Source organism: Pseudomonas sp. UMAB-08, assembly GCF_900095225.1.
In the GTDB taxonomy this organism is placed as follows: Bacteria; Pseudomonadota; Gammaproteobacteria; order Pseudomonadales; family Pseudomonadaceae; genus Aquipseudomonas.
This window is the reverse complement of the sequence record NZ_LT607420.1, coordinates 61,063-118,733: the sequence shown is the minus strand read 5'-3', so window position 1 is coordinate 118,733 and position 57,671 is coordinate 61,063. Positions and strand designations below refer to the sequence as shown.

44 protein-coding genes and 1 tRNA gene (2 of these 45 only partly in view) are annotated in these 57,671 nt (G+C 58.6%); 14 read left to right on the top strand and 31 right to left on the bottom strand.

Going from position 1 to position 57,671, the window contains the following annotated elements:
- Both K0F75_RS13910 and K0F75_RS13905 read left to right on the top strand, forming a co-directional pair.
- Positions 1-1,088 carry the 3' portion of a GTP-binding protein gene (locus tag K0F75_RS13910; protein WP_219062450.1) on the top strand. Its footprint begins 196 nt before the window's first position, so only the last 1,088 of its 1,284 coding nucleotides appear in the window; its start codon lies off the left edge, out of view; the stop codon is at positions 1,086-1,088.
- Positions 1,089-1,202: 114 nt separating this feature from the next.
- Positions 1,203-1,898, top strand: a complete 696-nt coding sequence (locus K0F75_RS13905; protein WP_219062449.1) for a hypothetical protein — start codon at positions 1,203-1,205, stop codon at positions 1,896-1,898.
- Positions 1,899-1,936: 38 nt separating this feature from the next.
- Here K0F75_RS13905 and azu read toward each other — a convergent pair whose 3' ends face one another.
- A complete protein-coding gene (gene azu / locus K0F75_RS13900) occupies positions 1,937-2,383 on the bottom strand; it encodes an azurin (protein WP_219062448.1) in 447 nt (148 codons plus the stop codon).
- A gap of 359 nt (positions 2,384-2,742) precedes the next feature.
- Between azu and K0F75_RS13895 the strand changes: the two genes are divergently transcribed.
- Together K0F75_RS13895 and K0F75_RS13890 are read left to right on the top strand one after the other, a co-directional pair.
- Complete coding sequence (locus K0F75_RS13895; RefSeq protein WP_219062447.1) at positions 2,743-3,330, top strand: TIGR00730 family Rossman fold protein; 588 nt, start codon at positions 2,743-2,745, stop codon at positions 3,328-3,330.
- A 108-nt stretch (positions 3,331-3,438) separates the two neighbouring features.
- Positions 3,439-3,624, top strand: coding sequence for a hypothetical protein (locus K0F75_RS13890; protein ID WP_219062446.1), 186 nt, complete (start codon positions 3,439-3,441; stop codon positions 3,622-3,624).
- A gap of 98 nt (positions 3,625-3,722) precedes the next feature.
- Here the strand turns inward: K0F75_RS13890 and K0F75_RS13885 are convergent, their stop codons facing one another.
- The 3 genes from K0F75_RS13885 to K0F75_RS13875 all read right to left on the bottom strand — a co-directional run bounded on the left by K0F75_RS13885 (position 3,723) and on the right by K0F75_RS13875 (position 10,503).
- Positions 3,723-4,625, bottom strand: a complete 903-nt coding sequence (locus K0F75_RS13885) for a transglutaminase family protein (RefSeq protein ID WP_219062445.1) — start codon at positions 4,623-4,625, stop codon at positions 3,723-3,725.
- Positions 4,625-7,120 (bottom strand): circularly permuted type 2 ATP-grasp protein, encoded by a 2,496-nt coding sequence (locus tag K0F75_RS13880; protein ID WP_219062444.1) that lies wholly within the window; start codon positions 7,118-7,120, stop codon positions 4,625-4,627. The genes K0F75_RS13885 and K0F75_RS13880 overlap by 1 nt, the downstream gene beginning before the upstream one ends.
- A gap of 92 nt (positions 7,121-7,212) precedes the next feature.
- Positions 7,213-10,503 (bottom strand): DUF2126 domain-containing protein, encoded by a 3,291-nt coding sequence (locus tag K0F75_RS13875; protein ID WP_219062443.1) that lies wholly within the window; start codon positions 10,501-10,503, stop codon positions 7,213-7,215.
- Between the two features lie 343 nt (positions 10,504-10,846).
- Between K0F75_RS13875 and K0F75_RS13870 the strand changes: the two genes are divergently transcribed.
- Positions 10,847-15,460, top strand: coding sequence for a hypothetical protein (locus K0F75_RS13870; RefSeq protein ID WP_219062442.1), 4,614 nt, complete (start codon positions 10,847-10,849; stop codon positions 15,458-15,460).
- A gap of 78 nt (positions 15,461-15,538) precedes the next feature.
- Here K0F75_RS13870 and K0F75_RS13865 read toward each other — a convergent pair whose 3' ends face one another.
- Positions 15,539-17,848 carry a YgiQ family radical SAM protein gene (locus K0F75_RS13865; protein ID WP_219062441.1) on the bottom strand — a complete coding sequence of 770 codons (2,310 nt, stop codon included), beginning with the start codon at positions 17,846-17,848 and terminating at the stop codon, positions 15,539-15,541.
- A 281-nt stretch (positions 17,849-18,129) separates the two neighbouring features.
- On the opposite strand from K0F75_RS13865, the gene K0F75_RS13860 reads away from it, so the two are divergent.
- Positions 18,130-19,314 (top strand): alginate lyase family protein, encoded by a 1,185-nt coding sequence (locus tag K0F75_RS13860; protein WP_219062440.1) that lies wholly within the window; start codon positions 18,130-18,132, stop codon positions 19,312-19,314.
- Between the two features lie 35 nt (positions 19,315-19,349).
- Here K0F75_RS13860 and dnaB read toward each other — a convergent pair whose 3' ends face one another.
- From dnaB to rnr, 7 genes are all read right to left on the bottom strand, one after another.
- Positions 19,350-20,744: a replicative DNA helicase gene (gene dnaB, locus K0F75_RS13855; RefSeq protein WP_219062439.1), complete on the bottom strand. Its 1,395-nt coding sequence runs from the start codon at positions 20,742-20,744 to the stop codon at positions 19,350-19,352.
- A 110-nt stretch (positions 20,745-20,854) separates the two neighbouring features.
- On the bottom strand, positions 20,855-21,301 hold the full coding sequence (gene rplI / locus K0F75_RS13850) for a 50S ribosomal protein L9 (protein ID WP_219062438.1): 447 nt from the start codon (positions 21,299-21,301) through the stop codon (positions 20,855-20,857).
- 19 nt (positions 21,302-21,320) lie between these two features.
- Positions 21,321-22,217, bottom strand: coding sequence for a hypothetical protein (locus K0F75_RS13845; RefSeq protein WP_219062437.1), 897 nt, complete (start codon positions 22,215-22,217; stop codon positions 21,321-21,323).
- A 37-nt stretch (positions 22,218-22,254) separates the two neighbouring features.
- Positions 22,255-22,485: a 30S ribosomal protein S18 gene (gene rpsR / locus K0F75_RS13840; protein ID WP_002551829.1), complete on the bottom strand. Its 231-nt coding sequence runs from the start codon at positions 22,483-22,485 to the stop codon at positions 22,255-22,257.
- Positions 22,486-22,513: 28 nt separating this feature from the next.
- A complete protein-coding gene (rpsF, locus tag K0F75_RS13835; RefSeq protein WP_020293663.1) occupies positions 22,514-22,939 on the bottom strand; it encodes a 30S ribosomal protein S6 in 426 nt (141 codons plus the stop codon).
- Positions 22,940-23,224: 285 nt separating this feature from the next.
- On the bottom strand, positions 23,225-23,986 hold the full coding sequence (gene rlmB / locus K0F75_RS13830) for a 23S rRNA (guanosine(2251)-2'-O)-methyltransferase RlmB (protein WP_219062436.1): 762 nt from the start codon (positions 23,984-23,986) through the stop codon (positions 23,225-23,227).
- Positions 23,983-26,601 (bottom strand): ribonuclease R, encoded by a 2,619-nt coding sequence (gene rnr, locus K0F75_RS13825; RefSeq protein WP_219062435.1) that lies wholly within the window; start codon positions 26,599-26,601, stop codon positions 23,983-23,985. The genes rlmB and rnr overlap by 4 nt, the downstream gene beginning before the upstream one ends.
- A 223-nt stretch (positions 26,602-26,824) precedes the next feature.
- Between rnr and K0F75_RS13820 the strand changes: the two genes are divergently transcribed.
- Positions 26,825-26,911, top strand: a tRNA-Leu gene (locus K0F75_RS13820).
- A 126-nt stretch (positions 26,912-27,037) separates the two neighbouring features.
- On the opposite strand, the gene K0F75_RS13815 is transcribed toward K0F75_RS13820, so the two are convergent.
- The 12 genes from K0F75_RS13815 to K0F75_RS13760 all read right to left on the bottom strand — a co-directional run bounded on the left by K0F75_RS13815 (position 27,038) and on the right by K0F75_RS13760 (position 42,047).
- Complete coding sequence (locus K0F75_RS13815; protein WP_219062434.1) at positions 27,038-28,972, bottom strand: methyl-accepting chemotaxis protein; 1,935 nt, start codon at positions 28,970-28,972, stop codon at positions 27,038-27,040.
- A 162-nt stretch (positions 28,973-29,134) separates the two neighbouring features.
- Entirely contained in the window at positions 29,135-30,427 is a 1,293-nt protein-coding gene (locus K0F75_RS13810) for an adenylosuccinate synthase (RefSeq protein ID WP_219062433.1), read from the bottom strand.
- Positions 30,428-30,481: 54 nt separating this feature from the next.
- Positions 30,482-31,669 (bottom strand): ATP phosphoribosyltransferase regulatory subunit, encoded by a 1,188-nt coding sequence (locus tag K0F75_RS13805; RefSeq protein WP_219062432.1) that lies wholly within the window; start codon positions 31,667-31,669, stop codon positions 30,482-30,484.
- Positions 31,670-31,960: 291 nt separating this feature from the next.
- Positions 31,961-32,830 (bottom strand): protease modulator HflC, encoded by an 870-nt coding sequence (hflC, locus tag K0F75_RS13800; RefSeq protein WP_219062431.1) that lies wholly within the window; start codon positions 32,828-32,830, stop codon positions 31,961-31,963.
- Positions 32,830-34,002 carry an FtsH protease activity modulator HflK gene (hflK, locus tag K0F75_RS13795; protein WP_219062430.1) on the bottom strand — a complete coding sequence of 391 codons (1,173 nt, stop codon included), beginning with the start codon at positions 34,000-34,002 and terminating at the stop codon, positions 32,830-32,832. The genes hflC and hflK overlap by 1 nt, the downstream gene beginning before the upstream one ends.
- Positions 34,003-34,098: 96 nt before the next feature.
- Positions 34,099-35,400, bottom strand: coding sequence for a ribosome rescue GTPase HflX (gene hflX / locus K0F75_RS13790; RefSeq protein ID WP_219062429.1), 1,302 nt, complete (start codon positions 35,398-35,400; stop codon positions 34,099-34,101).
- 12 nt (positions 35,401-35,412) lie between these two features.
- Positions 35,413-35,673, bottom strand: a complete 261-nt coding sequence (hfq, locus tag K0F75_RS13785) for an RNA chaperone Hfq (RefSeq protein WP_219062428.1) — start codon at positions 35,671-35,673, stop codon at positions 35,413-35,415.
- Between the two features lie 92 nt (positions 35,674-35,765).
- Positions 35,766-36,737, bottom strand: coding sequence for a tRNA (adenosine(37)-N6)-dimethylallyltransferase MiaA (miaA, locus tag K0F75_RS13780; RefSeq protein ID WP_219062427.1), 972 nt, complete (start codon positions 36,735-36,737; stop codon positions 35,766-35,768).
- On the bottom strand, positions 36,737-38,674 hold the full coding sequence (gene mutL, locus K0F75_RS13775) for a DNA mismatch repair endonuclease MutL (protein WP_374028649.1): 1,938 nt from the start codon (positions 38,672-38,674) through the stop codon (positions 36,737-36,739). The genes miaA and mutL overlap by 1 nt, the downstream gene beginning before the upstream one ends.
- A complete protein-coding gene (locus K0F75_RS13770; protein ID WP_374028651.1) occupies positions 38,671-40,083 on the bottom strand; it encodes an N-acetylmuramoyl-L-alanine amidase in 1,413 nt (470 codons plus the stop codon). The genes mutL and K0F75_RS13770 overlap by 4 nt, the downstream gene beginning before the upstream one ends.
- Before the next feature lie 15 nt (positions 40,084-40,098).
- On the bottom strand, positions 40,099-40,569 hold the full coding sequence (tsaE, locus tag K0F75_RS13765; protein ID WP_219062426.1) for a tRNA (adenosine(37)-N6)-threonylcarbamoyltransferase complex ATPase subunit type 1 TsaE: 471 nt from the start codon (positions 40,567-40,569) through the stop codon (positions 40,099-40,101).
- Complete coding sequence (locus K0F75_RS13760; RefSeq protein ID WP_219062425.1) at positions 40,557-42,047, bottom strand: NAD(P)H-hydrate dehydratase; 1,491 nt, start codon at positions 42,045-42,047, stop codon at positions 40,557-40,559. The genes tsaE and K0F75_RS13760 overlap by 13 nt, the downstream gene beginning before the upstream one ends.
- Before the next feature lie 61 nt (positions 42,048-42,108).
- Here K0F75_RS13760 and queG point away from each other — a divergent pair, with 61 nt between their 5' ends.
- Positions 42,109-43,188 carry a tRNA epoxyqueuosine(34) reductase QueG gene (gene queG, locus K0F75_RS13755; protein WP_219062424.1) on the top strand — a complete coding sequence of 360 codons (1,080 nt, stop codon included), beginning with the start codon at positions 42,109-42,111 and terminating at the stop codon, positions 43,186-43,188.
- Positions 43,189-43,202: 14 nt separating this feature from the next.
- Here queG and K0F75_RS13750 read toward each other — a convergent pair whose 3' ends face one another.
- Together K0F75_RS13750 and orn are read right to left on the bottom strand one after the other, a co-directional pair.
- The gene (locus K0F75_RS13750) at positions 43,203-43,814 is read right to left on the bottom strand and encodes a trimeric intracellular cation channel family protein (protein ID WP_219062423.1); all 612 of its coding nucleotides are present in this window, start codon (positions 43,812-43,814) and stop codon (positions 43,203-43,205) included.
- A 113-nt stretch (positions 43,815-43,927) separates the two neighbouring features.
- Entirely contained in the window at positions 43,928-44,482 is a 555-nt protein-coding gene (gene orn / locus K0F75_RS13745; protein ID WP_219062422.1) for an oligoribonuclease, read from the bottom strand.
- A gap of 99 nt (positions 44,483-44,581) precedes the next feature.
- Here orn and rsgA point away from each other — a divergent pair, with 99 nt between their 5' ends.
- On the top strand, positions 44,582-45,613 hold the full coding sequence (gene rsgA, locus K0F75_RS13740; RefSeq protein WP_219062421.1) for a small ribosomal subunit biogenesis GTPase RsgA: 1,032 nt from the start codon (positions 44,582-44,584) through the stop codon (positions 45,611-45,613).
- A 62-nt stretch (positions 45,614-45,675) separates the two neighbouring features.
- Here the strand turns inward: rsgA and motB are convergent, their stop codons facing one another.
- Together motB and motA are read right to left on the bottom strand one after the other, a co-directional pair.
- The gene (gene motB, locus K0F75_RS13735; protein WP_219062420.1) at positions 45,676-46,707 is read right to left on the bottom strand and encodes a flagellar motor protein MotB; all 1,032 of its coding nucleotides are present in this window, start codon (positions 46,705-46,707) and stop codon (positions 45,676-45,678) included.
- Between the two features lie 3 nt (positions 46,708-46,710).
- The gene (gene motA, locus K0F75_RS13730) at positions 46,711-47,562 is read right to left on the bottom strand and encodes a flagellar motor stator protein MotA (protein ID WP_219062419.1); all 852 of its coding nucleotides are present in this window, start codon (positions 47,560-47,562) and stop codon (positions 46,711-46,713) included.
- A gap of 207 nt (positions 47,563-47,769) precedes the next feature.
- Between motA and K0F75_RS13725 the strand changes: the two genes are divergently transcribed.
- The 4 genes from K0F75_RS13725 to K0F75_RS13710 all read left to right on the top strand — a co-directional run bounded on the left by K0F75_RS13725 (position 47,770) and on the right by K0F75_RS13710 (position 53,108).
- The gene (locus tag K0F75_RS13725; RefSeq protein ID WP_219062418.1) at positions 47,770-49,305 is read left to right on the top strand and encodes an HDOD domain-containing protein; all 1,536 of its coding nucleotides are present in this window, start codon (positions 47,770-47,772) and stop codon (positions 49,303-49,305) included.
- Between the two features lie 45 nt (positions 49,306-49,350).
- Positions 49,351-50,166: a thiosulfate sulfurtransferase gene (gene rhdA / locus K0F75_RS13720; RefSeq protein ID WP_219062417.1), complete on the top strand. Its 816-nt coding sequence runs from the start codon at positions 49,351-49,353 to the stop codon at positions 50,164-50,166.
- 89 nt (positions 50,167-50,255) lie between these two features.
- Positions 50,256-51,125 (top strand): archaetidylserine decarboxylase, encoded by an 870-nt coding sequence (gene asd, locus K0F75_RS13715; protein ID WP_219062574.1) that lies wholly within the window; start codon positions 50,256-50,258, stop codon positions 51,123-51,125.
- A gap of 180 nt (positions 51,126-51,305) precedes the next feature.
- Positions 51,306-53,108: a molecular chaperone gene (locus K0F75_RS13710; protein WP_219062416.1), complete on the top strand. Its 1,803-nt coding sequence runs from the start codon at positions 51,306-51,308 to the stop codon at positions 53,106-53,108.
- Positions 53,109-53,178: 70 nt separating this feature from the next.
- Here K0F75_RS13710 and serB read toward each other — a convergent pair whose 3' ends face one another.
- On the bottom strand, positions 53,179-54,396 hold the full coding sequence (gene serB, locus K0F75_RS13705) for a phosphoserine phosphatase SerB (protein WP_219062415.1): 1,218 nt from the start codon (positions 54,394-54,396) through the stop codon (positions 53,179-53,181).
- 130 nt (positions 54,397-54,526) lie between these two features.
- Here serB and K0F75_RS13700 point away from each other — a divergent pair, with 130 nt between their 5' ends.
- Complete coding sequence (locus K0F75_RS13700; protein ID WP_219062414.1) at positions 54,527-56,077, top strand: histidine kinase; 1,551 nt, start codon at positions 54,527-54,529, stop codon at positions 56,075-56,077.
- A 106-nt stretch (positions 56,078-56,183) separates the two neighbouring features.
- Here K0F75_RS13700 and K0F75_RS13695 read toward each other — a convergent pair whose 3' ends face one another.
- Positions 56,184-56,894 carry a membrane integrity-associated transporter subunit PqiC gene (locus K0F75_RS13695; protein WP_219062413.1) on the bottom strand — a complete coding sequence of 237 codons (711 nt, stop codon included), beginning with the start codon at positions 56,892-56,894 and terminating at the stop codon, positions 56,184-56,186.
- A gap of 180 nt (positions 56,895-57,074) precedes the next feature.
- Positions 57,075-57,671, bottom strand: the 3' portion of a protein-coding gene (gene parC / locus K0F75_RS13690) for a DNA topoisomerase IV subunit A (RefSeq protein WP_219062412.1). Its footprint extends 1,662 nt past the window's final position; only the last 597 of its 2,259 coding nucleotides appear in the window; its start codon lies beyond the right edge, outside the window; the stop codon is at positions 57,075-57,077.

Sequence of the window (57,671 nt, the reverse complement as noted above, 5' to 3'; positions counted from 1 at the left end):
ATCACTTGGTGGATCATGTCAGTGAGCAGATCGTGCTTCTGGATTCAGGCTGCCTGTGCTGCCGTACCCAAGGAGACCTGGTTGGCGCCCTAAAATCCTTGTCCGAACGTAGCGCGCGTCAGGACATTGCGCCCATCACTCGCGTCATCATCGAAACCACTGGTCTGGCCGACCCGGTGCCGATTATTTACACCTTGATGGAGGATGCTTTCGTCAAAGCCCGTTATCTGTGCGATGGCGTCGTCACGACTGTTTCTGCGATGCATGGGCATGAACAAATGCAACACTACTCAGAAACCACACGGCAAATTGTGGCGGCAGATCGTCTCTTGATCACCAAGTGCGACCTCGCAGGAACCCAGGCAGTGGAAGCGCTGCAAGCAAGCCTCTCACGACTCAACGCACACGCAGCTCAAACGCTGGTGCGCAGGGGGCAGGCGCCTCTGGACGTATTAGCGGGCAACGGCTTATATGGGCGTTCGCACCTTCAGAACGTCAGCCTGCCGAACTGGATGGGAACAACCCACATCCCGCTTGTGGCAGACCTCGATTTGACGCCTGTCAGTCACGATAACGATCAAGACCAAAGCAGCGTCCAGCGTCTTCGTCCGCTCCCACTCACTCCGCATCACACCGACGAGACTCACAGTTTTGTCGTGCGATTTACCCGGGAAGTCCCCTGGTTCGGGTTCTCTCTGGTGATGGGCCACATACTGCGCAAGTACGGCAAACACTTGTTGCGCGTCAAAGGCTTGATGCTGGCTGCAGATGACTCGCGCCCACTGGTCGTGCAGTGTGTGCAAGACGTTGCGTATCCGCCCGTACGTCTGCCGGCCTGGCCAAAGGAAGGCGCGTTTGCTGATGGCTGTAGCCGGCTGGTATTCATCACCCGCGGTTTGCCAAAGGATCACATTGAATCCCTGTGCAACGACTTGTCCAACTTGCCGGGAGATCGGCCCGCGCTAAGACAAAGTGCGGCGGATTTAACCCTGCCGACACGCTGCTGGTTTTCCCAGCGAGTCCCCGTCATGAACAACCAGAAGCTACAGCACGGTGGATGGTTCGTTCAGTCAACACAACTGAAGTAACCCGAGGGATTTTCAAGCGGAAGTAGGAAACTTCCTGATTTCCGCTAAGCCATTGAACCTGTGCGGCACCCGAGGCAACCTGTTGTCAGACGTTTCGCGCAAGGATTCAGATGAATGCTCAGAGCCTACAAGGCTTATCACCTTCAACACCTGTCGATGATTCAGCGCGCCTGGTTTCTTCCCCTGTTCGCTGGCCTCGGCGTTGTCAGTTGGATCGCAATCGCCACCTGCGAGTCCCCCGCCAACGACAGCGGTTTTCGCAGCAGCACCCACTTTATGTTGATTGGCGAAATGCCCGCGAACACCGCCCTGCGGGGAACGGCCCAATACGATCCGATGCCGGGCCAGCGCGGCTGCCCTTATCACCACCCACAGCTACACCTGGACACCCGCCCAAGCGATTTACCGCAGACATTCAGCTTTGAAGTCCCGCTGGCGTGGCACCTTCCAGACTGCACGCTGCTGTTGAGCGAAGTGGATTTCGTCACGGAGGGATTTTATGGGGCCGGGCACGCGCAACGCAGCAGCACGACCAGCGGCGCAATCGCAGTGCGTGATGCGCTGCAAAAAGGTGTACCGGGGTTCCCCGAATCAGGGGAAAAGGAATATCGCGGCGTATGCAGTTGGCAGACGTATGCCCAGACGGATAGGCAAAACCTGCAATCGCTCATGACCTGTCATGCCGCGAACCGGCAGTGGACACTGATCGGCGATCAGCGCAGGCCACGTCGCCCGGGAGGCGCGGTGAGCCGTAATGAGTTGGCGGGAAAAACCATCCGCATGACGTTCAGGATGGTTGAAGCGTCATAGCCCGACGCGGGGCCGAGCCATGACACTGTGCGCACGCGTTATTTCAGGACGATAGCGCCTTTCATCATGCTGATGTGGCCTGGGAACGTGCAGAAAAACGCGTATTTCTCAGCAGCATCAAGCTTCGAAACATCGAACGTCACCGAGTCTTTTTCGCCAGCACCAATGACTTTGGTGTGTGCAATGACACGGGCATCGCCTTCTTTCAGGTAGTTTTTGTCGACACCGGCACCGATACCGTCGGTAGCGACGGGCTGCGCATCAGCTTCTTTGGCCAACACCCAGTTATGACCCATGACATTTTTTGGCAGGCTGCCGGAGTGAGTCAGGTTCACGGTGAAGGTCTTGCAGCTTTTATCGACAGTGATTTCTTTAGTGCTGTAGGTCATCTGATCCGTGGAATCAATGTCGACCTTGCACTCTGCCGCCAACAAATGGCCACTGGCCAACGTCAGCAGGGATACAGCGACAAGTTTACGAAGCATGGTGAATCTCCAAGGCAGGGTAATTTTTTGAAAAAACTGTCTGTTGGAAGACTGCCTGATCTGCGGTCAAGTTCCAATGACCTGCGTCAACGCAACGCATGTCACTGTCTACAGCTATCGACGTCATCGAAACAATCAACCAGCCAAGCGAGTTGCGACGCCCTAACATGGGGCCATCATCACTCACTTGAGCGTACATCATGCACCTCAACGGACTGTTTCGCAGCTTGTTTGCCGCTTATGCGTGCGGCGCCAGCGGTACCTATGAACACCATTACGATTAACCCGGGCGCGACTGGCGCTTGGACTGGAGTGCCCGACCCCTTACTCTGTGGGCGTCGATGACCATGGAGCAGGCAATGTCTTTAACATCCGTATGTATATTTTGCGGTGCCAGCACCGGCGCCAACCCGGTGTACCGTGAGGCGGCGATTGCCTTGGGCCGTACCTTGGCTGAACGCAAGTTGACCCTGATCTATGGCGGCGGTGCCGTCGGCCTGATGGGTATCGTGGCCGATGCCGCATTGGCGGCGGGCGGCGAAGTGATCGGGATCATTCCCGAAAGCCTGCAAAATGCGGAAATCGGCCACAAAGGTCTGACCCGACTGGAAGTCGTCGACGGCATGCACGCCCGCAAAGCGCGCATGGCGGAACTGAGCGACGCCTTTATCGCCTTGCCGGGTGGTCTGGGGACGCTGGAAGAAATGTTCGAAGTCTGGACCTGGGGCCAGTTGGGCTATCACGCCAAACCGCTGGGGCTGATGGACGTGAACGGTTTCTACAGCAAACTGACCGACTTTCTCGACCACGTGGTCAGCGAAGGTTTCGTCCGCGAGCAGCACCGCGGCATGCTCCAGGTCAGCGAGTCGCCGAGCGAACTGCTAGAGGCCCTGGAGGCCTGGAAACCCTTGGCAGCCCCGAAGTGGGCAGACCAAAAGCCGACCTGACCCGCCGGTCAAATGCCTCGCAGAGACCGTTGAGCACACAACGCCGTGTGCACGACCCGGTTCTCAGGCAGAATAGAGGCATTTCCCGCCTTATACAGAGGACCGCCCATGGCTAAACCTAACTATTCCTTCGCCAAACGTCAGAGAGATCTGGCAAAAGAGCAGAAGAAAGAGGAAAAGCTGCAGAAAAAGAATGCTGCCTTGACTGAAACCGGCGCAGAAGGCGAAACCGTTGAAGGCCAAGAGCCTGCCGACGACGCTGAGGCGACTCCAGAGCAAACGCCTGCTAGCTGAAACCGCGGGGCTTCGCCAATCGACGAAGCCCGTACGCCACGTCTGTCGTTTATGCGGCAGACCATGGCACCTCCCCCTTCAGAATGTATTCACCAAGATCAATCGGCCTCGGCGCTGACCGGCATCACCGTCACCCGAACCTCCGGGTCATGACTGCCTCCCCCCAGAATCACCCCACGCAACGGCGATACATCGGAGAAATCCCGGCCCCAGGCCAGGCTGATGTGCTCCAACGCTGGCTGCACATTGTTGGTCGGATCAAAATCGACCCAACCCAACACCGGACAAAATACCGAAATCCAGGCATGCGACGCATCTGCGCCAATCATGCGTGGCTGGCCGGGCGGTGGCTGGGTGAGCAGATAACCGCTGACATAGCGTGCCGCAAGGCCACGCGAACGCAGGCAGGCGAGCATCAAGTGGGCAAAGTCCTGACACACCCCGCGTCGATTTTCCAACACCTCGACCAGCGGCGTTGCCACCTGAGTGGCTTCACCGTCGAAGGTGAACTCACTGAAAATCTTCTCCATCAACGCCTGTACGCACAGCAATAGCGGCTGATCGTGCGGAAAACAGCTTTCGGAGAAGTCGACGAAGGTTTGTTTCAAATGCACATACGGGGACTCGAAGCGGAACCGACACGCTTCGAGAATCGCTGGCGACATCGGCCGCCCGCTGTAGGTCAAGGCGCTGCGCGTGGCATCCCAATCGGCGGACAGGCTAAAGTCCAGCGACGGCCGAGCCAACACTTCGACCCGCAGTCGTGCGTTGACCTGCAACTCATCATGCGGCCTTTCGAACGCCAGGCGCGTGAGCGGATTGCCAAATACATCCAGCTCATCCCGTCGGCTGGTGGGCGTCGGGTTGATCAACAATTGCTGCTCGATACAACGCTGCCAAGCACAAGGCCGTGGCCACAAATGCGCCAATTGCTGCGCCAGAGACACCGGGCTGTCGTATTCGTAATGAGTGTCGTGAAAAATCTGGTAATGAGCACTCATCAGACGGACACCGTGCGCTGGCTGACATCATCGACGTGGGCAAAATGGCGCAAGGCCAATCGGTCCGACACTTGGCCGCTGGCCTCGCCGATGCTCTGCAGCAAATCGGCCAAGCCATCGAGTACAGCGCGCACGCTGCCTTGGCCGAACAACGAGTTCTCCAGGCTGCCGAGGTCGAAGGCCGACAGGCGCCTGATCAATAACGGCAAGCTGGTATCACGAGGCGCGCCGAAGTCTTCGTTCAGACGGACCAGCGAACTCGACACCAGCTTCAACTGGAACAACACCGCGTGCGGGTTTTGCTCATCGAGCAACAGCAAGTCGAGCACCGGGATCAATTGCGGCACGGCCAGGTAGCGCGAGCGGTAGGTGATGCTGCTATTGCCCAGCTCCAACAGCCACTCCAGGCCCGCGTCATCGTTTACCGCGGCATCGCGCAGGAACGCCGCCAGGCTGGTACTGAGAAACCGTAGCCGCTCGATACGCCGACCGATCATCAAAAAGCGCCAGCCTTCATCGCGGGTCATGTCGTCCAGGGCAAAGCCGGACAAGGCTGCCAGCGACATCACCAGACGGTTGAGGAAGTCCAGCAGTTCACCAAAGTCGGGATCGTCTGTTTCCAGGCTCATGGTTTCGCGCTGCAGTTCAACCAGCGCTTGCCAGTTTTCTCGCGACAGCTTGCCGCGCACTTGTGATGCCGCCCACTGCAGGCGTTGCAGGTTGGCCCGCAGGCTGAATACGCCGTCTTCGCCCAACAGTCCGGCGAGCAAGCGCTCGTGCAGTTCGCCCCCCTCTTCCTCGTCTGGCAGCAAGTGCAGGCTCTCGCCCAGCTTCACCGCTGCTTGCAGGGCCAAAGGGTCGTCGCCATCGACATAACGCGCCAGCATGATCCGCAACAACCGTGCGCTGTCATCGCAACGCTCGCAGTAGCGGCCGAACCAGAACAAATTCTCTACCACCCGCGATGGCAGATAAGGGTCACGTCGAATCAAGTCACGCACACCCAGGGCACGCTGACCTTTCCACGGTTCGACACCATAGACACGCTCACCCAAGACCCAGGTGTCCTTGCTCGCTCCGCCGCGCTGCATCGACACCACGTCGGCATCGGCCTCGGCAGCGACCCGGGTCAATCCACCCGGCAACACCCGATAACCGTCAGCGCTGGCGACGGCATACACCCGCATGCCAATCGCCCGAGGTTGCAACTGATCGCCATCGGTTTGCCACACAGGTGCATGGGACAGCTGCGCCAGCTCCTGCGCAACATACGCGTAAGGCCGGGCCTGCATCCGCTCCGCCAATGCCTGACGCTGCTCGGCATTCAAATCGCGGCCAAACACCGGCGTGAAACTTTGTGACGGGAACGCCGGCTTGATCAGCAGTTCGGGAAGTTTTTCCAGCGCCTGGGCCAGCACCGGAGGTTCGCCGCACCACCATGTCGCCACGGACGGAAGGATTAATTCTTCACCAAACAGGTGCTGATTGATTTTCGGCAGAAAGCCCAGCAAACCGGGCGATTCCAGAACGCCGCTGCCCAAGGCATTGGCGACCAGTACCCGTCCCTGGCGCACCGCTTCGAGCAAGCCTGGAACACCCAGCGCTGAGTCGGTGCGCAATTCCAGTGGATCGCAGAAGTCATCGTCGAGCCGACGCATGATCGCGTGAACCCGACGCAGGCCGCTGAGCGTTTTCAGATAAACCGTGGCGTCGCGCACCGTCAGATCGCCGCCTTCGACCAGTGGATAACCCAGTTGGCGAGCGAGATAAAGGTGTTCGAAGTAGCTTTCGTTGAAGCGGCCGGGGGTCAACAGGACCACCAGTGGCGCTTCGTTGTCGCTGGGCGCCTGGCGCACCAGCGTCTCTTGCAAGGCGCGGAAAAAGCCCGACAAATGCTGCACCTGCAAGTCGCGGTACATGTCCGGGAACGCGCGCGAAACGATTTGCCGGTTTTCCAGCGCAAAACCGGCGCCCGAAGGCGCCTGGGTACGGTCGGCGGTGACCCACCAGCGGCCATCGGGAGTGCGCGCCAGATCCACAGCGTACATGTGCAGGAACGTGCCTTCGGGCGGTTTCACGCCCTGACACGGCCACAGAAAATTGTTATGCCCGAACACCAGTTCCGCCGGCAGCAAGCCGTCGGCGATCAACTGCTGAGGGCCGTACAGGTCGGCCAGTACTGCATTGAGCAAGCGCGCTCGCTGAGCGATGCCTGCGGCGACGTGCTGCCATTCCTGAGCCGGTATCAGGTGGGGCAGTAGATCGAGCTCCCAAGGCCGGTCTGCGCCTTTTGGATCGGCATAGACGTTGTAGGTCACCCCGTTTTCCTGAATCTGCCGAGTCAGCAACGCCTGACGCTGCATCAACTGCGCGGGCGTGCTGCGTTGCAGATGCTCATACAGGCGCTGCCAATGCGGACGAACAGCGCCGCTGGCATCGAGCATCTCGTGATAAGTACCCGCGGTCAGCGGATAACGGTCAAGCAGGTCAGGCATGAAAGTCTCGGCAGACAACACATCGAATGAGTACAGAAAAATGTCACACGCGCAGGCAAACCCGGCGCGTGACATCTCCCTCAATGGGCTTGCTAGTGGCGGCGCATATCCAGGGTCATCGGCAGTTCATCATTAATGCTCAACAACGGCACTTGCAGCTTGCCGGGGCTATGGCCGATGCGGAAGAAACGCGACAGACGACGGCTTTCTGCCTCATTGGCATTCACCGGCAACGTCTCGTAATTGCGCCCCCCAGGATGCGCGACATGATACTCGCAACCCCCCAGCGAGCGCTGCATCCACGTGTCGAGCAGGTCGAACACCAACGGCGCATGCACCGGGATGGTCGGCTGCAAACAATTGGAGGGCTGCCACGCGCGATAACGCACGCCCGCAACGAACTCGCCAACTCGTCCTGTCGGCTGCAGCGGCACCGCGATGCCATTGCAAGTCAGCATGTAACGCTGCGGCGGCAAGCCATTGATCTTGACCTGCAAGCGCTCCAGCGACGAGTCGACATAACGCACCGCGCCTCCCGCAGCCCCTTCTTCACCCAGCACATGCCAGGGTTCCAGTGCCTGACGCACTTCCAGTTCGATGCCGCTGACCGCGTAGTCGCCGACTTTCGGGAAACGGAACTCCAGATGCGCGGCAAACCATTCGGCACGCAACGGATAACCCGCGGCATTCAGCTCGACGATGACATCGGCAAAATCCTGCTCGATAAAGTGCGGGAGCATGAAGCGGTCGTGCAGTTCGGTGCCCCAACGCGCCAACTTGGCGGGTGCATAAGGCTCACGCCAGAAACGCGCAACCAGCGCCCGCAGCAATAGCTGTTGGGCCAGGCTCATGCGGGCGTGAGGCGGCATTTCAAAGGCGCGCAGCTCCAGCAGGCCCAAACGCCCCGTCGCACCGTCAGGTGAGTAGAGTTTGTCGACACAGAACTCGGCGCGGTGCGTGTTGCCGGTGACATCGATCAACAGGTTTCGCAGCAGCCGGTCCACCAGCCACGGCGCACACTCTTCGCCCGGTTCCGGCATTTGCGCGAAGGCAATCTCCAGTTCGTACAGCGAATCGTTGCGCGCCTCATCGACACGCGGCGCTTGCGAGGTCGGCCCGATAAACAAGCCGGAAAACAGGTACGACAAGGACGGATGGTTGTGCCAATAGCTGAGCAGGCTGCGCAGCAAATCCGGACGCCGTAGAAAGGGTGAGTCCGCCGGGGTCGCGCCACCGAGGACAAAATGGTTGCCACCGCCGGTACCGGTGTGGCGACCATCGATCATGAATTTCTCGGTGGTCAGGCGTGTCAGTCGCGCCTGCTCATAGAGAAACTCGGTGCGCTCAACCAACTCATCCCAACTGGCAGAAGGCTGCACATTGACTTCGATGACGCCCGGATCAGGGGTGATCCGGAAGTTCGACAACCGTGGATCGCTGGGCGGCTCATACCCTTCGAGCAATACCGGGCAGTGCAGTTCCTCGGCAGTGGCTTCGATCGCGGCGACCAGTTCGAGGTAATCCTCGAGTTTCTCCAGCGGCGGCATGAACAGGTACAACCGCCCTTCCCGCGCTTCGGCGCACAATGCGGTACGGGTCAGCCAGTCGGCCGACTCATCGATCTTGGGCTCGCGCTCGGCGTCGGGGTTTGCGTGCTCGGTCAAGCCACTGAGCTGCGTCTGTAACTGCTCGCTGGCAGGCAGTTCGGCAAACGCCTGATTGTGGTCAGTAGGATGAATGAACGGGTATTCCGCCGCCTTGACCCACGGTTGCGACGCCAGCGGCAGCCGATAACCGAGTGCCGAATCCCCCGGCACCAGCCGGCAATGATTGTCGCGCAAAAACCAGCGACCGCTCTGCCACAGATCCCCTGCCGCATTGCGCGCCAGAGGCAGGACTTGGCCGATGACCTTGTCCAGCCCTTGGGCGAACACTTTGCGCAGGCGATCACGCTCTAGCGTGTCAGCCAGACGCGAATCCTCGGCCTCGACGTTCAGCGGCAGCGCACCTTCGCGCCACAGGTAATAGAAATTATCTTCATAGGCCGGGAATACAAAGCGCGCAGGCAGTTTCAAGCGCTCAGCCACGCTGGCAAGGAAACGTCCGGCCAACGTGCCATCGGCGCCGTAGTCTTCGGTTTCATCTGCGACCAAGGCGTTGTTACGCCATACCGGCTGCCCATCGCGACGCCAGAAACAGTTCAGCGACCAGCGCGGCAATTGCTCGCCGGGGTACCACTTGCCCTGCCCAAAGTGCACGAGGCCCTTTGGTGCGTAATGCTTGCGCATGCGCTGGAACAACTCGGCGGACAACCGACGCTTTTCCGGGCCGAGGGCGGCGGTGTTCCACTCATCGCCATCGCGGTCATCAATCGATACAAACGTCGGCTCGCCACCCATGGTCAAGCGCACGTCATCACGGGTCAGGTCACTGTCGATCTTGTGCCCAAGGGCCTGGATCGCCAGCCACTGTTCTTCGCTGTAGGGCTTGGTGACGCGAGGCGCTTCCCAGATGCGTTCGACCGACATTTCATGGCTGAACTCGGTCTCACAGGGCTCGACCAGGCCACTGATCGGCGCCGCAGAAGACGGCTCCGGGCTGCACGCCAATGGAATATGGCCTTCGCCCGCGAACAAACCGGACGTTGCATCAAGTCCGACCCAGCCAGCACCGGGCAGATACACCTCGCACCACGCGTGCAAATCGGTGAAATCGACATCAGTGCCGGACGGCCCGTCGAGTGCTTCGACATCCGCCTTGAGCTGGATCAGGTACCCCGACACGAAGCGCGCAGCCATGCCCAAGTGACGCAGCAACTGCACCAGTAACCAGGCCGAATCGCGGCATGAGCCGGATGCGTTTTCCAGAGTGAATTCCGGCGTCTGCACGCCAGGTTCCATCCGAATCAGGTAATCGATGTCCTGACTCAAGCGTTGGTTCAGCGCCACCAGAAAATCAATGGCAGGCAATGGCGTGAGATCGATGCTCGCCAGATAAGCCGAGAACTTCGGGGTCAGCGGCAGTTTTTCAAGGTACGGCGCCAGCTCCCGCTGCTCGTCGCTGGCGTAGGTAAAGGGGATTTTTTCCGCGTACGGCTCAAGAAAGAAGTCGAACGGGTTGAACACCGCCATCTCGGCGACCAGATCAACCTCGACGCGCAATTCGTTGGTCTTTTCGGGGAAGACCAGGCGGGCCAGATAGTTACCTTGTGGGTCCTGCTGCCAGTTGACGAAGTGCTGCTCAGGCAGGACTTTCAAGGCATAGGACAAAATCCGCGTACGGCTATGCGCCGCCGGACGGAGTCGAACGATCTGTGGACCCAACTCGACCGCGCGGTCGTAGCGGTAATGCGTGACATGGTGCAAGGCGATATGAATCGACACGGCGTGCCTCCTGCGAGCCTGGACGGTAATGGAACCGCGCAAGACTTATGCCATCCGGGCAAATACGGCGGTTCCTCGGTACAGCAGCAGCGCTGGGCACCATTAAAGCGCCATGTCTGACCTGCGGTGCAAGCGTTGCACAGAAACAGTGCTTGCGCCCAAAAAAACCTGCGCACTGAACGGTTTCCTTCAGAAAATCGCTATGCGGCCCTGCGCCTCGTGAATCCCACACACAATAACTATGTAAAGCAGGCTTCCTGGCGCTCCCGGCTTAGATGGCCCCCCCCCATTAATCATGGGCGGGCACGAACAAGACTTCCCCAGCATGGGCATAGATCGAGTCGTGGAAATGACATCTTTAGAGACGACCTCAATAGACATGCTCAACGCCAATATCGAAGCCTCATTAGCAGCACTGACCAAACACACACCTTTCACTCATTGGGGCCGCCCTGAATTGGGTGACTTCGCACTGTTGCTGGACGTGCTCACCGCAAAAAAAACCGCCAGCGAGTTCAACTTCGAAAAACCCCGTCTTCAACCCACTCCCGGCACGCCCTTTCACAAGGACTATGCCGCGGCAGTCGACACGTTGAATGCCTTGGCGGCCACCCGTACATTTATCGACGTCTGTGCAGCTCAAAAAATAGGGGCACTTACCGAGGTCAGTATTACCAGGACCCAGGGGCTGCGCGGATATGATGCTGAGCGGACAGATCACGATCTGACCCTGATCATCCGGGCATCGGACGAACTCAGGGACGCCCTGAAAGCACTGTTTGATACCGCAGATCAGTTGGGTGGAGCACTGTACGGCGACGGTACGGTACAGCCCTTTCAACTGCTGAAACGCTATGGTTTGACGCCGCCAACAAATCAGGTAGAGAGTCGGGTTTGCATTGACGCGCTGCAAGCCGCCCAAGAAGCAGTACTTCGAATCATCACCCGTGAAACGGTAGATATCGGCGAGAACATCGACGGCACCGACGGCGCACTCGTCATCGAGACGCTCAAGCACTTCATGTCAGGCAGTGCTACGCCTTGGGTGGATCAACTCGGCGGGACCTTTCTGCGGTCGGCGCTGATCGCCGACATTCGCGCCTATCCGATGACCACGTTTGCAAAGATCGTGGAGTCAGCGGAAGGACAACGCCTTGCCAATAGCCTGCTAGCTGCCCTGGGTTGGTATGGAGCCCGCGCGCACCAGAAGACATCACCGGCCATCGTTGCAAAACTGGTACGTCACGCGCTCGCGCAGGCGTTGGACCCGGCTTCAAACCTGCTGGGCTATGACTTCGAACATCCAGACAACGCGGGGAAAAGTTATGGCACCCTGCGTGACGACATTGAGAAGCACTACCAGCAGCGTGGCATAGCGGCCTATGACAAAACGGCAGTGCTGGTCAGTTTTTTGCTGAGAGCGCATTACCCGGTCGACTTCCAGATTGAAGGTTCGCCCCCCGAGCTTGGATACCGATGGAGTTCGGCGTGGGTGCATTTTCAACACGGCATCAACCTTGCCCACGCCATTGAGCCCGGCTTGGCGCTGACGATGAGTTACCAACAGCTCTCAACCTATGCATCGACCTTGCTCGGTACTGCGACACCCGAACAAGAACTACTGATTTCGGCAACACTTACACCGCCAGTCTTACAGTGGGCCAGTGCGCACACAGTGATCCAGCCAACGGAAGGCGGAGGCTATTCAACGGAACAGCGCAACACAGCAATGGCGCAGTTTACCGACCACGAAGAAACGCTAGAGAACGCCATACAACAGCTTAAACAACCTGCCCCCCAACGCCTGGACATGACACGAAAAACACTGACCAAATGGAACTTGCCTCCAGAGACTGAATTCATCAGTTTTCCGGAGACGAACCTGGACATGACCCTCCAGGCCAACAGACGCCGCTATTCAATCGACTACAGAAACTTGCCTAACGGCCCCGCGAGTTATTCGGCTCTGGACCTGCTGGCCTCTGGCCAATTAAAGGGTGATAACCCTGCGTGGATCCCGCCCTATAACTATAACAATGCAACCGGCGTTTTCCTTCCGCCGCTCGCAAGATACAAAGGTCTCCCTGACATACCCACCGCATTTGAGGCCGACTTCGGGGCATGGCTGAAAAGCACAAAGGCTGCCTATGAACACATCATCGTGGCGCTCATCAGCGATCTTCCCAGGCAAGAACGCGACGCCATTGAACACGGACACGTTCAGTTATACGGGTTGCGTAAACCTACGGCCAACATTGCGCTGGACGATGATGAGCGCAATTTCCAGGCACTGATGGCGCGGTATGGATTCATCATCCACGCCACCCATGAAGGCCGAGAAAACGTTCATGAAGTGTTGCCTTATGCAGGGTTTATCCGTCGCAGGGATGACCTCGTTCTTGCACCAATATCCAATGCAATCAAGCTCCGCAACAGCGCCTATATGCGGCGCGGGACGCTGCTGCCATTCGACCTGAACGCATATGCCACAGGGGCTGCGCCGCTGTTAAACACCACCTCTACGGCGGTTGTTCACTTTCTCCAAGGGTATCTTCCTGCTCGCCACACAACAACGATGGCGGAGACCTGGCGACCGTTGCGAACGGTGCAGATAGGCCGTGACGTGGCTCAACGTTATCTTTTCGAAAGCGAAAGTAAACTCCGCGAAGCGGCCAGGGGAGTCACCTCGTTCGACAGTTCGGTCGATGCGGTGGCGTTTCTGAAAAACTACGTCATCCCTCTATGGGGTCCACTGGAAGATCTTGTTTCGGGCATCAAGTCGGGCGACCTTCGCACTATTATCATGGCCTCGATCGGACTTGCTTTTGATGTGCTTTCTCTAATAGCGCCGTTGGCAAAAATGGGTAGCCTTACGTTTCGCTTCGTGCGCAATGCCGCGACGTTTGGCCTCAGAGCCAGTCTGCCTCGCCTGGCGCCTCTTGCCGGTAACTACCTTGCCACCGCAGCGACGGCAATTAACCCGTTAGACGGCGTTTTCACGCTGTTCAAATCCGGCACACACGTCGTCCTTAAACTGAATCATGCAGGCGTGCACTTACTTCGGGTTGGCGTCAAACAGTTGAAAAACCGGCTGATGATAGTCCGTCATGGCAATAAGGGTTTACGCCTGGTCACCGACGAACAACCGGCCGCATGGATAATGTCGGATAACCGCTATCGCGTGCGAAAGGTCAATCAGCATCAAAACGTGCTGACTTATCATGACCTTCGTTCATCGGCAAAAGGTTCGACGCCTTATCTTGTCGACCCCATGACACGTCAGCCCTATGGCGCGCCATTGATGCGTATCAACGACCAAGGCAGCCTCAGTCGCCATGTGCCCACAGACATCGCACTTAATGATCAGAATGGCGGCTGGACGCTTTTGGACACGACACCGAACCTTACTAAACAGTGGACGCGATGGGGGGATGATCTCTTTCTGGAGGCCGGCGGCATTACGTATAAAATGATAACCCGCGAGAACGGGCAATCTGTATTGAGGCGGACACGGACTTTAAACAAAGCAGATGAATTGGACCCGCTCTTGAAAGTGCCTTGCCGGCTTAAAAGATCGCCCGACGACCTTGTTAAGTGTGCCCCGAATGCGTTCAGGAATGAAGGACATAGTAACGTTGACGCTGTCACGAAAAAGGGAATCGATGCCGTGCCTTGGTTTACAGACAGGCGCGTGACCACCGACGGTACGGGCACACTGGTACATCAACGCAGTGTCCATGAGATAAAAAACGGCCTGCTCATTAAAAAATCAGGAACCGCGTTACTTCTGCCTAAAAACTACAAACAGAAAATTACGGCAACCGTCACGGGGGGAAACGATATTTTCAAACAGATCGAGATCAAGGACGGTCTGGTGGAGGGTATAAAAGATACCCGTATCATTTCGGCTGTTGTTGCAAAACGAACAGTCGGCGGCGCGAAAGTAATCGTTACCCAAGCGGACGAGGGCATTTATTACTCGGGGCATTTTTTTGACGACCGGCCGCTGGCCTTAACCCGAATACAGGTGAACATTAATAACGTGGGCGCGGCAACCCGCCTCAAAGATGAACACTATCTTATCTATATTTATAATGGCTCTTACGATGCGAACAGGTACATAAAAGAACTCAGCCCCGCCGTCATCGACGCGGACCTGAACGCGATCAAACGGGACATCGTTGCGGGAAAGGAAACCTACATCAGCACATTTGTAGGGGGGCCGTTCGACATGGGCACTACGCCTGAGCAGGCGGCACTTTTTTGCAAATATACTCAAGACCGCGCGGTTGTAGCTGCTCGTGTTAACAGGCCATCATGGACGTCGCTCGACCTGAACACTCCGCTGACTGCGAGAGCGGGGATTGCCACTGAACTGAACAGGCTGCACGTGTCAGAGACAATATTTACCGCAGACAACATTACACAGCGGGCAACGACACAACGCCTGACCCCTGAAAACAAAAACTTCGCGTACGTAAAAATCAAATCAAAAGAGTCAGACCGCCAACCGACGAAAGTTTATTACAGCCTGTCTGGCTTAAAAAAGTCTCGTCTTGATTTCCCACTGACAAAACAGACCGACAAAGGCGATGGCGCCACGCTAAAAAACTGGAACATCACCAAGGACGGCATCGCGGTATCACCGGAGAAAACGCACTACATCAATGCCCAGCGAACTAAAAACCCGGTAGGCACGCGTAAAGCGGACCCTCACGAGGCCCTCTTCCTTCCCGACCTGACCGCTAACGCGTCAGGAAATCACAGGATGATGGACAGCGAGCACATGATATTGAACGCATTAAACGCCGATAAAATTGACTTCACCAAAGTGGAATCGATTGAGGTTTTTTCAACCTATCCGACCTGCCAATCCTGCACTGCGGGGCTCATGGCACTTAAATCGAAAGTGCCTGATGGGGCGTTCACGGTGTTCGAAGGAGGCCGGCTACCTTGACCGAAAACGTTAAACACGCCTGACGGCCTGACCACAACGCTCGCCTGAGGCTGGCGTTGTGGTGCATGGGCGTGCTGCCTAGCGCGGAACCACTGGCTTGCGCACTGGCCGCTGGCTCTTGCCACCCTTGGCGGCCTCAATGCGCTCTTTGGCCGCCTGCTTGTTGCGGGCAAACGCCGCTGCTTTGGCCTCTTCGCGCTTGTCCCACGGGTTGCCGCCATCGCTGGCGCGAGGAGGCAGGCCAGTATGCTGGGTCTGAATCAGCGTGGTCTTCGTGGTCTTGGCAACCTTGTGGCTACCAGCCGGCGTCGAGTTCTTGCGACGGGCGCTTTCATAGCTATCCGTCGCTGGCTGATGCAGCGGAATGAGCTGATTCTTGCCCGGCCCGATCAGGTCGGAGCGGCCCATGCGTATGAGGGCTTCACGCAGCATCGGCCAACCTTTCGGGTCGTGGTAGCGCAGGAACGCCTTGTGCAGCCGGCGTTGTTCTTCGCTTTTAACGATGGTGACCGAGTCGCTCTTGTAGGTCACTTTGCGCAACGGGTTCTTCCCCGAGTGATACATGGCGGTGGCGGTGGCCATCGGCGACGGGTAGAACGCCTGCACCTGATCGGCGCGGAAACCGTTGCCCTTGAGCCAGAGCGCCAGGTTCATCATGTCTTCATCGGTGGTGCCTGGGTGGGCCGCGATGAAGTACGGGATCAGGTACTGCTCTTTACCGGCTTCTTTCGAATACTTCTCGAACATGCGCTTGAACTTGTCATAGCTGCCAATGCCCGGTTTCATCATCTGGTTGAGCGGACCTTCCTCGGTGTGTTCCGGGGCGATCTTCAGGTAACCACCGACGTGGTGGGTCACCAACTCTTTGACGTACTCCGGCGACTCGACCGCCAGGTCGTAACGCAGGCCGGAGGCGATCAGGATTTTCTTCACGCCAGGCAAGGCACGAGCGCTTCGGTACAGCTGAATCAGCGCCGAGTGGTCGGTGTTCAGATTCGGGCAAATGCCCGGGAACACGCAGGACGGCTTGCGGCAGGCGGATTCGATCTCGGTGCTCTTGCAGGCGATGCGATACATGTTCGCAGTCGGGCCCCCGAGGTCGGAAATAACGCCGGTAAAACCGGGAACCTTGTCGCGAATTTCTTCGATTTCGCGAATGATCGACTCTTCTGAACGGTTCTGAATAATCCGTCCTTCGTGCTCGGTGATCGAGCAGAAGGTACAGCCGCCGAAGCAGCCACGCATAATGTTCACCGAGAAACGGATCATGTCGTAGGCAGGGATTTTCTCCTTGCCATACACCGGGTGCGGAACACGCGCATAGGGCATGCCGAACACGTAGTCCATTTCTTCGGTGGTCATCGGAATCGGTGGCGGGTTGAACCAGACGTCCACTTCGCCGTGCTTCTGCACCAGCGCGCGGGCGTTGCCCGGGTTGGTTTCCAGGTGCAACACGCGGTTGGCGTGGGCATAGAGCACGGCGTCAGCGCGGACTTTTTCCATGGACGGCAGACGAATGACTGTCTTGTCGCGAGTCATCCGAGGGCTGGCCAGCAACTGCACGACCTTGGCTTCCTGCGGATCGTCCACCGGACCTTTTTCCTGCTCGATGGCGCAGGCCTGGGTGTCCTGGGTGTTGACGTACGGGTTGATGATCTTGTCGACCTTGCCCGGACGGTCAATACGCGTGGAGTCGACTTCGAACCAGTCTTTAGGCGTGTCACGACGAATGAACGCCGTGCCGCGCACGTCGGTAATGTCTTCGATCTTGTGACCGTAGGACAGACGCTGGGCGACTTCGACAATGGCCCGCTCGGCGTTGCCGTACAGCAGGATATCGGCACAGGCGTCGATCAGGATCGAGTTGCGAACCCGATCCTGCCAGTAATCGTAGTGGGCAATACGGCGCAACGAGGCTTCGATACCGCCCAATACAATCGGCACATGCTTGTAGGCTTCCTTGCAGCGCTGGCTGTACACCAGACTGGCGCGGTCCGGACGCTTGCCGGCCATGCCGCCGGGCGTGTACGCGTCATCGGAGCGCACTTTTTTGTCGGCGGTGTAGCGGTTGATCATCGAGTCCATGTTGCCGGCAGCGACACCGAAGAACAGATTCGGCTCGCCGAGCTTCATGAAGTCGTCTTTGGACTGCCAGTTCGGCTGGGCAATGATCCCGACGCGGAAGCCCTGAGACTCCAGCAGCCGGCCGATGATTGCCATGCCAAACGACGGATGGTCAACATACGCATCCCCGGTGACGATGATGATGTCGCAGGAATCCCAACCCAGCTGATCCATTTCTTCCCGGCACATGGGCAGGAAAGGCGCTGGTCCGAAACATTCGGCCCAGTACTTGGGATAGTCAAATAACGGCTTGGCTGCTTGCATGACGATGACCGGCGTTGGTGTTCAGGGAGGCGATTTTTGTCGACAAAATCGCGGTCGCGGAATATAGCACAAAATTTAACCAATTCCGACTACGACGGTCGGCTTTAAGCGATAGATCCACGCCACGCATCCACACTAGCTGATCTGGCAGCCCGGCTTTTTTCTTGCCTCCAGCGGCAATACCTGATTAACCCGAAGTCACGAGCTTTTTGCTCCGACAGACAGGTCGGCAGGACATGGATCGTCAGCCCGGCAGGGTTTCATCACTCAGGGAATATACCGTGAACCTACAACACAGCTCCACAGCCCTGCTCGCAGGACTCACGTTCAGCGCCGCGCTGAACAGCTTTGCCGCCGACTCAGCCTCATTCACTCACCCAGGAGTACTGCTGAACAGTCAGCGGCTGGATTTCGTTCGGGAGGCCATAGAACAAGGACGATCACCCTGGCGAGAATCGTATGCATTGTTGATGGACGATCCTCTGGCCGCTGTGGAGTATCGATCATCGCCCTGGAAAACCGTCGAATGCGGTCCGTTTTCCAAGCCAGACAAGGGTTGTTCGGATGAGGTGCGCGATGCGCAAGCGGCTTACACGCAGGCTCTGGCATGGTCCTACAGCGGTGAACGCAAGCATGCGGAGAACGCAGTCGCCATCATGAATGCCTGGGCTCGCACACTTGCAGGCGGGCATACCCACTCCAACGCGCCGCTTCAAGCTTCATGGTCAGCGCAACTCTGGACACGGGCCGCGGAAATCATTCGCTATCGTTCCGATGCCTGGGCGCAAGCCGATATCGAGCGCTTTTCACAGATGCTGCTCACCCAGTACTTACCCGACATACAACGCGGGGCAGCACAGCGCATCGGCGTCTGTCATTACGGCAACTGGCAAGCGAGCGGTATCGAGGCGCAACTCAATATCGGCGTATTCCTTGATGATCGCCAACTGTACGAAAACGCCATCGCTGACTGGCGCAAACGGCTTCCGGCCTTCATTTACTCAAGCGCCGACGGACCATTGCCTGTCGCACCCGCTGATTGCGCCAAGACAGAAGCGGAACTGATCACCTACTGGGAAGGCCAGACCGTGTTCGTCACAGGGCACGCGCAAGAAACCTGCCGCGACCTTGAACACACCGCTTATGGCTTCGCAGCGTTTATCAACGTTGCCGAAACGGCCTACATCCAAGGTCTCGATCTGTATGAGGAGCAGTCGCAACGACTGCGCGACGGCATGGAGTTCCACACGCGCTACAGGAACGAAAAGGTCACGCCGGAATGGTTGTGCAACGGCAAGCTGGTCGGGGATCTGAACGGGACGCTTGAGGTAGCGTACAACCACTTCGCCAATCGCAAGCAGCAAGCCCTGCCTGAAACACAACGCTGGCTGCTAGAGCGACGCCCGGCACGGGGCTATTTCCACTACCTTTGGGAGACACTGACCCATGCCGAAACCGGCTCGTAATCAAGCAGCCTTGCCGCGAGCAAACCTCACGCGGATCACTCGTCGTCGAAGTTGTAACTGCCCGGCGCGAGGTTCTCGAAACGGGTGTATTTGCCGATGAACGCCAACCGCGTCGTACCGATAGGACCGTTACGCTGCTTGCCGATGATGATCTCGGCGATGCCTTTATGCTCGGTTTCCGGGTGGTACACCTCGTCCCGGTAAACGAACATGATGACGTCGGCATCCTGCTCGATCGCTCCGGATTCACGCAAGTCGGAGTTGATCGGGCGCTTGTTCGGGCGCTGTTCCAGGGAACGGTTGAGCTGAGACAAGGCGACCACTGGGCAGGCGAATTCTTTGGCCAGGGATTTCAGCGAGCGAGAAATCTCGGAAATCTCGTTGGTACGGTTGTCACCGCTGGAACCTGGAATCTGCATCAATTGCAGGTAGTCGATCATGATCAGACCCACTTCGCCGTGTTCACGCACCACGCGGCGAGTACGCGCGCGCATCTCTGAAGGGCTGATGCCGGCGGTGTCATCAATGAACAGTTTGCGGTCATTGAGCAGATTGACCGCCGAGGTCAGGCGTGGCCAATCGTCATCTTCCAGCCGCCCGGCGCGGACTTTGGACTGGTCGATGCGACCCAGCGACGACAGCATACGCATGATCAGCGATTCACCTGGCATCTCAAGCGAATAGACCAGAACTACTTTATCGCTGCGCAGAACCGCGTTCTCTACCAGGTTCATGGCGAACGTGGTTTTACCCATCGACGGACGACCCGCAACAATGATCAAGTCCGACGGTTGCAAGCCGCTGGTTTTCTCGTCGAGGTCGGTATAACCGGTAGACAGGCCGGTAATCGCGTTATCGGTGTTGAACAACGTGTCGATGCGGTCGATGGCTTTGGTCAGCAGGTCGTTGACGCTGACCGGGCCACCACTTTTTGGACGCGCTTCGGCAATCTGGAAGATCTGCCGCTCGGCTTCGTCAAGAATCTCGGCGGCGCTGCGACCTTCAGGGTTGAACGCACTGTCGGCGATTTCGGCACTGATGCCGATCAACTGACGCAAGGTCGCTCGCTCACGAACGATCTGCGCATAAGCCTTGATGTTGGCGACCGACGGAATGTTTTTCGCCAGCTCACTGAGGTAACCCAGGCCGCCGACCTGCGAGGTCTGCCCTTCCTTGTCCAGTTGCTCGGCAAGGGTGACGACGTCAATCGGGCTGTTTTGATCGGCCAGCTTGGCAATGGCGCGGAAAATCAGGCGGTGGTCATGTCGATAGAAGTCGCCGTCCGATACTTGATCGAGCACGCGCTCCCAGGCGTTGTTGTCCAGCATCAGACCACCGAGCACAGCCTGTTCGGCCTCGATGGAGTGTGGCGGCACCTTGAGGGCAGCGGTTTGCAGATCGTATTGCTCGGGCGCGGAAATATCGTTCATGGCCACACGGAATCAGGGGGAACAAAAAGACAAAAGGCACGACCTGTGAACAGGATCGTGCCCGATGTTAACCGTCTGACGAGCAAGTCGCCAGACGATTGAGTGTTGCTTTAAGCGGCTACAACAATAACGCGTACAGTGGCTTCTACGTCGCTGTGCAGGTGCACAGCTACGTCGAATTCGCCAATGTTACGGATAGTGCCGTTCGGCAGACGAACTTCGCTTTTTGCAACTTCAACGCCAGAGGCGGTCAGTGCATCAGCGATGTCGTGGGTGCCGATCGAACCGAACAGCTTGCCTTCGTCACCGGCGGTGGCAGTGATAGTCACTTCCAGCTCAGCCAGTTGGGCAGCGCGAGTTTCGGCAGAAGCTTTTTTGTCTGCAGCCAGTTTTTCCAGGTCAGCACGACGCTCTTCGAACGCAGCCACGTTGGCAGCGGTCGCAGCGGTAGCTTTACCGTACGGCAGCAGGAAGTTACGACCGTAACCGGCCTTAACATTCACTTTGTCGCCCAGGTTGCCCAGGTTGGCGACTTTTTCCAGAAGGATCAGTTGCATGTGAAAATCCTCTTAACTTTTAACCTTCACCGTTCGCAGAACCGTTATCGACGTCTTTCGACGCGAAACGACCGCGAAAATCAATCAGGCTGTCGACGATGGCTAACACCACCAGCAACGGATAGATCAGCTGCATAAACAGCAACAGCGTTACGTACAACCCCACCAGCCAGAACCTGCCAAGGTGCTTTTCAGCCACCAGGCCATGTATCAAGGCCAGCCCTGCAAACACCAGCGGTACGCTGCACAACGGTGTCAACATCGCCATCTGTGGACCGAAATTCGGCCCCAGAAGCATGCACACCAGCAGCACCAACGCCGGTACTCGCGGGAGTCTTATGCTGCGAAACTCGCGGCCAAAACCACCCGGGTTGTACAACAACGCTTGCCAGTAACGCCCAAGAATCAGGCTCAACACACTGACGATCTGCAACAAAGCCGCTATCAGGCCGTTAAGGACCGGTGCAATCAGTGCCCCTAGACGCGCTCGCTCTTCTACCGATAACTGCTGGTAGAGACCATCGAGGACTTGCGGCAGGAGTTTTTGCAACTCCAGCGCCATCGCGTCGATGGGTTCGCGGAAAACCGCTCCCAGGATTACTGCATACAACAGACCCAATGCCACGCTGACCAGCAGCACGCGGACCCAAGACTCGCTGGCACGTAACAACGCTGCCAACCCTAGCGAACCCAACAACACCATAAGCGTGCGGGGTTCACCGAAATACCACCAGACCAATGCTGGTAGCAGAGCCCAGGCGAGGATGCCAACGGCATCACTCAAACCGCGCCGCAGAAGCACAAGGCAACCCGCGGCAGCACTCAACCAGAACAACAGCGGCAACGCCGCACATCCGACCACTACGAGAGTGGCCTGCACGCGGCCGCGCATGATGAAATTAGCCATGGCGCGCATGCGTTCTATCCCTTACTACTTTGTCGACTGCCTGGTCTCAGCGGCCGTGGCTGTCGGTGTAGGCCAGCAGGGCCAGGAAGCGGGCACGCTTGATAGCGGTGGCCAGCTGACGCTGATAACGTGCTTTTGTACCAGTGATACGGCTTGGAACGATTTTGCCGGTCTCGGATACGTAGGCTTTCAGAGTGTTGAGATCTTTGTAATCGATCTCTTTCACGTCTTCAGCGGTGAAGCGGCAGAATTTACGACGACGGAAGAAACGTGCCATGTAATTGGCTCCTCAAAAGGTCCGTGGATTACTCGTCAGCGTTATCGCTGGCGTCGCTGTTGTCGCCGTCATCGCCATCGGCGCTGTCGGAGTGCTCAGGACGGTCACGACGCTCACGGCGCTCACTGCGGTTTTCTTCAGCCTTGAGCATCTCGGACTGGCCAGTAACGGCTTCGTCGCGACGGATGACCAGGTTACGGATCACGGCATCGTTGTAACGGAAGTTGTCTTCCAGTTCAGCCAAAGCTTTACCGGTGCATTCAACGTTCAGCATCACGTAGTGAGCCTTGTGAACATTGTTGATTGCATAGGCCAGTTGACGACGGCCCCAATCTTCCAGACGGTGGATTTTGCCGCCGTCTTCTTCGATCAGCTTGGTGTAACGCTCTACCATGCCGCCGACTTGCTCGCTTTGATCCGGGTGGACCAAAAAGATGATTTCGTAATGACGCATGAATGCTCCTTACGGGTTGTAGCCTGCCGCTAACTAAAAAGCGGTCAGACAAGGAGTGAATGACACTGTTTGTCTTGCTCAGGGACAGGCACATGAGCGCCTGCCATGACAGCAAGGGGCGCAATTGTAGAGAAGGGCTTGGTGGGGCGCAAGGCAATTGGTGATTATTTGAGCAATACAGGGCACAAATCCTGTAGGAGCTGGCTTGCCTGCGATCAGCTTGATGCTGTGTGCCTGACAAACCGCCATCGCGGGCAAGCCCGCTCCTACAGGGATACGCCTACCTCAGGTTTTCTTGCCGGCCGCCTTGACGCTGCGCTGACGCAACGCTTCGAACAGGCACACGCCTGTCGCCACAGAGACGTTCAGGCTGCTGACGCTGCCGGCCATCGGCAGGCGCACCAGGTAATCGCAATGATCGCGAGTCAAGCGACGCATGCCCTTGCCTTCGGCACCCATGATCAGAATCGTCGGGCCGGTCAGGTCTTGCTGATACAGCTCAACCTCAGCCTCACCCGCCGTACCCACGACCCAAAGGCCGCGCTGCTGAAGCTTCTCAAGGGTACGAGCCAGGTTAGTAACCGCCACCAACGGAATCACTTCCGCCGCGCCGCAGGCCACTTTTCGGACCGTCGGCGTCAATGTCGCCGACTTGTCCTTGGGCACCACAACCGCGAGCGCACCGGCCGCATCGGCAGTGCGCAGGCACGCGCCGAGGTTATGCGGATCGGTCACGCCATCGAGCACGAGAATCAGTGGCGCGCCTTCGGTACGGTCGAGCAATTCATCAAGCATGGCTTCACCCCACACCTGACTCGGGCTGACCTCGGCAACCACACCCTGGTGCACGCCTTCGACCCAGACGTCCATTTCGCGACGCTCGGCCTGACCCACTGACACACGGTTCTCGTTAGCCAGCTGGATCAATACCTGAACCCGCGGATCGTTGCGGTTTTCAGCCAGCCAGACTTGCTTGACGCGTTTCGGGTGGTGACGCAACAACGCTTCTACGGCATGCAAACCGTAGATCTTTTCCAACTGACTCATGACTTGGCCTTAGGTTTACGCACCCCACCGCTTTTCGCAGCAGGGGCCGAGCCCGCTTTTGGCGGGCCTTTACGGTGTTTGCTCGGTTTGGCTGGTTTGGCCGACGAATCGGAGTCCGATTTACTGGACTTTCCCGACGCCGCCTTTCCACCACCTTTCGCTTCTGCCAGCAAGGCTTGCTTCAGCTCACGGCTTTTGCGCACTTCCGCGTTTTTCGCGACGGCATCGCTTGGGCGATAGGCTTCAGTCACTGGCGCAGCCTTGGTCGAAGCGCCACGGCGCCCCGCTTTGGCTGGCGCAGCTGCTTTTTCCGTCGCAGCCGGTTCAGCGCCACGACGCTTGCGGCCAATCGGCGCGCTGATGGTTTTTTCAGCCATCTCGAAGTCGATTTTGCGTTCGTCGAGATCGACGCGCATGACTCGCACTTCAACCGTGTCGCCCAAACGGAAGCTGCGACCGGTGCGCTCGCCCGCCAAGCGGTGATGCACTGGATCGAAGTGGTAGTAATCGCCCGGCAAGGCAGTGACGTGGACCAAGCCTTCGACGTAGATGTCGGTCAGCTCAACGAACAGACCAAAACCGGTAACCGCCGTGATCACGCCCGGGAACGACTCGCCCACGCGGTCTTTCATGAACTCGCACTTGAGCCAGTTGACCACGTCGCGCGTGGCCTCGTCGGCACGGCGCTCGCTCATGGAACATTGCTCGCCCAACTGTTCCAGAATCGCCTCATCGTATGGATAGATGCGCGCTTTCGGGATGGTCATGGCACCTGCACGGCGAACGTGCGGGGTGTCTTGCTTGGAATGGATCACGCTGCGGATAGCCCGGTGCGTGAGCAAATCCGGGTAGCGACGAATCGGCGAAGTGAAGTGCGTGTACGCCTCGTAATTCAGGCCGAAGTGACCTTGGTTATCCGCGCTGTACACCGCTTGGCTCAACGAACGCAGCATCACGGTCTGGATCAGGTGGAAATCCGGACGATCCTTGATACTTGCCAGCAACGCCTGGTAATCCTTCGGCGACGGACCGTCCTTACCCTTGTGCAGCGACAGACCCAGCTCGCCGAGGAAGGCCCGGAGTTTTTCCAGTCGTTCTGGCGGCGGACCATCGTGCACACGGTACAAGGCTGGAATTTCGTGCTTTTTCAGGAATTCAGCCGTGGCCACGTTGGCCGCCAGCATGCATTCCTCGATCAGCTTGTGCGCATCGTTACGCGTGGTCGGCCGGATTTCGGCGATCTTGCGCTCAGTGCCGAAGATGATCCGGGTTTCCTGGGTTTCGAAATCGATCGCGCCACGGGTATGGCGAGCACTCAGCAGCACTTTGTACAGCGCATAAAGCTGCTTCAGGTGCGGCACGACGCCAGCGTATTCGCCACGTAATTCCTTGGCTTCGGCCGTTTTCGGCTGTTCCAGGATCGAGCTGACCTTGTTGTAGGTCAGACGGGCATGGGAGTGAATGACGGCTTCGTAGAACTGGTAATCAGTCATCTCGCCGGTTTTGGACAGGGTCATTTCACAGACCATGGCCAAGCGGTCGACGTGCGGATTCAGCGAGCACAAGCCGTTGGACAGCTGCTCGGGCAACATCGGAATCACGCGCTCGGGGAAGTACACCGAGTTGCCACGCACTTGCGATTCAGCGTCCAGCGCCGAACCGATTTTGACGTAGCTCGATACGTCGGCGATGGCGACGTACAGCTTCCAGCCACCGGAAAACAGACGCAGCTTGCCGGGCTTGGCTTCACAGAAAACCGCATCGTCGAAGTCGCGAGCATCTTCGCCATCGATGGTAACGAATGGCAGATGACGCAGATCGACGCGGTGTTCCTTGTCCTTCTCTTCCACTTCCGGCTTGAGCTTGGCGGCTTCTTTGAGCACCGCTTCAGGCCAGACGTGCGGAATATCGTAGGTGCGCAGGGCAATGTCGATTTCCATGCCGGGCGCCATGTAATTGCCCACGACTTCGACCACATCGCCTTGCGGCTGGAAGCGCGGCGTCGGCCAGTGAGTAATCTTCACCTCGACGAACTGACCAATCTTGGCGCTGGAATTGCGGCCAGGGGTGATCAGGACTTCCTGCTGGATCTTCGGATTGTCGGGCACGACGAAGCCGATGCCGCTCTCTTCGAAGTAGCGACCCACGATGGTTTCGTGCGCACGGGAGATCACTTCGACGATCACGCCTTCGCGACGACCCCGACGATCAAGACCGGAAACACGCGCCAAAGCACGATCGCCGTCGAACACCAGACGCATTTGCGCAGGGCTCATGAACAAGTCATCGGTGCCGTCATCAGGGATGAGGAAGCCGAAACCGTCACGGTGGCCGGTAATCCGACCCAGGATCAGGTCGAGCTTGTCCACAGGGGCATAGGTGCCCCGGCGGGTGTATATCAACTGAGCATCGCGCTCCATTGCGCGCAAGCGGCGACGCAGGGCTTCGAACTGGTCTTCAGTTGTCAGGCCAAACTCTTCCACCAATTGCTCGCGACTCGCCGGAGACCCCCGATCGGCAAGGTGCTGCAAAATCAGCTCACGGCTGGGGATAGGGTTTTCGTATTTTTCCGCTTCACGAGCGGCCTCGGGATCGAGGGACTGCCAATCGGCCATTAGAATGAGTTCACCTTATCTATATATATTTAGTTTGGCATATACCGGATTGAAACGCGAAGACACCATTTGCTATCTCCGTTCGCTATTTCGAAAATATTTTTCACAACGGGGGTTTACAGGTACTAAGCTCCTCCGTATGATGCGCCCCACAACGACGGCAAACGTTGTTGTAGTTGAAAGTAAACAATAGCTTAACAGCTGCTGTTGAACCCAACGAACTGCCCAGATGGTGAAATTGGTAGACACGCCAGCTTCAGGTGCTGGTGACCGCAAGGTCGTGGAAGTTCGAGTCTTCTTCTGGGCACCAATTCAAACAAAACCGAGCCCCGTGCTCGGTTTTGTGTTTTCTGCGTTTGAGATTCTAGATCAATCATCAAAAGCCGCCACCTCAGGGTGCGCCTGGCGCACCCTCCTTGCATTCGATAGTCCCTGGTTAAGCGCGGAACTGACCCAGGCTTGCCTTCAATTGTGCAGCCAGACCATCAAGCACCTTGCCGCTGGCGGTGGTTTCTACAACCGCCTGAGCCGCGCGCTGAGCCTGAGCGTGAATAACTTCCACTCGACCCCTCACCGCTTGTGCGCCTTGCGCCTGATGCGCGGCAGCCTCGGTTGCAAGACCTATGGCGGCATGAACCTGCTCTACCGATGCCTGCACCGTCAATTGCAGCTTGGCGCTGTTGCGCAGCACTGCCAGACCCTCGCTGGCCTGCCTGCCCGCCAGACCGATGGCCGCCACCGCTTCTTTGGCACCCTGCTGCAAGGCCCCGATATGAGCCTGGATATCGCCCGTGGAGCTTTGGGTCTTGCTGGCCAGCGCTCGCACTTCGTCCGCCACCACCGCAAAACCACGACCCGTCTCGCCCGCCCGCGCCGCCTCGATTGCCGCGTTAAGGGCCAGCAAGTTGGTTTGCTCGGCAATACCGTGAATAACCGTCAGCACCACTTCAATCTGTTCGCTTTGCTGGGCCAGACGCTCAATGACCTTGGCGCCTGTATCGACCTGCCCCGCCAGCGCCTCGATCAAGTTACCCACCTGCGTTGACGTCCGCGTGTTTTCGTCGGTTGCCACTCGAATATCGACAACCTGCTTCAAGGCCGCCTGCATCGCATTACTTTCTGCCTGAGCCTCATCCGCCATCTGCGAAAGGGCTTTGAGACTGGCGGCCACTTCGTCTCGCTGCAACTCAGCCGCCTTGCCCGACCCGGCGTTACGCAGGCTCAAGGCGCCAATTTCCACCCCGGTACGCTGCGCCACATCCCCCGCCTCACGCACGATAGGTTGAAGCTTGTCGACAAAGCGATTGACCGCTGACGCCATGTCACCGATTTCGTCGTTACTGTTGAGCTGCACGCGCTTGGTCAAGTCGCCTTCACCCGCAGCCAGATCATCCAGCGCTGCAATCAGCAGATGCAATTTGCTCACGACCCGACGCCCGAGCACCACGGCCAGCAGTAGTAATACGCCCAAACCGACCAGCGCCAGCCCCAGACCAATCCTCCAGCGCAATGTCGCTGCCGCCTCCTGGACCGTGATGCTGGTGTTGGCGGCCATTGCCGTGGCTGCGGTTTGAGCCGCCTGTAAACGCGTACGCAACGCTGCGGAGCTATCGGCCGCCGCACCTACCAGACTGTCGGATACCAACTGTTCGCCGCCGACAATTAATGCGGAGAAGCGTTTATCCAGAGCCGCAAGATCCTGCTCGACCGCTGCCGTGGAAACCCCCATCAACACCTTGCCGATCTCGACGCCATTGGGACTGATCGTGGCCTCGACGTAATACACCGAAGGATCATTCTTGGCGGCATTCAGGACTTTATCCATCGCCCGATCACCCTCCCCTTTGGCGAGCAAGGCCTTGATCTGCGGGCTATCGCGATTCAGATAACGCGTCAGGTGCTCACCTTGAGCATCGTCATAGATGACAAACAGCACATTCGGATTGCGCTGAGCGCGGCGGGCAAACTCCGACAGGGTCGGCGTATCGTTATCCCACATGGCACGCGGGGCGACCGCCGCCAGCAACTGCGCCATATCATTGGCCGAGTCTTTGAGATCTTTTTCGAGCGTGCCGCGCAGTTGCGCCTGCTCATCCTCCAGACGCGATGACAGGCCTGCACTCAGGCGCTGACGGGTGCTGGATGACAATGCATCCAGACTGGAAGTAACTTCCCGACTCGCTTGCTCAAGCTCCGCAGACAAGTGTTGCGAATCTACACCTAGTCGAGTGGCCAAATCAGCCTCAAGCGCCGTCACCGTGCTCCGGGTCAGAGCAACCGCGACCAACACCTGCACCAAAAGGGCGACACCCAGGGCAATGAACACAGGCCGCAACAAGCGGCTACGTAAAAGAGAAAGGACGGCAGACACGGGATTATTCCTCTACTACGGATGCCATTAAAATGATGGCACTCTTTGGAACGATAATTACAGCAAGCGCCGTGCCGCGCCAGCACTAACCGATAGGCAGAAACGACAAAGGGCCACATAAGTGGCCCTTTGTCGCATTCCAGTAACTATTTCAACGATTTATCAAGCAAACGGATGACGCAGCACGATTGTCTCGTTGCGGTCCGGGCCCGTGGAAATGATATCGATCGGCGCGCCGACCAACTCTTCCACACGCTTGATATAAGCACGGGCATTTGCTGGCAGCTCTTCCAGGGTTTTAGCGCCCAAGGTCGATTCGGTCCAGCCCGGCATTTCTTCGTAAACCGGCATCAGGCCGATGTAGCTGTCAGCATCGGTCGGAGCATCGATCACTGCACCATTTTCGTTCTTGTAGCCGATGCAGATGTTGATGGTTTCCAGACCGTCGAGCACGTCGAGCTTGGTCAGGCACAGACCGGAGATGCTGTTGATCTCGATTGCGCGACGCAGGATGACGGCATCGAACCAGCCGCAACGGCGAGCGCGACCGGTGGTTGCACCGAACTCGTGACCGCGCTTGGCCAGGAACGCGCCAACATCGTCGAACAGCTCAGTCGGGAAAGGACCCGAACCGACGCGAGTGGTGTAAGCCTTGGTGATGCCGAGGATGTAATCCAGGTACATCGGGCCAAAACCAGAACCGGTCGCGATGCCACCAGCGGTGGTGTTGGAACTGGTCACGTACGGGTAAGTACCGTGATCGATGTCCAGCAGCGAACCCTGGGCACCTTCGAACATGATGTCTTTGCCTTCACGACGCATTTCATGCAGCGCAGCAGTGACGTCGAGCATCATCGGCTTGAGCAGTTCAGCGTATTCCATGCACTCGTCGAGTGTTTTCTGGAAGTCGATAGCCGGCTCTTTGTAGTAATTGACCAGAACGAAGTTGTGGTAATCGAGCAGCTCGCCGAGCTTGGCCGCGAAACGCTCGCGATGGAACAGGTCACCGATGCGCAGACCGCGACGTGCGACCTTGTCTTCGTAGGCCGGGCCGATACCACGACCGGTCGTACCGATCTTGAGCTCGCCACGGGCCTTCTCGCGCGCCTGATCCAGCGCAACGTGATAGGACAGGATCAGCGGGCAGGAAGGACTGATACGCAGACGCTCACGTACCGGAATACCCTTCTCTTCAAGCTTGATGATTTCTCGCATGAGTGCGTCAGGCGCAACCACCACACCGTTACCGATCAGGCACTGCACGCCTTCGCGCAGCACACCGGACGGAATCAGGTGCAATACGGTTTTTTCGCCATCGATGACCAGGGTGTGACCCGCGTTGTGGCCCCCTTGGTATCGAACTACAGCGGTAGCATGTTCGGTCAGCAGATCAACGATCTTGCCTTTGCCCTCATCACCCCATTGGGTGCCCAGGACTACGACATTCTTACCCATAACACTTGTCCTCATTCGCGCAAACTTGGTGCCGGCTGCGGCCGACAGGGAAACTCAAGAAGCCAGCGGCACTAACTGCCAAAGCCCATCATGCTGAATCAATTGCTGGTCACAATCAGCTTCGCGCGCGGCAGACACGGGCTGCCCAGGCAATGCCTGAACCACACGATGGCCTTCGCTACGCAATTGGCAGACCTGCTGCCAGAGTGCCGCATCAGTACTGTCCGGCATCCAGATACCGCCAGACGGTAGCTCGATGTCCGCACGCCCCAGGGTGACCAGGGTTTTCAAATCCGTGGAGAAGCCAGTAGCCGGGCGTGCCCGACCAAAGTCCGCGCCGATGTCATCATAGCGACCGCCCTGGGCGATCATCTGACCGACGCCCGGCACGAACACCGCAAACACGACGCCGGTATGGTAGTGGTAACCCCGTAACTCACCGAGATCGAAGTACAGCGGCAATTGCGGGAAGCGCGCGGAAAGGCGCTCGGCAATCGCCAGCAAATCATCCAGAGCAGCCAACACTGGAGCAGGCGCGTGGGCCAGTCGATCACGAGCGGACGCAAGCACTTCACGACCACCACACAAATCGACCAGCGCGCGCAGCATTGCAGCCAGATCAGCTGGCAAATCAGCGGTGAGCGCGATGACTTCGTCTATCGCCTTGCGCTGCAAAGCGTCGAACAACAGCTGCTCGACCTCGCCAGACAAACCGGCAGCACGTGCCAGGCCACGGTAAATACCGACATGGCCCAGGTCCATATGCACATCGGGCACGTCGGCCAACTGCAGCATAGTCAACATCAGGCTAATGACTTCGACATCGCTGCTCGGGCTGGCATCGCCGTACAACTCGGCGCCCAGCTGAATCGGGCTACGCGAGGACGACAAGGCTCGCGGCTGCGCATGCAACACGCTGCCGGCATAGCACAAGCGGCTCGGCCCTTCGCGGCGCAAGGTGTGCGCATCGATACGCGCCACTTGCGGCGTGATATCGGCACGGAAACCCATTTGTCGGCCTGATTGCGGATCGATCACCTTGAAGGTACGCAGATCCAGGTCCTGGCCCGCGCCCGTAAGCAGCGACTCCAGGTATTCGATATGCGGGGTGACGACGAACTCATAGCCCCAGCTCTGGAACAGATCCAACACCTGACGGCGCGCCACTTCAATGCGCGCCGCTTCCGGCGGCAGTACTTCTTCGATGCCATCTGGTAGCAGCCAGCGGTCAACCGTTGCCATTACGCCAATCCCCTATGATCCGGGCGGCCAGCCCTGAGGGCGAGCCTTGAGTGAAGCAGAGTGCGGTCACATTCTGAGTGCTTTTACGTGCAAGCCCAACAGAACGAGCGGTCCGAGACCCGCTTTACAGACCGCTCTCCTCGAAAAACCTTGCCCAGCGTTTTACCACGCCATGGCCAATCAATCGTGCAGACGCAAAAAAGCCGGGATTTTCCCGGCTGCCGCATCATACACACGTTTTCCTAAACGATCACCCCGCCAGGCGCTTTTGCCGCCCGGCGGGTGAACCGATTACGGCTTGGATTTTTCCAGATAACGGAAGAAATCGCTGCTCGGGTCCAGCACCATCACGTCGCTTTTGTTCGCGAAGCTTTCACGGTAGGCGCGCAGGCTACGGTAGAACGCGTAGAACTCCTGATCCTGACCGTAGGCCTTGGCGTAGATCGCGGACGCCTGGGCATCGCCATCACCGCGAGCTTCTTCAGACTCACGATAGGCTTCTGCCAGGAGAACCCGACGCTGACGATCGGCATCGGCACGAATGCCTTCTGCCAGCTCGTTACCTTTGGCCCGATGCTCACGCGCTTCACGCTCACGTTCGGTACTCATCCGCTCGAAAACGCTGCGGTTCACTTCTTTAGGCAGGTCAATGCCTTTGACCCGGACATCAATAACTTCAATGCCCAGCTCTTTGCTCGCCATCGTGTTGAGCGAAGCGGTGATATCCGCCATCAACGCATCACGTTCACCCGACACCACTTCATGCAAGGTGCGCTTGCCGAACTGATCGCGCAGCCCGGATTCAAGGCGGCGTGACAGACGTTCATCAGCGATCTGCTTAAGACCGGAAGTCGCAGTGTAGAAACGCTCGGCGTCCTTCACTCGCCACTTGGCATAAGCATCAACCATGACGGCTTTCTTTTCCAGCGTCAGAAAACGCTGCGTCGGTGCATCGAGGGTCATCAAGCGCCCATCGAACTTGCGCACCTGATTGACGTACGGAACCTTCACATGCAGACCTGGCTGGACGTCCGCCTGGACGACACGGCCGAATTGCAGCAAGACCGCACGCTCAGTCTGAGCAACGATGTAGACGCTATTCCAGGCAACGACCGCCAGCACGACACAAACAATCAGGGCGATCAGCGATTTATTGCTCATCAGCGACTCTCCCTTGAACGCGCATCGTGCTGCTGTTGAGCCTCGGTCGCAGCACGTGCGCCGATTTCATTGGCAGCGGCAGGTGCGCCGGTTGTCGGAGCAGTGGTGCTACGACCGCTTTCGATCATCTTGTCCAATGGCAGATAAAGCAGATTGTTCTGCCCTTTGTTGCCACCGGTCACGAGAACCTTACTGGTGTTGCTGAATACTTCTTGCATGGTGTCCAGATACAGACGCTGACGCATCACTTCTGGAGCCTTGCGGTACTCGACGACCAGCTTGGTAAAGCGATCAGCTTCACCCTTGGCACGAGACACGACTTCATCGCGATAGCCATTGGCATTTTCGACGATACGCTGAGCCTGACCACGCGCTTCCGGAATCACACCGTTAGCATAGGTTTCAGCCTGGTTACGCGAACGCTGCTCGTCTTCACGGGCGCGAATCACGTCATCGAACGCTTCCTGAACTTCACGCGGTGCCGCAGCGCTTTGTACGTTCACCTGGGTCACGGTGATGCCGGTGCGATACGTATCGAGGAAGCGTTGCAGACGCTCCTTGATCTCGCTGGCCATCAACTCACGACCTTCAGTCAGCACCTGATCCATCGCAGTGGAACCCACTACGTGGCGCAAGGCGCTCTCAGTCGCATGTTGCAGACTGATTTCCGGCTGATCGACGTTCAGCACGAAATCTTTCAGGTTGGTGATTTTGTATTGCACGGTCAGCGGCACTTCGACGATGTTTTCGTCTTCGGTCAGCATCTGCCCTTGCTTGCTATAGGCACGCTCACGCGTGACGTTTTCCATGTACTTACGATCGAATGGCGGGAAATAGATATTCAGACCCGCACCGACAGTTTCGTAGTACTTGCCGAAGCGCAGCACTACGGCTTGCTCCTGCTCGTCCACGACATAGATGGCGCTATACAGCCAGACAGCCGCGATGACGACCAGACCAATGCCGAGCAGACCTAAACCGCCGCCCTTGCGTTGACCTCCGTCTTCACCGCCACCACGTTTCTTACCACCACCGAACAACCCGTTCAGGCTTTCCTGCAGCTTTCGGAAGGCCTCGTCGAGATCCGGTGGCCCCTTGCGGTCGCCGCCCTTGCGCTTACCACCCCAAGGATCCTGATTATTCGAGTTGCCACCCGGCTCATTCCAAGCCATAGCGCTCTCCATCTGATAAAGCAAAGACGCGCCCACGGCGCGCCGACCAATGCTACAGAATGCCTGTGTCCGCGGCACAACCGCTTTCTCAGGCTTTTATTGCAAAGTGTGTTGCTCGATGAATTCCTGCGGCTGCATTCCTTCGCGACTCACCAGGCGATTGAACTCAACACGCGGCAAACGTACCGCCAACAGACTCCCGCCTTCCTCATCATGCTCTTCGCTTTGAACTGCGCCCAACTTGAAGAACTGAGCACGCAGTCGAGCAAAACGCTGAGGCAAGCGCAAGGTGCCAACGAATAAATCATCGCCCAGCAGCTCAGCCACTGCTTGTTTAAGCAGATCCAGCCCTCGACCATCGCGGGCAGACACCCAGACCCTCTGCGGCTTGCCGTCGGCATCGCGCTGAATCTGGGGCTCTACCCCTTCAAGCAAATCGAGTTTGTTGTACACCTCGAGGATCGGCAAGCCATCCGCACCGATCTCGCCCAGCACCGCCATCACCTGTTCAATCTGCGCCATGCGCTCAGGTTCATGAGAATCGATAACGTGCAGGAGCAAATCGGAGTTGCTCGATTCTTCGAGCGTGGAGCGAAACGCCTCGACCAGTTTGTGCGGCAGATGGCGAATGAAACCTACCGTATCAGCCAGCACGATCGGCCCAAAGTCATCGAGTTCGAGACGACGGAGGGTGGGATCGAGGGTCGCAAACAGTTGGTTTGCGGCAAACACATTGGAATCGGTCATCGCATTGAACAGCGTCGACTTACCGGCGTTGGTATACCCCACCAGCGACACCGAAGGAATATCGGCACGCTGGCGACCACGTCGGGCCTGGTCCCGCTGACTGCGGACCTTCTCCAGGCGACTCTTGAGCTGCCGCACCCGCACCCGCAACAAACGCCGGTCGGTTTCCAGCTGGGTTTCACCCGGACCGCGCATGCCGATACCGCCGCCCTGTCGCTCCAGGTGGGTCCAGCCACGAACCAGACGAGTACTCATGTGATCAAGCTGAGCCAGTTCGACCTGCAACTTGCCTTCATGAGTACGCGCGCGTTGCGCGAAGATATCCAGAATCAAACCGGTGCGATCAAGCACGCGACACTCGAAAACACGTTCGAGGTTGCGCTCTTGGCTAGGCGTGAGGACGTGATTGAAAATCACGATATCTACGTGCTCGGCTTTGACCAGATCGCGAAGTTCCTCGACCTTGCCGCTGCCGATCAGGTATTTAGCTGTTGGCCGATGACGCGGCACGCTGACAAACGCGACGGTCTCGGCGCCAGCAGAATTTGCCAGCTCCTGAAACTCCTGCGGATCTTCACGCGCCTCAGGGTCCTGACCATCCAAGTGAACGAGAATAGCCCGTTCACCACCACCGTGGCGCTCAAAGAACAAAGCAGACTCCTATCAGGCGTTACCTGGCTCAGCGTCGCCCAGCTCCGTTTCGGCTGCGCTAGGCAGGCGAATTGGACGAACTGGTACAACGGTAGAGATAGCGTGTTTGTAAACCATTTGGCTGACGGTGTTTTTCAGCAAAATCACGAACTGGTCAAAGGACTCGATCGTGCCTTGCAGCTTGATACCGTTAACCAGATAAATCGAAACCCCAACCTTCTCTTTACGCAAAGTATTCAGGTAAGGGTCTTGTAGCGAATGCCCTTTTGACATGTGCCGCACTCCTTTAAGGATCAATAGAAAAAAATAGTAAGCAAATTGACTTAGGCCGCCACCCCCCAAGGATAGACGGCAATTGCACGGTATCAGCTCAATATGGAGACCGATGCCATGTATTTCAAGGCACGTGGCAGATTGTCGCAAGCCAGACTGTCCAGCCACTGCAAATCTGCCCAACTACGCAACCAGGTGAACTGCCGTTTGGCCAACTGGCGCGTGGCAATAACGCCACGCTCTTGCATCTGGTCCCACGTCAGCTTGCCATCCAGATGATCCCAGACTTGGCGATAGCCCACGGCTCGCATCGACGACAACCCCGCATGCAGGTCACCGCGTGCTCGCAGAGCTAGGACCTCGTCAACGAACCCCTGTTCCAGCATGTGTACAAATCGTTGCGCGATACGGTCATGCAGTACGTGGCGATCCGCCGGAGCGATGGCCAGGTTTGCGACAGTATAGGGCAATTGATGACGTCCCGAAGCGGCTGCGTCAGTACTTTGCGCAGTTTGTTGCTCGCGATGTGCGGTCATGCTCAATCCACTCACCCGATAAACTTCCAGAGCCCTGATCAGCCGCTGCGGATCATTGGGATGAATTCGCGCCGCCGACACCGGATCAACCTCGGCCAATTGATCGTGCAAGCCCTGCCAGCCTAGCGCGGCGGCCTCGACTTCAAGCTGCGCACGAATGCCCGCATCGGCGGGCGGCATATCCGCCAACCCTTCCTGCAATGCCTTGAAATACAACATTGTGCCGCCCACCAGCAGCGGAATATTGCCGCGCGCAGTGATGTCGGCCATCGCGGCCAATGCATCGGCGCGAAATTCGGCAGCCGAATAGCTTTGCACGGGGTCAATAATGTCGATCAGGCGATGTGGAAACTCGGCCAACAGCTCTTTGGACGGTTTGGCGGTGCCGATGTCCATGCCGCGATACACCAACGCCGAATCGACGCTGATCAGCTCGCAGGGCAGAACCTTGGTCAGCTCAATGGCCAGATCGGTCTTGCCAGCAGCGGTGGGGCCCATGAGGAAGATAGCAGGGGGCAAAGCACTCATCAGCGACCACGCAGGAAAAGTTTGTCCAGATCATCCAGACCCATTTGGGTCCAGGTCGGTCGACCATGGTTGCATTGGCCACTGCGCTCGGTGTTTTCCATGTCGCGCAGCAACCCGTTCATCTCCGGCAGGGCCAGACGCCGATTGGCGCGAATCGCGCCATGGCAGGCCATGGTCCCCAGCAGTTCGTTGAGGTGCGCCTGAATCCGGTCACTGGTGCCGTATTCCATCAGGTCAGCCAACACGTCATGCACCAGCCGATTGGCTTCGGCTTGCTTGAGCAACGCCGGGATCTGCCGAATCGCCAGGGTTTCCGGGCCCAGCCGCTGTAGCTCGAAGCCGAGGCGCTGGAACCAGGCGACGTGTTCTTCGGCGCAATCGGCCTCACGCTGACTGACTGCAATGGATTCCGGGACCAGCAATGGCTGGCCGCTCAGCCCTTCGCTGGCCATGGCGATTTTCAAGCGTTCGTACATGATGCGTTCGTGGGCGGCGTGCATGTCCACCAGCACCAGGCCGTGGGCATTTTCCGCAAGGATATAAATCCCCTTGAGCTGCGCCAGGGCATAGCCCAGCGGCGGGATGTCGTCCTGTGAGCCCGGCAAAGGTGCCGCACCGCCTTCAGGCAGCGGCGCGAAGAACTCGCGATACGCACTTTGTGCCTCGGCCGTCGGCAGTGGCGCGGAGGTGCGAGGCGAATACTGGTATTGATAGCCAGCGCCTGAACCCGAGCCCGCCGGCCGCACGTAAGGTTCGGCCTGTGGCTGCTCCAGCAGATTATTAGCCAGGCGCATTTCGCCCTGAGGGCCGAACTCACCCGCATCCGGGCCGCTCGGACGGATCAGCGTAGTCACCGGAGCGGTACCCGCCAGCTGATTTTCCGGCCGGACATCGCCTAGCGCACGGTGCAGCGTGCCATACAGGAAGTCGTGCACCATGCGCCCGTCACGGAAGCGTACTTCGTGTTTGGTCGGGTGCACGTTAACGTCGACCACTGCCGGATCGACCTCGAAAAACAGGACGAAGGTCGGGTGTCGACCGTTGAACAGTACGTCGCGGTACGCTTGGCGCACCGCATGGGCGACCAGTTTGTCGCGCACGGCCCGGCCGTTCACGTAGAAATACTGCAAGTCTGCCTGGCTACGGGAGAACGTCGGCAAACCGACCCAGCCCCACAAATGCAGACCGTTGCGCTCAACCTCGATCGGCAGCGCCTGCTCCAGGAAGCCTGGACCGCAGATAGCGGCCACACGCCGGGCACGAGCGTTGTCATCATTCGCTTCGTGCAGGCTGAGGATCGTCTTGCCGTTATGCCGCAAATGAAACGCGACATCGAAACGCGCCAGCGCCATACGTTTGATCACTTCTTGCAGGTGATCGAACTCGGTTTTTTCAGCCTTGAGGAATTTGCGCCGCGCCGGGGTATTGAAGAACAGATCCCGGACTTCGACTGAAGTGCCCACCGGATGCGCGGCGGGTTGCACTCGTGAGGCCATGTCGCGGCCTTCGGTTTCGACCTGCCATGCTTGATCGGCATCACGGGTGCGCGAGGTCAGGGTCAGACGCGCCACCGAGCTGATCGACGCCAGCGCCTCACCGCGAAAGCCCAGGCTCATCACCCGTTCAAGGTCTTCCAGTTCGCGAATTTTACTGGTTGCGTGACGTGCGAGCGCCAACGGCAAATCATCAGAGGAAATACCGCCGCCGTCATCACGGACGCGCAACAGCTTGATCCCGGCCTGTTCGACATCGATATCGATGCGTTTCGCGCCGGAATCGAGGCTGTTTTCCAGCAGTTCCTTGATCACCGATGCAGGCCGCTCGACCACCTCACCGGCCGCGATCTGGTTCGCCAGCCTCGGGCTAAGCAGCTCAATCCGCGCCCGGCTATTGATCTCAACGCTGTCGATCACACCGTCCACTACCGACTCGCTCATGGCTGAGCTGCCAACGCATTGCTCGGGATATCCAGCCGCTGCCCCACTCTGAGCTCGTCGGAGCTCAGGCTGTTGGCATTACGCAGGGTCGCCACGCTGACCTGGTAACGAACCGCGATCATGGCCAGCGTCTCACCCGCGCGAACCGTGTGGTCGCGCGGCCCCTGGACGATCTTGCCACTGTCCCGCAGCCAGGCGATATAGGTGCCCAGCGGCGGATTCTGTTGGAAGAACTGCTTCACACCCGAACTGATCGAGCGCGCCAACGCCTGCTGATGAGATGAGCCCGCGAGTTTCGCCGCTTCCTCCGAGTTGGAAATGAAGCCGGTTTCTACCAGGATCGATGGGATATCCGGAGATTTGAGCACCATAAACCCGGCCTGCTCGACCCGGGATTTGTGCAGCGACGTAACGCGCCCAATATTGCTCAGGACTTTCTGCCCGACATTGAGGCTGGAAGACAACGAGGCGGTCATGGACAAGTCCAGCAGCACCCCGGCCAGCATCTTGTCCTTGTCGTCGAGGCTTACGGCGCCAGCGCCACCAATCAAGTCGGAACGGTTTTCACTGTCGGCCAGCCAGCGCGCGGTTTCGGACGTCGCACCGCGCTCGGACAGGGCGAATACCGAAGCACCGAACGCGGCTGAGGACGGCGCGGCATCGGCATGGATCGAAACGAACAGGTCGGCGCCCTTCTTGCGAGCGATCTCCGTGCGTTTGCGCAACGGAATGAAATAGTCGCCAGTACGCGTCAGCTCAGCGCGGTAGCCTTTTTCCGCGTTGATCTGGCGCTGCAGTTCCTTGGCAATGGACAGCACGATGTCTTTCTCTTTCTGACCTCGTGCACCGCCAGCGCCAGGGTCTTCACCACCATGGCCGGCGTCGATGGCAATCACGATGTCGCGCTTGCCATTGGGCACAGGCACCAGCCTGATCTCAGGCTTGGCCGGACTGATGGGCGCAGCAGGCGCTGTGTTGGCCGCCGTGTCGGGCACGACCGGGTTCACCTCGGCGTCCTGATCGAACAGATCAACCACCAGACGGTTGCCATATTGCTGATTGGGAGCAAGGATAAAGCTTTTCGGGTTTACAGCCTTTTTCAGGTCGATGACCACGCGCAAGTCGGTCGGCGTGCGCTGAGCCGAACGCATGCTGGTGATCGGGGTATTGGCCGTAGAAATCTTCAACGGCGCCGCCAGCGTCGCGCCGTTGATGTCGATAACCAGACGATCAGGTGATGTCAGGGTGAAAACACTGTGCTGGACCGGCCCGGACAAGTCGAAAACCAGCCGAGTGTTGTCCGGTGCACGCCATAAGCGAACACTTCGTACCTGTGTAGCGGCTAACGCGTCAACAGCCAGCGCCGTCAGCAGCAGACCTACAACAGTAACCAGCGCGCGCATGCGCATACCTAACCCCATCATTTATTTGAATTCCAAAGCCAAAGCGGCACACCAGGTTTCGCCACGCGAGCCTCCCGGGCTCAAAGTCAGTGATCGACCTTCCGCATGCGGCCTAATGGTAATGGTCAGGTCGGGCTTTGGCAAAAAGCCCGCACCACGTTGGGGCCACTCGATCAGGCAAAGCGCACTTCCGTCGAAGTAATCACGGATACCCATGTACTCTAGTTCCTCCGGATCGACCAACCTGTACAGATCAAAGTGAAAGGCCCGAACCGGTCCGATTTCATAGGGTTCGACCAGGGTGAAGGTCGGGCTTTTGACGGCACCGACATGCCCAAAGCCCCGGATAATCCCGCGCGACAGGGTGGTTTTGCCCGCTCCCAGATCGCCTTCGAGAAAGATTATCCCAAGCCCTTCGGTAACCTGAGCGATACGTGAACCGAAGCTCATCATGGCGTCTTCATTGGCCAGGTGCAGCGTTAGTTCAGACACGGTGACTGTTCCTCTAATAACTGACGAATGGCTGGAATGACTTCACTGGCCGCCAGCCCCCGGCCCGATTTACCTGCACGCTCGCCCGCGCTGGCGTGTAACCAGACCGCCAGGCACGCCGCCTCGAACGCCAGCAGCTTCTGCGCCATCAACGCCCCGACCAGTCCAGCCAGCACATCGCCCAAACCAGCCGTGGCCATCGCCGGATGGCCGTGATCACACAACGCCAGCCGCCCATCGACGCTGGCAATCAGGCTGCCCGCCCCTTTGAGGATGACAACCGTCTTGTATTTCTGCGCCAGCGCCTGCGCCGCAGCTGGACGATCCGCCTGAATCGCCTGAGTGCTGACTCCCAGCAACCGCGCCGCTTCGCCCGGATGCGGGGTAATCACGCTATCGGGCGGCAAGGTCACGACGCCGACAGCCAACACATTCAGCGCATCGGCGTCCCACACTTGCGGACGCTGGGCATTGGCCGCCGCCGACAACAGGCTGCGCCCCCAACTGGCCTGACCCAAACCAGGCCCCACCACCAGCACGGCAGCGGGCTCGATCAAGGCGCGCAGCTGATTGGCGGAGCTGATGCCCGCGCTCATGACTTCCGGGACCCGCGTCAGCGCGGCCGACACATGTTCACGGCGGGTCGCGAGCGTCACCATGCCAGCACCACTGCGCAAGGCGCTTTCTGCCGACAACAGGGCCGCGCCACCAAAACCGTGATCACCGCCAATCACCAGCACGCGACCGAACAGGCCCTTGTTCGCCGAGGCAGGTCGAGCGGCCAGACGCGGCAAATTAAACGTATCCAGGCGCTTAGCACTGACGGGCGTTTGCGCCACGATCAGCGGATCGGCCTGCAGGTCATCGAAGACCAACTCGCCGACCCGATCCACGGCATCGCCGGTGAACAACCCCAGCTTCAGGCCGATAAAGGTCACAGTGAGCTGAGCCAGCACCGCAACGCCAAGGGTTTTACCGGTGTCGGCGCACACCCCGGAAGGAATATCGACTGCGACGACAGGCAGACCGCTGGCATTGATCGTATTGATCGCGCTGCGGTAAGGCTCTCGCACCTCACCGCTCAGGCCCGTCCCGAGCAACGCATCGAGAACAATGCCGCTCAGCACCTGCTCAGCGGACCAGCGCACGATGCTGACGCCCGCCTTCACCGCCTCGGCGTGCGCCTGCAAGGCGTCGCCGGACAATTGCGCAGGATCACCCACCGCCCGCACCACGACCTGCCAGCCCGCTCGCCGGGCCAGCGCCGCGACCAGATAACCGTCACCGGCGTTATTCCCACGCCCTGCCAGCACGGTCAATTCACGCGCCTCCGACCAATGCCGCCGCAACGCTCGCCACGTCGCATGGGCCGCACGCTGCATCAATTCAATGCCAGGCGTGCCAGCCGCAATCAGGCGCGCGTCGAGGTCTCGCACGTGGGCTGCGCAGTACAATGCGTCGGGTTTAGTTGGCAACATGCGTCATAGGCTCCGATGTCTGGCAGAATTATACGCACCTCCGCTCCGGTTTCCTCTTCGCATGCCCGCTATTATTGCCAATCCGCCAATTACTGCCGACCTGGCCGCCCTTGCCCAATCGATCAAGGACTGGGGACGCGAGCTGGGCTTCCAGCAAGTCGGGATCGCCGGCCTGGATCTGGCCGAGCATGAACAGCATCTGCAACGCTGGCTCGATGCGGGTTATCACGGCGAGATGGACTATATGGCCGCCCACGGGAGCATGCGTTCGCACCCGGAAGAGCTGGTGCCGGGGACGCTGCGCGTGGTGTCGCTGCGCATGGACTATCTGCCGGGCGACACCGAAATGGCGCAACGTCTGGCCCAGCCGGAAAAAGCCTACGTCTCGCGCTATGCCCTGGGCCGCGACTATCACAAGCTGATCCGCAAACGCGTCCAGCAATTGGCCGAGCGTATCCAGCAGGCCATCGGCCCGTTTGGTTATCGGGCATTCGTCGACAGTGCGCCGGTACTCGAAAAAGCCATCGCCGAACAAGCCGGGCTGGGCTGGATCGGCAAAAACACCCTGATCCTCAATCGCAAGGCTGGCAGCTATTTTTTCCTCAGTGAATTGTTCGTCGACCTGCCACTGCCAGTCGACCCGCCCCATACCAGCGAACATTGTGGACGCTGCACGGCCTGCCTGGACATCTGTCCCACCGCCGCGTTCGTCGGCCCTTACGTGCTGGACGCTCGACGCTGCATTTCTTACCTGACCATCGAACTCAAGACGGCAATCCCTGAAGAACTGCGCCCGCTGATCGGCAATCGCGTGTTCGGTTGCGATGACTGCCAGATCGTCTGCCCCTGGAACCGCTTCGCCCGCCCCACCAGCCAGGGTGATTTTCAGCCACGGCATAATCTGGACAACGCAGGGCTGGCCGAGTTGTTCCTGTGGGATGAAACAACCTTCCTCAGCAACACCGAAGGCTCGCCCCTGCGCCGCGCCGGTTATGAGCGCTGGTTGCGCAATCTGGCGGTTGGGCTGGGCAATGCACCGTCGACCATTCCCGTGCTGGAAGCCCTGGAGGCCCGCCGGGATTACCCGTCAGAGTTGGTCAGAGAGCATGTGGCGTGGGCGTTGAAGCAGCATGGTCGGTGAAACGATGCAGGCGTTTACGGTTCGTCGTTGTAAACGAACTTGGGCATTTCCCAGCGAAAACGGATAGCTAACAGCCGCAACAAAAAGCCGCCAAACAAGGTGATCAGAATCGCCTGCTCATTGGGTAACCCAAGGTATTGGCAGAGCAGATAGCACCAGGCCGCCACGAATGACACGCTGGCGTAGAGTTCGCGACGGAAAATCAACGGGATGTCGTTGCAGAAGATGTCCCGCAAGATGCCGCCAAATACCCCGGTAATCACCCCGCAGACTGACGCCACCAGCATGCCATGCCCGGTCTCCAGCGCTGTCATGCAGCCGATCAGCGTGAACGCCACCAACCCCACCGCATCCAGCACCAGAAACAACGAACGCAGATGGCGCATCAACGGAGCAATGAAGATGGTCACCAACGCCGCGACGCTGGTCAGGATCAGGTATTCCGGGTGCTTGACCCAGGTCAGAGGGTAATGCCCCAACAACACGTCGCGGACCGAACCGCCGCCCAGTGCGGTGACGCAGGCAATCAGCACCACGCCAAACCAGTCCATCCCCCGACGACCGGCTGACAGCGCACCCGTCATGGCCTCAGCAGTGATGGCGATTAGATAAAGCATCAGCAACATGGCGGAGTCCCCGCGATAAAGCCGCGCAGTCTAACCAGTCAGACGAAGCACCAAAAGAGGGCGCGACGAAATTTATCGCCACACCTCCGTGCTCACATGACGCGATCTACCTGTCACACCTTGATGAAGTGCTCACGGTAGTGACGCAATTCGCCGATCGATTCGCGAATATCGTCCATCGCCAGATGGGAGCCGCCCTTCTCGAACTTCTTCAAGTTTGGCGCCCAACGGGCTGCCAGCTCTTTAAGCGTGGAAACATCGAGGTTGCGGTAATGAAAATAGTGTTCCAGCGTCGGCATATGCCGGTACAGGAAGCGACGATCCTGACAAATGCTGTTACCGCAGATCGGCGAGCTGCGTTCCGGCACCCATTGCTGGATAAACGCCAGGGTCTGCGCTTCGGCCTCAGCGGCACTGATGCGGCTGTCGCGAACCCGTTGCGTCAAGCCAGAGCCGCCGTGTTGACGGGTGTTCCACTCGTCCATGCGGGCCAGCGTCTCGTCACTTTGATGCACGGCAATCACCGGGCCTTCAGCCAGCGTGTTCAGTTCGCTGTCAGTGATAATGGTCGCCATCTCGATAATAACGTCGGTATCCGGGTCCAGACCGGTCATTTCCAGGTCGATCCAAATCAGGTTCTGCTTACTAAATTTTTCTTGCGTGGGCATGTCGCGACTCCTCAACTTAGGTGCGCAGTTTAGCCTAGCGGGACATGCTAGACTTGCGGCGTTTTACCTAATCAGCTGCTTTATCGACTCGGAACACCCATGGCCAAACGCCAACTCAATCGTCGCCAAAACTGGCGCATCGAAAAGATTCAAGGCGAGCGCGCTTCCCGCGCCGCCAAACGTGAATCGCAGACCCTTGAAACACTTGAGGGCGGTGATCTCGGCCCTGAGCAAATAGGGCTTGTGATCGCTCACTTTGGTGTGCAGGTCGAAGTCGAGGCACAGGAAGGCGAACAAACCGGCCAAGTGTTCCGTTGTCACTTGCGCGCCAACTTGCCAGCGCTGGTCACCGGCGACCGGGTTGTCTGGCGTGCCGGTAATCAGGGTATCGGCGTCATCGTCGCGCAACTGCCCCGCACAACCGAGCTTTGCCGCCCGGACAGCCGTGGTCAGCTCAAGCCGGTTGCCGCCAACGTCGACCTGATCGTGATCGTCTTCGCGCCAATGCCGGAGCCGCACGCCAACCTGATCGACCGTTATCTGGTCGCCGCCGAACACGCGGGGATTCGTCCTCTGCTGCTGTTGAACAAGGCTGACCTGATCGACGATCAAAACGCTCCGGCGCTCAATGCGCTGCTGGCCGTTTATCGGCAGTTGGGCTATCCATTACTGGAAGTGTCCGCCCATCAAGGCGACGGCATGCAGCAGCTGCAAACCCAGCTGGACGGGCATATCAGCGTGTTTGTCGGTCAGTCCGGTGTCGGTAAATCGTCGCTGGTCAACAGCTTGCTCCCGGAAGTCGAAGCCCGTGTCGGCCCGCTTTCCGAGCTTTCGGGTCAGGGCACTCACACCACGACCACTGCGCGCCTGTTCCACTTCCCACGTGGCGGCGACTTGATCGACTCCCCGGGGATTCGCGAGTTCGGCCTGGGACATGTCAGCCGCGCCGACGTTGAAGCTGGCTTCATCGAGTTCAATGATTTGATCGGAACCTGCCGTTTCCGCGACTGCAAACATGATCGCGAACCGGGCTGCGCCCTGCTCAAGGCCCTTGAAGAAGGGCGCGTTCAGCAACAACGGATGAACAGCTACCGCTCGATCATCGCCAGCCTGCCTGAAAACAGTTACTAAGCTTTCCTGCACGCAGTAAAAAGCCGCGATCATCGCGGCTTTTTTGCACCTGCTGACTCGTCCTACTTCTTGGTCTCATCCATCTTCAACACGCCATCTTCAAAGATGTTGAGCTTGTCCCGCAGCTCATGGGGCTGCAGGGGGGCTTGCGGGGCAACCGGAGCCGGAGGAGCTGAAGCGCCTGGGGCGCCCGCCGGAGCTGCGGCACCGGGGGCTGGCGTACCGGACTCAGGTGTTTGCGGTGCAGCCTGATTACCCTCAATGCGCTGCTGGGCTTTCTTGGTCAGCACAATGATGTCGATTCGACGGTTCACCGGGTTCTGCGGATTTTCGTGATCGTACAAGGATGACGACGCGTATCCGACGACGCGCGCCACTTGCGATTCAGGATAACCACCCGCAACCAACGCCCGACGCGCCGCATTGGCTCGGTTCGACGACAGCTCCCAGTTGCCGAACTCTTTGGTCCCGGCATAAGGCGTAGCGTCCGTATGACCGCTGATGCTGATCTTGTTCGGCACTGTGCGGATGGTGTCCGCCATGGCCAGCAGAATATCTTCGAAATACGGCTTCAAACGAGCGCTGCCAATGTCGAACATCGGCCGATTTGCAGCGTCCATGATCTGTATGCGCAAACCGTCCTGGGTGATTTCGAACAGGATCTGGTCCTTGAACTTCTTCAGCTCCGGATTTTCCTCGACCTTGTTCTGCAGCTCTTGCAGCAGCATGTCCAGACGCTCCTGCTCGACTTGCTCTGCAACGGCGTCAACCTTTTCGCTCTCGACCTTGATTTTTTCTTGCTGGGGCACGGTCTCGACCTCAGGGTTCAAGGTTTTGTCGGGCGCAAGCGTTGGTGAACCACCCAGGTCAATGATGAACGGCGTGCCACTTTCGGTGAACCCGATCGGGTCTTTGAAGTACCCGGCAATAGCAAGTTTCTGCTCTGGAGTGGCCGAGGACATCAGCCACAACACCAGAAAGAACGCCATCATCGCCGTCGCAAAGTCGGCAAAGGCGATTTTCCAGGCGCCGCCGTGGTGCCCGGCGGCATAGCGCTTGATGCGCTTGACGATTATCGGCTGATTATTTTCCATGACTCAGCGACCGCGAACCGCTTGCTCCAGCTCACTGAAGCTGGGGCGATGCGCTGGATACAGAACCTTGCGACCGAACTCCACAGCCAGTGATGGCGGCATGCCCGAGGCCGAGGCAACCAGCGACGCCTTGATGGCTTCAAAAACGTTCAGCTCTTCCTTGGCGTCATGGGCCAGGGACGTGGCCAGCGGGCCGAAGAAACCGTAAGCAGCAAGAATACCGAAGAAGGTACCCACCAATGCCGCACCCACGTGCATACCGATCGCAGCCTGGTCACCCTCACCCAGCGAAGCCATGGTCACCACGATACCCAGCACCGCCGCGACGATACCGAAACCGGGCATCGCATCGGCAACCCCGGTCACCGCGTGGGAAGGATGGTCCAGCTCTTCCTTCATGCTTTGTAATTCCATGTCGAACAAGCCTTCAAGCTCGTGCGGCGCCATGTTCCCTGACGACATGATGCGCAGGTAATCGCAGATGTAAGCGATCATGCGCTCGTCTTTGAGCACGCCGGGGTACTTGGCGAAAATCGGGCTGGCTGCAGCGTCTTCGATGTCGCCTTCAATCGCCATCATGCCTTCGCGGCGGCTCTTGTTGAGAATCTCGTAGACCAGGCTGAGAATTTCAAGATAGAACGTGTGATTGAAGCGCGTGCCGAACATCTTCAGCGACTTCTTGATCACGAGGAGGGTCGTGTAACCGGGGTTGGCCTGGAGAAACGCACCCAATGCCGCGCCACCGATAATCATGACCTCGAAAGGCTGGATCAGCGCGGCAATCTTGCCGTGAGAAAGGACGTATCCGCCGAGCACACTCGCGAAAACGACAATGATGCCGATAATTTTAGCCATAGATAGAGAGTTCTTACTGAGTCGGGTTCGAGGTCATGAGCGGAAGTTCTTGAAACTCTTCTTCTACTTATCGGCATAAGTGCGCCAGACTATAGTCAGTTAAGGCGAAAAGCCAGTTCGGCCCGCACAGCGGGGAGTCTGGCGTCGATCGGTCCTTGAACCCGGCATACGACATTATCCTGACCTCTTAGCCGTACAGGCCCCTGCATGCCACCAGAAACCTCAGCACAGCTTCCCGTCCCACGCAGCCTCGACGCTTGGCTCAAGCAACTGGAGAGCATCCGCTTGCCTGTGCCAATCGCCAGCCACGAACGCGTGCTCGGTGCGCTGGCTGATAGCCGCCGCTCGTTGCGCGAGATTGCCGAGCTGATGCAGGAAAGTCCGTCGCTGGTGCTCAGCGTATTGCGCGAAGCTAATCATCACAGCACTGGTTTGTCGGAACCGGCGGAAAGTCTTGAGGTTGCCATCAACCGGCTGGGCTTGAAACGTACCGAAGAATTGCTCCAGCGCCTGCCCGCGCGGGCCCCGCAGGACATGCCGCCAGCCCTGCGTCAGTTACAGCTGATCAGCCAGCACGCGACGCAGCAGGCCAACGGGCTGTTCGCCGGTCGCATGGCTCGGCTCTGGCAGGACATTCACTGGGGCAGTTTGCTGTTCTTGTCGCCGCTGTGGCCAATAGCGGTCGCCCATCCCAAACTGCTTGAGGAATGGGAACTGAGGGTGATTCACAAGGGCGAGTCGGCGCTGATCGTTGAAACCCAATTGTTCGGCGTCAGCCTGCTCAAACTGTGCCTGACAGTGGCCGAAGCCTGGCGCCTGCCCATGTGGGTCACGCAGGGTTATCGGCTGCTGATCAGTGAACGTCGATTGCTGGTCAAAGCGATACGTATTTCCCGCGACCATCTCCACCCGTTACGCCAGCGGCAACTGCTGGACGAGGACCCGGCCCTGCAACGCTGGCTCAACCATCCGGCCAACACCATCCTGCTGGCCAACGGCATCGCGCTGTCGGCGCAACAGGCCTGGGATACCCCGCACAGCCTGCGCTGGCAGTTGCTCACCAGCCTGTACCTGCAACAACCCCTGAGTGAAGTGCAACAGCAACTGCACCAACAGGCGGTGCAAAGCGCTCGCCAACATTGGGCGCGCGGGCTTTGGCACCCTGCAGAAGCGTTGATCTGGCCGTGGGAAACACGGCGAATGCACCGTGGCCTGCTGCCTGCGCCGCCACCGTCGGCCGATGCACTGCTGGCCTGGCGCAAATGCTGCACCGAGCTTTTGGTCGAGCCCAGCTGCTTCAACAACGCAATGCACCTGACCACTTCCGCCCGTGATGCGCTAGTGGCCTGCGGCATGCAGCGCGTCATGCTATTGATGACGGACCGCAACATGACCACCCTGCGCGTTCATCAAATTGCAGGGCTGGACAAAAGCGCGGCCAACCTAACGCTGCACATCAGTGAAAGCACCGTCTTGCAACGCCTGCTCGCGCAACCGACCCAACTGCGCCTGAGCCCCGCCAACAACGCGCAGTTTTCGGCGCTATTGCCCGGACAGCTGAAAGGTCTGTTTACCGGCGAGCATCTGTTGCTACGCTCACTCAGCAGCAACGGCAAGGTGGTCATGCTGGTGTTTGCCGATCAAGGGGGTGGACCACTCTCGGAAATCAGCGTGCAGGCCTTTGGTAAAACCGCGCAATGCATCGAGCGCGCCTTAAGCAGCTTTAGCGCCCGCAAAGCCTGACGCGTAAGCTACAATTTGCCTCTTTTTTCTGATCTGGAGAACTAAATGCCGGACTTCTCTAGCTTACCGCTGGTCATCGAGCCCAGCGACCTGCTGGCCCGCCTTGACGCGCCAGAACTGATTCTTGTCGATCTGACCAGTAGCGCGAGCTACAGCGCCGGGCATATTCCCGGTGCACGCTTCGTTGATCCGAAACGCACGCAAATGGGCCATCCACCCGCGCCGGGGCTTTTGCCGTCGCAGGCCCAGCTTGAAGTCCTGTTCGGTGAGCTGGGGCATAACCCTAAAGCGGTTTACGTGGTCTATGACGATGAAGGCGGCGGTTGGGCCGGACGCTTTATATGGTTGCTGGACGTGATTGGTCACTCACGCTATCACTACCTCGACGGCGGCCTGCATGCCTGGCGAGCCGAAGCGCGGCCACTCTCGAGCGAGGTTCCGCCGAACGTCGGAGGTCCCGTGCCATTGACCCTGCACAGCGAACCGACCGCGACCCGCGAATACCTGCAATGTCGCCTGGGCGCCGCTGACCTGGCAATTTGGGACGCACGCGGCCCCACTGAATACTCAGGCGAAAAAGTCCTCGCAGCCAAGGGTGGGCATATCCCCGGCGCGGTCAATTTCGAATGGACCGCTGGCATGGACCCTGCGCGCGACTTGCGTATCCGCAAGGATATGCCGCAGATTCTTGAAAGCCTGGGCATCACGAAGGACAAGGAAGTGATCACCCATTGCCAGACCCACCATCGCTCCGGCTTCACCTATCTGGTGGCCAAGGCGCTGGGTTATCCGCGCGTCAAAGGTTACGCCGGCTCGTGGGGCGAATGGGGTAACCACCCCGATACACCTGTCGAGAAATAAGGCGAACCATTCGCCCGGATCGCCTCTGATCGGGGCCAGTATTGCCACCTCTTTTAACTGCAACTTTTTATAGATGCTTCGCTTTAGGAATTTTGATGAAACAGCGTTTGTTTATCCTCAGCCAGTACCTGCTGCCACACCATTTGCTGTCCCGCCTGGCTGGCTGCGTTGCCGAGTGCAAGGTGCGCTGGTTCAAAAACGCCTTCACCGCCTGGTTCGCCCGGCGCTATCAGGTGGACATGTCGCAAGCATTGGTCGAAGACCTGACTGCTTATGAGCACTTCAACGCCTTCTTCACCCGCGCCCTGAAGCCCGGCGCACGACCGCTGGATGAAACGCCTGGCGCGATTCTCAGCCCTGCCGACGGCGCTGTCAGCCAATTGGGCCCAATCGATCATGGTCGAATTTTCCAGGCCAAGGGTCACAGCTTCAGCGTGCTCGAACTGCTGGGCGGCGATGCGAACCTGTCCGCACCGTTCATGGGCGGTGAATTCGCGACGATCTACTTGTCGCCAAAAGACTATCACCGGGTCCACATGCCACTGGCCGGTACTTTGCGTGAAATGGTCTACGTGCCGGGACGCATTTTCTCGGTCAACCAGACCACGGCCGAAAACGTTCCTGAACTGTTCGCCCGTAACGAACGCGTGGTTTGCCTGTTCGATACCGAGCGCGGCCCGATGGCCGTGGTGTTAGTGGGCGCGATGATCGTCGCCTCGATTGAGACGGTGTGGGCAGGTCTGGTTACACCGCCCAAACGCGAGCTGAAAACCGTGCGTTACGACGAAGCCGCCCGTGCGCCGATTCATCTGGAGAAAGGCGCTGAGCTTGGACGCTTCAAGCTGGGTTCCACCGCCATCGTGCTGTTCGGGCCGGATCAAGTGAAGTGGGCCGAACAACTTGCCGCAGGCACTCCGGTGCAGATGGGACAAGCCATAGGTCTGGCTGCCGAGGTGTGACGTCAAGTCACACCGCTCAACACCCTCGATCCGATAGGCTGACGGGCGAGTACTGCCGCCCGTCGGCGGTACTCGAGCATCAAAGGCTGCGACTGCACGGCTATGCTGCTAAAGTCGAGTCTGGCCATGTTCAGATGAGCAGCCGCTCGAGCCGTTGTGCTGTTGGAGTTTGTCGGGCAAATGAGTAATTCAAGTCTGGAGCTGTTGCAGCGTGTTCCCACGCCAACGCAGTCGAGCCTGTCGTTCTGCGAGGCCACTCCGCGCGACCTGAAACGCTGGATCTCAAGCCTGCCCAAAGCCAACCTCGGCGAAACCGCCCGCCTGCTCTACCAAGGCATGGGCGAGCTCAACCAGTTACTGACCCCCAGCGACAACCGCCTGCAATTGCTCGAACTGCTACGCCCTGAGGTCTATTACGTCTGCAAGAACCTTGAGCGGCACTTCCTTAGTCAGGCGATTGTGCTCGACGAACGCCCGCGCAAAGTAGCGAACCTCTGCCAGGCCCTGCAAAACCACTTGGCCATTGGCTACAAACAGATCATCGCGCGCGTCTCGCCGAACCTGACCAAAGATCGAGCTTCGCTCCTGACCACCGCCATGCAGCGCGCATTGCACTGCCTCAATGGCCCCTTGATTCGCGCCAGCCAACTGTATTGCCCCGTACCGGAGGGCCTGTGGCTGGAAATGCACCAGATTTATCTGATTGCACGTCAGCACCAGTTGAATAACATCGCCGTGCCCGACAGCCTGGCGAGCCACACCCAGACGTTGAGCATCGAGCAAACGTACGGGGTGGCTTTGCTTTTGGGTTGTTCGCGCTGCAACCAGATGCGTCAGCTCAATATCGGCCGTCTGGCCGAAGTCCTCGAATCCTGGAGTGCACTGGTCAAGCTGCAATCGCCAGCGGAAGAATCCAGCCTGTTCGCGGTAGCACAGAACGTCGATGCTCCACCGCGTTACAAGTCACTGTTCCTTGATGAGCAACTACCGGGCCTGCTGGGGATCAATCCACTGCCGCTGGCGGCAGCCATCAAGGATTACCTGGAGTTGCCCGAGGAGAAGCGCGGGCAATCGCCGCTGCTGGTACCCAACGGCTTTACCCTGGATCTGTTGCAACATCTGGCGGCAGCCTGGGGCGACGTCTCCGAGCGGACGTTTCAGCGCACGGCCGGCCAAGGCACCTTGACCCTGTGCCTCGGGATGAGCGCCCTGCACTATTACCTGGGCGGACAAAAGTCATTCAGCGAGATGCTCAAACTGCCCGCCGTCAGCCAGGCCGCACAGTTCACGACGCAGTTCGCCAAAATCGCCTCCACCGATGCATGGGCCACGACCTTCGACAGTGAGCGCGATGGCACATCGGACACCATGCTGCCGTACGAGGAGATCCAGTATCAGCAGGCCGAAGTGGATGGTGGCGTCCCGGCGTCCAACGCCCAGCAGACATTCCCGACCCATGCCCTGAACGTCATCAACCACAGTCCGGGCGGCTACTGCCTGGCTTGGCCCAAAGACGTCCCCCCCCAGTTACAGGCAGGGGAAATGGTCGGCATTCAAGACGGTGTCGGTCAGGGCTGGAGCATCGCGGTCGTGCGCTGGATTCGTCAGGTTCGCGGCGGTGGCACGCAAATGGGTATCGAACTGGTTGCGCCCTATGCTCAGCCATGCGGCCTGCAACTGGTACGCACCGGCGAGCAAAGCAGCCAATACCTGCGGGCACTGCTGCTGCCTGAAGTCCGCGCAATCGACCAGCCAGCGACGTTATTGGCGCCGCGCTTGCCCTTTCAGGAGGGCAACAAGGTGAAAATCAACACCAACGGCGAAGAGCGTCGTGCAGGCCTGGGCAAGCGTCGTACCGGCACCGGCAGCTTCAATCAGTTCGAATACCAGACGATTGAAGCACCGCGTAAAAAAGACAGTGTCGGCGGCCCCGACAACGCAGCGTCCGGAGAAGAGTTCGACTCGTTGTGGACGTCTTTGTAGCAGACGTCGCACCTGGTAGCGCTTGGCAGGCAAGCCTGTTCCCGCAGACTGAACTGCGGGAGCAAAATCCCTATAAGCCCCGCCCATCCCGATCACGAAAGCCGAGCAGGTACAGAATCCCGTCCAGCCCCAGTGTCGAGATCGCCTGTTTGGCCGACTGTTTGACCAGCGGCTTGGCTCGAAAAGCGACGCCAAGACCGGCAATCGCCAACATCGGCAAATCATTGGCCCCATCACCGACGGCAATCGTCTGCTCAAGGCTCAGGCCTTCTTTGTGCGCCAACTCACGCAGCAGGTCGGCTTTGCGCCGGGCATCGACGATCGGCTCGATGGCCACACCGGTAACCTTGCCATCGACCACTTCCAATTCATTGGCGAACACGTAGTCGATGCCCAGCTTGGCTTGCAGCTGTTTGGCGAAGTAAGTGAAACCACCCGACAGAATCGCAGTCTTGTAGCCCAATCGTTTGAGCTCGGCGAACAGGGTTTCGGCGCCTTCGGTCAGGCGCAACGAAGCACCGATTTCATCCAGCACACTGACGTCGAGGCCTTTGAGCAGTGCCAGCCGCTCTTTGAAACTGGCGCAGAAATCCAGCTCGCCACGCATGGCCCGCTCAGTGATTTCCGACACCCGCTCGCCGACACCGGCCGCCTTGGCCAACTCGTCGATGACTTCAGCCTCGATCAGCGTCGAGTCCATGTCGAACACCGCCAGACGACGGTTGCGCCGGAACAGCGAGTCCTGCTGGAACGCGATATCGACGTTGAGTTCTTGCGCCACGCTGAGGAACTCGGCCTGCATCGCACCAGGATCGGCCGGCTCGCCGCGCACGGAAAACTCGATGCAGCCCTTGCCTTTATCGGCAGGCGTATCGAGCGGCATGCGCCCGGACAGGCGATCGATCTGATCGATGTTCAGGCCATACTTGGCGGTAATGGAACTGACACGCTGCAATTGCTCGGCCGTGACCTTACGGGTGAGCAACGTCACGATGTGCCGCGCCTTGCCCTGCCCATTGACCCAATGCGCGTAGTCCTCTTCGGAAACAGCCGTGAAGCGCACCTGCTGATCAAGCTTGTAAGCCGTGAACAGGATGTCTTTAAGCACCGAGGAGCCTTGTTCGGTTCCCGGAATTTCAACCAGGATGCCGAACGACAAGGTGTCGTGGATCACCGCCTGACCAATATCGAGAATATTCACCCCACCCTGGGCAAGCACCCCGGTAATGGCCGCAGTGAGACCCGGACGGTCTTCACCAGTGATGTTTATCAGGACGATTTCGCGCAAGGCGCACCCCCGCAGTGGAAAAAAACCGCATTCTAACCACTTTCAGTGACCATCGGGCACAGCGAGCGCTTTGCCGCTCAAGGGTCGGTCGCTATACTGCCCGGCAACTTCACCAAAAGAACCGTGCTCAGTGAACCGGCCCACGCCAGTTAAAACCGATAATTTCTTCCTGCTGATCTTTCGGGCATTGCGCCATAGGCGTGTACCGCTTGCTTTGCGCATAGCCAGCCATAACGTGATTCTGGTCGCCTTGGCGCTGGTGATCTATGCCTGCGTGATGGGCCTGCAGTTCAAGCAGGCCATGCACGAACAGGCTGACGCCCTCGGCCAGGCCCTGACCACGCAAACTGCGACGTCCGCCACGGAACTGCTGGTGTCCAACGACATCCTCAGTCTCAACGTGCTGCTGGGCAATCTGGTGAAGAACCCGCTGGTGGCCCACGCCGCCATCTACAGCGTGGATAACCGCATCCTTGCAGAAGCCGGTCAGCGCCCTAAAAATGGCCTGCTGGGTGAAGCCGAAGGCTTGTACGAGATAAAAATCACCTTCCAGGACGTGATCGCCGGGCACCTGCGCATCAGCCTGGACATGGCGCAATTCCAGCAGCCGATGACCATCAGCTTGCAAAGCATGGGCATCCTCAGCGGAATTCTGCTGGCATTGGCACTGGCGTTGAGCTTGCGCCTGGGTCGTTACATTTCAACGCCGCTGCTGCAATTGCGCGTGTGGCTGCGCGATATCGACGAGCACACACCCGCCACCGAACGCCAGGATGAAATCGGCGATCTGGCCCGTCAACTGCACGCTTCGTTCGCGCCCGAACCGCCTGAACCTCAGCCCGTTCCAGAACCGGAATACGACGAACACGCTGGCACCGATCCGTACCTTGAAACAGAAGAGGACGACGAACCCGGGTTTACCGCGAACGACCTGCACGAACCTGGTTTCGATGAAGCGCCTAAACCTCGCCTGCCGGCGCAAGCGCCGAGGCGCATCGTCGCTGAAGAAGATGAAGAGGGCGAAGAAGACCCCTTCGCCGATCTGCGCGATCATTCCACCCCCGCCCCCGTGGCCAAGCGCGCTCCGATTGCCCCGAGCCAGCCGCAACACAGTGCGGTACTGGCCGTACAGCTTGGCGCTCAGGATCAACTGCGCCGTTTGCCCCGCGCTCGCCTGACCGAACTGCTGCAACGCTACCGTGACTGCCTGGATCAAGCCGCGTCGCTGTATCAAAGCGAACTGCACACACTGAACGATGGCAGCACGCTGATGCTGTTCCATAGCCAGGACAGTGGCGAGGACTACCTGACCAACGCGATTTGCTGTGGCGAGCTTCTGCGCGCCCTGGGCCACGCCTTGCAGATCGAGGTCGCCGACAGCGGCATCACCCTGCAATTGCAGCTGGGCCTGACCCTGAGTGACGGACTGTTCGGCTTGAGCCAGATCGACCTGTTGCTGACTGAAACCGCGCAAGATGCATTGGCGCTGTCACAACACAGCCGCAACCTGCTGCTGGTAGAGCGCAAGATCAGCGACGATGTGTTGATCCGCCAACGCGCCCGCATCCGACCTATCGCCAGCCCGGAAGGCGCGTGCTGCGTCGAACGGCTGATGGAGCCCTACCCGTCCATGCTCGAACGCCAACTGGCGCGGATGCATGAGAGCCGGGGCAAGGTTTAGCGGATACCGCCATCGCGGGGAAACCCGCGCCAGCAGGTGTCAGACAGACGCCCAATAAAAAGCCCACAGCGATGTGGGCTTTTTATTGGGCGGTGGAGCCACTTCCTCAGAAGCGGAACACTTCCATATCCGTACGAATCGGCGAAGCCAAGGGAATCTTTGGCCTGCCCTGATCTTGCTCTTTATTCGTGTGCGCCTGAGCCGAAGGCTGCTTTTTAGGTTCGTCCGCAGGCTGGTTGGCCAATGGTTTGACCGCAACGCTCAGTTGATCGGCCAGACGCTGCAAAAGTACGCCCTGCGCTTTTACCTGTGCAGCCGAGGTCCCGACATGGGGCTCTTCCAGGTGAATCAGTCGGCTATCGCGAACCTGACCCTTGCGATCGAGCAAGCGCCACTGAGCATCGAGCACCGCAGGTTGGTTTGCGCCCGAATCAAGTCGGGTAATGGACAACAAGACCTGCACATCCGGGGTAAAACCGGTGACCGCGGGTGCCAGCACCACGCGCTGACTGTCCAGTTTCCAGGCCAGTCGGCGCAACAGCAGTTGATCGATGTCCGAAGACAGACTGCCCGCCCAGCGACCATCGGTCGATGCCGTCAGGCTGCCATCCGGTTGGCGTTGCAACAGCGTTTCACGTTGAAGATAATCGGCCACTGAAACCGGGCCCAACAAAACAGCCAGCCCAGCACTTTGTTTAGGTTGACCCGGCTCGCCGGCGTCAAGCTGATACAACGAAGTCGGTTGTTGCACACTGCAACCGGCAAGCCCAATTACGCCGGTCATTAACAAAACAAAAGGAAGGCGTAAAAAATTCATCATCCCATCCAGGTAGTCGCCACAAGGCGCACCACAGCGTCAATACTCACAAAATACATGAAGGCACTCAGCCACGCTGGTGACTCAAGACGTCATATCATCCGTGAATATTGCTCATGACTCCAGCGATTATGCGTCGGCCATCATGGCAAAATGAAGACCGAACGCTCTAATCCGGCATTACAGGCTATTTTCAACCAATAATGCATCCACTCGCTGGAAGCCCCGGGGAAGCTTGTTGCCGCGTCGACCGCGCTCACCCTTGTAATGTTCGAGGTCATCAGCCTTCAACGACAGCGTGCGCTTGCCGGCTTGCAGCACCAATGTCGCGCCTTCCGGGATCACCGCCAGGTCGGTCACGTACTCTTCGCGACTGGCCACGCGCTCGCCCGGAATGCCGATGATTTTGTTGCCTTTGCCTTTGCCCAACTGCGGCAAATCACTGACTTTGAAAATCAACAAGCGCCCTTCCGTGGTCACTGCCGCAAGCCAGTTTTGCTCACGATCAGTCACTGGCCGCGGCAGAATCACCTTGGCGCCATTAGGCAGACTCAGCAACGCCTTGCCCGCCTTGTTCTTGGCTTGCAGGTCTTCACCCTTAACCACGAAGCCATAGCCTGCGTCGGAAGCAATGACGTACAGCGCGTCATCGTCCGGCAACAGTACACATTCAAAGCTGGCACCCGGCGGCGGCGTGAGACGACCGCTCAACGGTTCGCCCTGGCCACGGGCGGACGGCAAGGTATGCGCCGGCAGCGAGTAGCTGCGCCCCGTGGA

Bases quoted from the DNA above. Each gene is read 5' to 3' on its own strand.
- motB (WP_219062420.1), bottom strand. From the start codon at position 46,707: ATGGAAAATAATCAGCCGATAATCGTCAAGCGCATCAAGCGCTATGCC.
- rpsR (WP_002551829.1), bottom strand. From the start codon at position 22,485: ATGGCACGTTTCTTCCGTCGTCGTAAATTCTGCCGCTTCACCGCTGAA.
- K0F75_RS13760 (WP_219062425.1), bottom strand. From the start codon at position 42,047: ATGTTGCCAACTAAACCCGACGCATTGTACTGCGCAGCCCACGTGCGA.
- rhdA (WP_219062417.1), top strand. From the start codon at position 49,351: ATGCCGGACTTCTCTAGCTTACCGCTGGTCATCGAGCCCAGCGACCTG.
- rplI (WP_219062438.1), bottom strand. From the start codon at position 21,301: ATGCAACTGATCCTTCTGGAAAAAGTCGCCAACCTGGGCAACCTGGGC.
- K0F75_RS13725 (WP_219062418.1), top strand. From the start codon at position 47,770: ATGCCACCAGAAACCTCAGCACAGCTTCCCGTCCCACGCAGCCTCGAC.
- K0F75_RS13750 (WP_219062423.1), bottom strand. From the start codon at position 43,814: ATGTTGCTGATGCTTTATCTAATCGCCATCACTGCTGAGGCCATGACG.
- K0F75_RS13880 (WP_219062444.1), bottom strand. From the start codon at position 7,120: ATGCCTGACCTGCTTGACCGTTATCCGCTGACCGCGGGTACTTATCAC.
- rnr (WP_219062435.1), bottom strand. From the start codon at position 26,601: ATGGCCGATTGGCAGTCCCTCGATCCCGAGGCCGCTCGTGAAGCGGAA.
- miaA (WP_219062427.1), bottom strand. From the start codon at position 36,737: ATGAGTGCTTTGCCCCCTGCTATCTTCCTCATGGGCCCCACCGCTGCT.
- hfq (WP_219062428.1), bottom strand. From the start codon at position 35,673: ATGTCAAAAGGGCATTCGCTACAAGACCCTTACCTGAATACTTTGCGT.
- queG (WP_219062424.1), top strand. From the start codon at position 42,109: ATGCCCGCTATTATTGCCAATCCGCCAATTACTGCCGACCTGGCCGCC.
- K0F75_RS13895 (WP_219062447.1), top strand. From the start codon at position 2,743: ATGTCTTTAACATCCGTATGTATATTTTGCGGTGCCAGCACCGGCGCC.
- rlmB (WP_219062436.1), bottom strand. From the start codon at position 23,986: ATGAGTCAGTTGGAAAAGATCTACGGTTTGCATGCCGTAGAAGCGTTG.
- orn (WP_219062422.1), bottom strand. From the start codon at position 44,482: ATGCCCACGCAAGAAAAATTTAGTAAGCAGAACCTGATTTGGATCGAC.
- hflK (WP_219062430.1), bottom strand. From the start codon at position 34,002: ATGGCTTGGAATGAGCCGGGTGGCAACTCGAATAATCAGGATCCTTGG.
- K0F75_RS13905 (WP_219062449.1), top strand. From the start codon at position 1,203: ATGCTCAGAGCCTACAAGGCTTATCACCTTCAACACCTGTCGATGATT.
- K0F75_RS13770 (WP_374028651.1), bottom strand. From the start codon at position 40,083: ATGCGCATGCGCGCGCTGGTTACTGTTGTAGGTCTGCTGCTGACGGCG.
- K0F75_RS13695 (WP_219062413.1), bottom strand. From the start codon at position 56,894: ATGAATTTTTTACGCCTTCCTTTTGTTTTGTTAATGACCGGCGTAATT.
- hflC (WP_219062431.1), bottom strand. From the start codon at position 32,830: ATGAGCAATAAATCGCTGATCGCCCTGATTGTTTGTGTCGTGCTGGCG.
- azu (WP_219062448.1), bottom strand. From the start codon at position 2,383: ATGCTTCGTAAACTTGTCGCTGTATCCCTGCTGACGTTGGCCAGTGGC.
- K0F75_RS13805 (WP_219062432.1), bottom strand. From the start codon at position 31,669: ATGGCAACGGTTGACCGCTGGCTGCTACCAGATGGCATCGAAGAAGTA.
- mutL (WP_374028649.1), bottom strand. From the start codon at position 38,674: ATGAGCGAGTCGGTAGTGGACGGTGTGATCGACAGCGTTGAGATCAAT.
- K0F75_RS13865 (WP_219062441.1), bottom strand. From the start codon at position 17,848: ATGCAAGCAGCCAAGCCGTTATTTGACTATCCCAAGTACTGGGCCGAA.
- dnaB (WP_219062439.1), bottom strand. From the start codon at position 20,744: ATGAACGATATTTCCGCGCCCGAGCAATACGATCTGCAAACCGCTGCC.
- K0F75_RS13885 (WP_219062445.1), bottom strand. From the start codon at position 4,625: ATGAGTGCTCATTACCAGATTTTTCACGACACTCATTACGAATACGAC.
- K0F75_RS13710 (WP_219062416.1), top strand. From the start codon at position 51,306: ATGAGTAATTCAAGTCTGGAGCTGTTGCAGCGTGTTCCCACGCCAACG.
- K0F75_RS13810 (WP_219062433.1), bottom strand. From the start codon at position 30,427: ATGGGTAAGAATGTCGTAGTCCTGGGCACCCAATGGGGTGATGAGGGC.
- motA (WP_219062419.1), bottom strand. From the start codon at position 47,562: ATGGCTAAAATTATCGGCATCATTGTCGTTTTCGCGAGTGTGCTCGGC.
- K0F75_RS13890 (WP_219062446.1), top strand. From the start codon at position 3,439: ATGGCTAAACCTAACTATTCCTTCGCCAAACGTCAGAGAGATCTGGCA.
- rsgA (WP_219062421.1), top strand. From the start codon at position 44,582: ATGGCCAAACGCCAACTCAATCGTCGCCAAAACTGGCGCATCGAAAAG.
- rpsF (WP_020293663.1), bottom strand. From the start codon at position 22,939: ATGCGTCATTACGAAATCATCTTTTTGGTCCACCCGGATCAAAGCGAG.
- K0F75_RS13845 (WP_219062437.1), bottom strand. From the start codon at position 22,217: ATGCGCGCCATGGCTAATTTCATCATGCGCGGCCGCGTGCAGGCCACT.